This window comes from Flavilitoribacter nigricans DSM 23189 = NBRC 102662 (genome assembly GCF_002646595.1).
In the GTDB taxonomy this organism is placed as follows: Bacteria; Bacteroidota; Bacteroidia; order Chitinophagales; family Saprospiraceae; genus Flavilitoribacter; species Flavilitoribacter nigricans.
Genome location: NZ_PDUD01000064.1, coordinates 1 through 42,533, shown reverse-complemented (window position 1 = coordinate 42,533; position 42,533 = coordinate 1). Strand labels below are relative to the sequence as shown.

Sequence of the window (42,533 nt, the reverse complement as noted above, 5' to 3'; positions counted from 1 at the left end):
TGAGTGTTTTGATTTGAGTTGCAAAATCCGCTAAAATCCACGCAAGTGTATGAATAACAGCTACTTAAACAAAAAATCGCAGTTTTTTGAAGGTGAGCCTTTTGTTTTTAGCCCCTTACTTGTTTTTTGGGTTGATCAGATGATGCTGGGCATGAAGAACAAAAAGCCGTAGCAGGCCAGGATGAACAACATAAAAAGGACTCTCAAAAAGTTTCTCTTCCACTCCATTGCTTACAAGGTTTTATCTTTTAGACGTTTGATTTATAAATTAGTTACGTTTTTTAAACACCATTTGGATGCTTACCGTTGGGACAAGCCCCTATCGTTCGTCGAAATTTTCGCTCTAAAGTCCGCAAAAAGACCACAATGCTTTTGTTTTCCGGCCTCATCGAACAACAGCAAAAAAACGTAACACCTCTAATTCCCGGATAGTTGAATTTACCAGACATTTAATCTCCCCGGTAAAACGTCTGGCGTGGTATTTTGTGATGCGTTTTTTATATTTATCCCAAACATTAACACATGGATCGAGAACAAGCCCAGCAGCTTCTGAACGAGATGACGGAATCTCCGGCACTACTCCGCCACGCCCGGACCGTAGAACTGGTGATGCGGGCACTGGCCCGGCACTTTGGAGCGGATGAGGAACAATTCGGCGTTACGGGATTATTGCACGATGCCGACTACGATAAATACCCCGATGAACATCCCAACCTCATCGTAAAAAAGCTGGAAGAGCTGGGCCATCCGGACATTGCACACGCCATTGCGGGCCATTACACCAAGTGGGGCGTGCCCCGGGAAAGTCTGCTGGATAAATGCATCGTGGCGGCGGATGAACTCACCGGCTTTATTTATGCGGCCGCCCTGATCCGCCCTACCCGTATCGAAGGAATGCAGGCCAAATCGGTATTGAAAAAACTCAAGACTAAATCCTTTGCCGCTTCGGTGGACCGGGAAGAAGTAAAAAAAGGAGCAGAGCTACTCGGCTGGGAACTACGGGAACTGATCGATTTTATTATTCCGGTTCTGGAAGCGCATAAGGAAGAACTCGAACTCACCCCCTGATCGTCACCTCAACTGATCAGATAGCCGTGGCTGATGGCCAGTTCTTCGGTTGTAAAACGGCCCCATTCTTCGTGCACCGGTACCCGGGCCAGCAGATCCGGGTTTCCCGGACGTACGACCTCCTCCCGGATAGGGATCTCCAATTCATCGTACAGGGCTTTGTACTGCGGCCAGCGCCAGCGGTTTTGAGGCTGGATGTCATTATCGATCCGGTCCCATGTGCGCTGACTGAAGCGCAGAAAGTTGTAGATATTGATCGAGGTGTCAAAATGGGCAAAATGGTCGGACAGATCGATAAAATGGCTCATCACTCCCTCCGATTTGAGCACCCGCCTGAACTCTTTCAGAATACCGGCCAGTACTTCCGGAAAAATATGCTCAAAAGTATTGTTGGAACAGATCAGATCAAAGGTATACTCCGGCATCGGTAGCTGACGGGCATCTCCTACGATCGTTTCAATCTGCAGCTCAGCCAGCGCTTCGGATAACGAAAGCGTATCGAGAGCCGCCGCTGTTTTCTGGAAATGTTGCCAACGCGCTGCCCGCATTTCCGGAAATTGCTGCGTCAAACGTCCGCTCTCATGCTCTTCCTGTAGTTTTTCCACACTAATTTGCAGCGTTTCCTTCGTCAGATGTGCATTTAGATCAATCGTTTGTATCTTTCTTGCACCGTGCAGATACAGCAGGATAGGAACGATAGGGTACCAGCCGGTGCCTAATTCCAGGCATACCGGTCCCTGCTCGCGGAGATACTTGTGCCAGTAACGGATATGATCCCGGGCGTGGGTGAGTTTCCAGTGCAGATGATCGGCATCCAGCTGTACGCCTTTGGTGACGTGTTTTTGAAACCAGAAGTTGATCTGGTTTCGGTATGGAAGCAGAGAAATGGTCTTTTGAACAGCAGCCTTAAGCATCCATTTTTTGAAAGCCATAGGTATCACGATCTGGATCAATGCGCAAAGGTAGCAGACATATTGGATTTTAAAAACTCAAACGCTATGTCCACAACCACCCCGGAAAGGATCACCCTCGGAAAACTGCGAAAAGACCTTCTGGAACAGTTCAACCTCGAGCGAGGTCTGGGCTATACCATCAAACAATTTTTATTGCGTCCCCGGCGAGCGGTAGAGGAGTACTTATACGAAAATCGCAGCCCCTATATCAAGCCGCTGAGTTTTCTGCTGCTCACTACGGCGGTAGCTACTTTTTTAATGGTGCAGTTTGTGATCAGTAAAAATCAGCCGGATATCAATTCGGTCCAACCAAAGGAATGGCAGCAGATCCCCGACCTGTTTAAACCCGGCCTGAAACTGCTGATCACCGGGATACAGAAATACTTCAACCTGTATTACCTCAGCAATCTGCCGGGCGTCGCCCTGGGGTGCTACTTCATTTTCAGAAAAAAATTCGATTATAACCTGGCGGAATATTTCGTTATCAACACCTACATTTTCAGCATCCAGGGAATTATTTTTCTCCTCAACATCCCGATCTTTGCCAACGACCTCAATGTGCCGATCGGCTCCATGCTTTCTGTTGCCTATTTCGTATATGCCTACCAGCAGATCTTCCGCCAAAACTTCTGGCGTACCCTGTTGTATTGCCTGATCGTGTATATGATCGCCCAGGTTTTTAACCTGTTTTGGGCGGGACTCTTTATCCTGTGGGGGATCTTTTTTGGGTAAGTGGTAGGGAAAAGATGGAGGGCATCCATTGCCCGACGGGTATGCCCAATAGATTTTGAATGATCATCTACTGAAAGCCGTCAGCGAAGCAACACACCTACGCCTCTTCACTCTTGGCAAAATGCTCCTTGATCTTCTGCGCCACTTTTAACGTACTCACTTCGGCGATCTCGGCCGCCGTAGCCTGTCGCAATTTTTTGAGAGACCCGAAATGGGTCAGTAACTTTTCGGCCGTTTTACTGCCGATCCCCGGAATTTCCGTCAACTCGGTACCGAGAAAAGCCCGGGAACGCTGATTGCGGTGAAAGGTGATCGCAAAGCGGTGCGCCTCGTTCCGCGCCTGCTGGATCAGTTTGAGCGATTCGGATTTTTTGTCAATGTAAAGCGGTAGCGGATCGTTCGGAAAAAAGATCTCTTCCAGCTTTTTGGCGATCCCGATCACGGTGATCTTGTCTTCCAGATTAAGCTTACGGATACTTTCCATAGCCGAACTCAACTGCCCCTTACCGCCGTCGATGATCACCAGTTGGGGTAGCGGTTCCTGCTCCTCCAGCAAACGCTTGTAGCGCCGGTAGACGACTTCGGTCATCGAAGCAAAGTCGTTCGGTCCCTCTACCGTTTTGATGTTGAAATGGCGGTAGTCCTTTTTACTGGGCTTGGCATTTTTGAATACTACACAGGAAGCCACCGGATGGGAGCCCTGAATATTGGAGTTATCAAAACACTCCAGGTGCATAGGCAGGGCATCCATTTGCAGATCCTTCTGCAGGGTACGGAGAATGCGTTCGGCTGAAGTTTGTTTCCTCGTCTGGTTCATCTCCTGCTTCTTCTTTTGCAAAAGGTAATATTTCACGTTCTTTTCGGAAAGGTCGAGCAGCTTTCGCTTATCACCGATCTTGGGGACCGTGATGTTCACCCCTTCTTCGCCCAGTTCCAGTTCGTAGGGCAGGATCACCTCATTGGCGATGCTATTGAAACGCTCCCGCAGGATAGGGATCGCATAGGCCAGCAGGTCTTCCTCCTCGTCGTCCAGGTTTTTGACCAGTTCCTGGGTATGCGTATGGATGATCGCTCCGTGTACGACCTTGATGTAATTGATGTAAGCTTCCTTTTCGTCCGAGGCGATGGAGAATACGTCCACATCGCGGATGGTGGTACTCACCACGGTAGACTTCGCCTGGTAATCCTCAAATGCCGTAAGCTTCTCTTTGATCTGCTGGGCTTTTTCGAAGTCCAGGTTTTCGGCGTGCCGCTGCATCTCCCCCTTAAAGTGGCCCACTACCGCCCCGAAATTCCCCCGCAGGATATTCTTAACCTGCTCGATCTTTTCGTTGTATTCCGATTCTTCTTCTAGACCTTCACAGGGACCGAGGCAATTTTTGATGTGGTATTCCAGACACACTTTGAATTTACCGGCCTCTATATTGGATTCGGACAAATTGAAACTACAGGTACGCAGTGGAAACAATTGTTTGATCAGGTCCAGAATGATCTTGATCCGGGATTTGGAAGTGTAGGGCCCGAAATAGGTCGATCCGTCCCGCACCACATAACGCGTGATGAAGACCCGTGGGAAACGTTCGTTCTTGATGCAGATATACGAATAGGACTTGCCGTCTTTCAGCATCACATTGTACCGCGGCTGGTGCTTTTTGATCAGCGTATTTTCCAGCAGCAGCGCATCTGCTTCCGTCTCGACAATGGTAAAGTTGATCCGGTTGGCATTTTTAACCATTACCCGGGTCTTGTGCGCGCGATCACGCCGCTGCCCGAAATAGGAAGCTACCCGGTTTTTCAGGTTCTTTGCCTTGCCCACGTACAAGATAGTCCCTTCACCATCCAGGAAACGGTATACGCCCGGTTGTCTGGGAACAGTATCGGCTATTTTTTTATAATCTTCTGTCGTCATAGCTATTGTACAAAGTACGGATTTTTTATCATGCCCTGCATCCCCTCGTGTCCGTCAAAATTATGGGGTGTCCAATTGGAAAACCCCAGTTTTTCTAACACCCGAACGGAAGCAAGGTTGGCTTTGATGACGTGAGCAATGATCTCTTCCAGTTTCAGGGTCCGAAAACCGTACTCCAGACAGCTTTTTCCGGATTCCGTAGCGTAACCCTGTCCCCAGAACTCCCGGAAAAAACGATACCCGAGATCCACCGCATCTTTATCCGGATGGTATTTCAGGCCGCACCAGCCCAGCCAACGTCCGTCTTCCCGCCGCAGCACGGCCAAACGTCCCATACCGTAACGCTTGTACACATCGTATCGCTCCAGGAAATCACGTGCTTCGGCAACGGAGGGAAATGGCCCGTCTCCGGTATAACGGATCACTTCGGGATCCAGATTCAGTCCGTACATCGCTTCGGCATCCTCCGGAGTAAACTCACGGAGTAACAGCCGGGGAGTTTCTATTAAATACACGTTGCATGAAAATTTGGTTATCTGATCGGTCGATGAGCATCACTTTAAATAGCCTTGAACAATACCCAGATCAAATCGGTTCCGCCGGAGTAATTCTTCTTTTTCCGGCTTGATCTTTCCCCATTTGATCAGTTGGGGAGTCAGTGCCGCAAAAAACTTATTTTTTCCCTCATCTTCCAGTCGCAACCGAATGTAGTGTTTAATCTGTAGCTGCAAACCCGGATCCCGCTCGCACAGATAATAAGCCACCAACAGCTCATTCCAAAGCCGGGGCGGCAATCCGTTGCCGGTGATCATCCGGAATCCCAGGCGAACGTTCGTAGTATCCGGACTCGTCAGCAACTGCTGAAGCCGGCCTAGTCTGGCTTCCGATTTTTCCGTCAGTAAGGGTTTCTTTTCCAGCTTGTCCAGGCGCAGCACCAGTTCCTTTTCGTTCATGATCACCTGCCGGGCCGGAGGGATCTCCTGGTGTAGCTGCGGGAAACCCAGTAATAGATGGGTACAGACTGCCGGGTCATAATCCTCCAGCAACTCAATCCCCAGGGCAGCCAGGCGCTCCTGAAGTTGGTTCTTATCAAAAAACGTACGTCCGACAACTCCCAGCTTATGCCCCTTTTTCAGCCGGTGGCCTTTGGCCGGCAGGCCATATTCCTTCTGAACGTATTTGCGCACCCCGGCGGCCACCTTACCGATGGGATGATTGAGGGCCAGCAGTATGGCTTCGGAGTTCAGTGTAGGCAAAACGGTTTTTGCGGACCGAAGCAGGCGAAAAAAAGGCACACTGAGTTCGTCCGGCAGATTCAGCGTCCGGGCTGATTGCTGGGCGAGCAGCAGATCTCTTCTTTTGGCGGCACTCAACAACCCGCTGATCTCCCGCAACTGGCGGAGGCTGAGCAGGGGTTCCACCTCCGATTTTACCGGATTACCCGCCAAACCGAGCCGGATCAGACTGCTGGTCAGATTACCGAAATCGGGCGGCAGTTGCTCCAGCTTATTGCGCTCGAGGAACAATTCCTTCAAATCCGGCAGATTGAGTACCGACTCGGGTATCTTCCGAAATTGATTACTGGATGCGCTCAATGAAAATAGTGACGGAGGCAGGGGCGGCAGTGTAGTCAGCTCGTTGCGGTTAAGATTCAGCTCGCGAAGCCGGGGAAGATGATCCACCTTCAGACTAAATTCGCTGATGGTGTTGCGGTGCAGATCCAGTTTTGCCAGTTGTTTAAAAGTTTCGGTGCTTTTGGGCAGTGCCCCGATCTTATTTTCCGAAAGGTCCAGATCGCTCAACCAGGGAAGCTGATCCAGGGAAGCCGGGAATTTCGACAATTTATTTTTCCGCAGATCCAGTCTACGCAGCATCAGGCAATCCCGGATACCCGCCGGCAGGCTACCGATACGATTTTCACTCAGTTGCAACTGGCTCAGTGCCCCCAGGCTACCGATGTTATCGGGCAGTTTCCGGATGCGATTCCGGGAGGCGTTCAATTGATCCAGTTGCGGGACCTGCTCAATTCCCCGTGGAATGCTGCCGATCTTATTGCCGTCGATCTCCAGCACCCGCAGTTGGGTCAGTCGAAACACATCGGCGGGTATGCGCGTGAGTTCATTTTCACTCAGATACAGGCTGCGCAAATTATTCAGGCTACCCAGAGCCTCCAGGCTGGTTGCTTCCAGCTTATTCTTACTGAAATTAAAGGATTGTAGACGGGGGGCTTTTTCGAGCACCTGTACCGGCCAGGCTAAACCCGGATTCTCACTCAGATCGAGCTGACTGATGGGTAATGGTAAAAAGACGGACAGTGAGATCTCCTGCAAACCGCAGTTGATCAGTTTTAATTTCTCCAGTTCCGGCCAGGGCCAGGCAGAAAAATGTACATGCCCAAAGCGGGCGTTGAACAGGTGGAGTTCCTGCAGATTGGAAAGATCAAACACCCATTCCGGAAAATTTTCCGCCCCTTTCAGATCCAGTCGTAGTGTCGTAATGGCCGTTTCGCGCCCTAGTGTATCCCGTTGCGTATAAGCGATCATCTATATTCTTCTAAATGCAGTGCGATCCGACCGTATGCTCCGCCTTCGTCTGAGCGAGCCTCCTGCTGTTTACCGGTTGTATACACCGTACCCAGCTACCGCACCGTCTTCGTTATATCGATAGTAGCTGATTGCCCTTCCGTCAAACAGCTACGAATCTTTTTGACTCCCTGCAAAGATAGCAAATCCGGCAGCCAGTCGGTCAGCGAAAATATCCAGTTATGAAAAGAGAGAAAAAAAATCAGGGTGGAAAAGGAGGAGATAGGAGCAAAGATTTCCACCCTGAAGGGAAGGTAAGGTTTAGGTATAATTAATTAGATCTACAATAAGTTTGGGGGAGTGCCATCCATCAGTTTGTATATGTCAGTAGGCGTAGAACAAACGATGGCTCGCTGGCCTCTTACGGCAATAGGTGCTTTTAGGATATCGGGGTTATAACGGATCACATTGATCCAGGATTCATCATCAAATTCGCGCCCACGGATGTGTTGTTGATAGTAGGGGTGGGCTTTGTTCATCAACTCTTTGGGATGTTTTCCCAACGCACGAATGATCTGATACCAACTGGTACCGGTACTTGGCGTACGGCCAAAAGCATAAGACTTAATATGCCTGGAAACGCTTTGCGCATGCGCAACCGTCATACGATCCGAGCTGGAGTCCGGATTGTAATAGATCATAATTTCTCTACGATGGGTTTTCATGACAGTTTATTTCATAAGCAAATAGATTGTTGAAACAATATACTGTAATTAAACCAAAAAAGCAAATTAAAAAATTACCACTGAACGTAGACGATGCATTTTTCTTCAAAGTAAGGCAGGTCAAAGAATTCGGATAGGGGAAATACTTCCGTATAGGAGCCGCGCCCCAGTGCCTGGATCTCCTCTTTGATGTTACCGCCTTTGAGCGCCAACAAACCATTGGGCAGCGCGTGTTGCTGTTTTTCCTTGATGAGGCGAAAACTCCAGGGCACCAGCTTTTCCAAACGGGCAACCGCCCGGGTCACCACAAAATCGAATTGTCCCTTGAGTTCTTCCACCCGGATATGCCGGGCCGTTACATTCTCCAGTTTCACCGCTTCGGCTACTTCCTGCACCACCGTGATCTTTTTACGGGTGCCGTCGACCAGGGTAAAAGAGGTTTCGGGAAACAGGATGGCCAGAGGAATACCCGGGAAGCCTCCACCGGTACCGAGATCCAATACACGGGCCTTGGGTTTGAAGGAAACCACCTGGGCAATCGCCATGGAATGCAGAACGTGGTGTTCGAAAAGGTTATCGATATCCTTGCGGGAAATGACGTTGATCTTATCGTTCCACTCCCGGTACAGCGGTCCCAATTGCCGAAATTGCTCGATCTGCCGCTCGCTGAGATCGGGAAAATATTGGAGTAGTTTATCCATAAGGGTAGTAGCTGGTATTTATCATAAATCGTAGCTGAAAGCCAATCCGTTCGTTCTGATAAAAATGACGGCAGATCCGGCCTATTGCAGCTGATCGCCGAACGCATCCCAGACCGGATCATTGGCCGGCAGGCTCGCCTGCAGACTTTCTTTTTCCTTGGACACCGGATGCACGAAATTGAGTTTCCAGGCGTGCAGGTGGATGGATCGATCCCGGTTGGAGCGCCGAAATCCGTATTTCACATCTCCCTTGATCGGGCAGCCGATCGCAGCCAGTTGCGCCCGGATCTGGTGGTGCCGGCCGGTATGCAGGTTGACCTCCAACAGATGGTAGCGATCACTACTCGCCAGATGTTTGTAGGAAAGTTCCGCCCGTTTGCTGCCCGGGGAAGGTTTATCGTAAGCCTGACTCTTGTTCTGTTTACCGTCTTTTCGCAGGTAGTGGACCAGCATGCCTTCCGGCTCTGCCGGCATTTCGCCAACTACCGCCAGATAGGTCTTTTGCGTTTCCCGGCTGCGAAACTGTTCGTTGAGCGATACCAGCGCATTGGGCGTTTTCGCAAAGAGGATAACGCCGCTGGCCGGCTGATCCAGCCGGTGAATGATAAACAATTTGCCTTTGGTATAGATCTCGCCGAGGGCATGCAGGGATTTGTTGTCACCCTGATCGTGCTGTACCGCCAGGCCGGAGGGTTTGTTGAAGGCCACCAACTGGTTGTTCTTATAGATCACCAGGTCACCAATAGAAAAGTCGTGTTCGTCAGACATGTAAGTTATTAATAGTGGAAGGCAAAGCTAAGGAAATTGACCCGATTATAGTGGGAAGAAATGAGAATGACGGGACGGACGGGTCGCGGATCGGTCAGCGCATGGCTACATCCTCCGTCATCGGAGGGGCCAAGAGGGCATGGGCGGGCGTCCAGCACATCTTTTCCAGATCGGCCAGCGTCCCTTCGAATACATTGAAATCCACGAAACCTTCTACCCCTTTCACCCGGCCGCGGTTGCCGTATTGCCAGAAGTGCCAGGCACGTTCGTAAGCCAGGTCCGGCTGCTGCGTATTGTAGCGGGCGATCCAGACCGGGTAATCATCAAAATGACCGGCCAGGTAACGGTTGTAGAATTTCTGGTTGGAATACAGAATGGGTTTGATGCGATAGCGGATCTCCGCGAGATACAGCCAGGTACGCACTTTGGTGATCAGCTCCACCTTGGAAGCATCGTCGATCACTTCCACGTCCAGCACCGGGGGCATATCGCCGGGCTGTAGCTGAACCATGCGGGCGAAATTGGCGAACTGGGTCTCGGCGGTCAGTGTCGGCCGAAAGAAATGGTAGGCACCGCGCTTCATGCCGACGCGCTGGATCTCGGACCAGTTGTGACAGAACAGGGAATCTACGTAGAATTCACCTTCAGTAGCCTTGACGAAGGCAAAATGAATGGACTGTTGTGCGACGGTATCCCAGGTGATCTTCGACTGATAATGGGACACATCCAGGCCGTGCACCGCAAAATTGTTCAGGCGATGGGTCTCGTACTGGCAGGAATACAAGCCAAGGATCAGGATCGATATGCTCAGGATATACCTTTTCATGGTTTCCTTGCCGCCGGGAAATCGCCAAACAGCATTTCGCGCTAACAGATTTATGAATAATGTTTAGGTAACTAACGCCAAGTTAACCAAAATTTAGGGAGTATGACTAAACTTAGCCCCAATTTAATATTTTGCTAACGCCGGTTAATCGATAGGCCTCCTTTTGGGAAAAGCCCGATCTAATTGGCTAGTAATCTGTTATCAATTTACCGCTAATTTTTCCATTGCTCACAACAGCCCGCTTTTATGTCGAATCTCAGACAATTATTTCTACAACACGTTGCCCAGACCAGTGAAACCCCGCTCATGCTGGAAATTACCAGTGCCGAAGGCATGTATCTCTACGACCCGGAGGGCAAGGCCTATCTCGATCTGATCGCCGGGATCGGCGTCAGCAGCCTGGGGCATCGCCATCCGGCCGTGGTGCAGGCGGCTAAGGATCAACTGGACAAATACCTCCATACCATCGTTTACGGTGAATTCGTGCTTGCTCCTCAGATCCAGCTGGCCCAGCTCATGGCGGAGCATCTGCCGGAACCGCTCGACAGCGTTTATTTCGTCAATTCCGGAACGGAAGCCACCGAAGGAGCCATGAAGCTGGCCAAACGCTATACCGGACGGCCGAAGATCGTTGCCGCCAGATATGCTTACCACGGAAGCAGTCAGGGAGCGGCCAGTCTGATGTGGCCGACTGATTTTACCCAGGCCTATCATCCGCTCCTGCCCGGCATCGAACACATCGAATTTAACGAAGAAGAAGATCTGGATAAGATCGACCGGCACACAGCGGCGGTAATCGTCGAAACCGTACAGGCCGAGTGGGGGATCCGGCGCCCAACCGATACCTACCTGCTTCGCCTGAAGGAGCGTTGTGAAGACGTCGGAGCATTGTTGATCCTGGACGAGATCCAGGCCGGTTACGGACGTACCGGAACCCTCTGGGCGTTCCAGCAATACGGCATCGTACCGGATATACTACTCCTGGCCAAAGGCATGGGAGGCGGCATGCCCATCGGTGCATTTGTGGCCAGCCGGGAGTTGATGCAGGTACTTTCCCACAATCCCATTCTAGGGCACATCACGACATTCGGCGGCCATCCGGTCAGTTGCGCCGCGGCCCTGGCAACCCTCCAGACTTTATTGTCTACGGACCTGATCGATCAGGTAAAAGCCAAGGAACAACTATTCCGGGAATTACTGGATCATCCGAAGATCGTGGACAAGCGATCCGCCGGGCTCTGGATGGCCGTGGAACTACCGGATTTTGATTTCGTACAGGGCGTGATCAGGCACTGTCTGGCGAACGGACTGGTGACGGACTGGTTCCTGTTTAACAGCCACTCCCTCCGCATTGCGCCGCCTTTGATCATAAATGAAAATCAGGTAAAAGAGGCCTGTCGCATAATTATTGATGGCATTGAGCGTCAAAAGTAAGATTTACGATAAGCGTAAGTAGTTTTAAGCAAATTTTTAATAAATTTGTTTATAAAGGTAATAGTAAAACTATCTAAATCTACAACCATACTTTTCATTTCTCAACGCTTTCATACCAATATGCCTATGAATGCCCTTCGAAACTTTTTCAAATTCGACTTTTCCCATTTTCGTGGCGACCTTTTTGGTGGTATTACCGCCGGTATCGTTGCCCTGCCCCTGGCACTAGCCTTCGGTGAACAGACCGAACTCGGTGCTATCGCCGGCCTGTACGGTGCGATTGCCATCGGTATTCTGGCCGCCCTCTTCGGTGGTACGGCCACTCAGATCAGTGGCCCGACTGCTCCAATGACGGTGGTCTCCGCCGTGGTGATCCTGGAAGCGATCAATTACGCCGGAGACTTAACTACGGCATTTCCGATCATTATCGGCACCTTTTTTCTGGCCGGTATTCTGGAAATGCTGATGGGGGTCTTTGGCCTCGGCCGTTACATCCGATACATCCCCTATCCGGTCGTTTCCGGCTTTATGAGCGGTATCGGAGTCATTATCATCATCAGCCAGATCTTCCCGTTCTTCGGGGCACCGGCACCAACCGGCGGGTCGATCGGAACGGTAACCAGTCTGGGCCAGGTCCCCGAGATACTCAACTGGTATTCCGTGCTGCTGGCCGGGGCTACGATCGGCATTATCTATCTGTTCCCGAAAATAACCCGGGCGGTACCCAGTTCGCTGGTGGCCCTCATCCTGATTTCCGGAATAGCTTTCTTCCTGTTCACCAACGGTCAGGTCAGTGTGATCAACGATAGTACCGAAGGTGGTGTTCCTACCGGCCTGCCTACGCTCCATCTGGGTTTCTTCAGTGTATTTGCTGATTTCGGACACCTGCTCTGGATGGTGGAATTCGGTTTCACCCTGGCGGCTCTGGGCGCTATTGACTCCCTGCTGACCTCCGTAGTTGCCGACAACATCACTAAAACCAAGCACGATAGTAATCAGGAACTGATCGGACAGGGCATTGGTAATATGGGCTCGGCCCTGATCGGCGGCCTACCCGGTGCGGGCGCAACCATGCGGACCGTGATCAACGTAAATTCCGGCGGACGCACCAAGATCTCCGGCGTGGTTGCCGGCGCATTACTCCTCTTCGTATTATTGGGACTCGGCTCTCTGGTCGGCATCATTCCCAATGCGGTACTGGCGGGTATCCTCATCACCGTGGGCATCAGCATTATCGATTACAAAGGCTTCCGGCATCTGCGGACTATCCCGCGCGCCGACGCGGTAGTGATGGTGGTTGTGCTGCTGCTTACCGTCTTTATCGGCCTGCTTGAAGCAGTGGCTATCGGAATGGTACTGGCCGCGATCCTGTTCATGAAAAATATTTCCGATGTCATCGGCAAGAAAGCCGAATCTACTCCTCTGCGCGATTTTGCCCGGGAGATCTCCTGGGAAGACGAAGGAGATATTATCGACCGCATCGGTAATCTGGTTTACATCAAACACCTGGACGGGCCTTTATTCTTCGGATTCTCCTCCCGCTTCAGCGAAATGGTCAAGGCCTTGCCGGAGATCCAGGTGGTGATCATCCGGATGAGTCGGGTACCCTACGTGGATCAGTCCGGATTATACGCCATGGAGGAAGCGATCCAGGACCTGCAGTCCCAGGGCATCACCGTATTATTTACCGGACTGCACGGCCAGCCGGAAGACATGTTCCGACGGATCAATCTGGTCCCCGGACTGGTACCGGAATCGTATAATTTTGAAAAATATAAAACGGCGGCTAAATGGCTGCGTCAGCATTTACGCGATAACGACGGGAAACTGCCTCCAATGGCTCCTTCCGATCCCAAAGTGGATCTGAGCAAGGCCGATTTTAGAGAGATATAATATTCGGCAGTTTTTTGGTAGGCCCGGTATGGGGTATTCGTTTCGGCGGGTGTCCAATACCGGGCTTAATCTTATTATTCTCCTTTCTTTTTAAACCTTTCTTCCCACTTGCGGCGGGCCAGTTTTTGCAGATCGGCCACTTCGTCCATCTCATCCATGATCTCCTGACCGAGCAGTGTTTCAAAAAGATCTTCCATCGTTACCAGGCCAACTACACTCCCGTAATTGTCTACTACCATGGACAGGTGATCCCGCTTGGTGGTGAAATGATCAAACAGCGCCGGTAACGGCATATCGTCCTGCACGAAGGAAACTTCCCTTTTGATATCCTTCAGCGGGGTATCTCCTTTCGCTTCGACAAGCTTTTGCAGCAGATCGTCCTTCAGCATAATACCGGTCACATCGTCCCGGTTTTCCCGGAATATGGGAATGCGGGAAAAACGTATCGGCGTATTTTCGTTGTAGTAATCCTTAAGCAACTCCGTTTCCCGGCCCATGATGAGTACCGTTTTCGGGGTCATGATATCGCGAACGCTCAGTTTTTCAAACTCCAGCAGGTTCTTGATAATCTTGGACTCGTGTTCCTCGAGCGCTCCGCTTTCCTCGCCCACTTTGGTCATGGCCGTGAAATCTGCGCGGCTCAGTACACTGCGGTCCTTGTCTTTCTTCAGGGTTTTGGTGATCAACTGGCTGATCCAAACAAAAGGTCTCAGGATCCACAACAGCACTTTCAGGGTCTTTACCGTGAACGGAGCCAGGCTCTGCCAGTAGTTTGCGCCGATGGTCTTCGGGATGATCTCGGAAAGTACCAGAATGGCCAGCGTCATCAGGGAAGCGATCACGGATTCGTAGCTAATGGACACATCTCCGAAGAGCGGTATAGCGTCCCCTTCGAACATAGCCCCGGCCTGGGCACCTACCCCAATAGCACCTACGGTGTGGGCAATGGTGTTGAGCGTCAGGATGGCGGAAAGGGGCTTATCAATATCCTCTTTGTACTCCGCGAGCAGTTTACCGGTAACGGAACCTTCCTGCAGTTTGACCTGCACGTAGGAGGGAGTCACACTTAACAAAACGGCTTCCAGAACCGAACAGAGAAAAGAAAAGAATATGGAAAGAAGGAAGAAAAGGATTAATAAGCCCATATGATAACAAGGTAGTTTTGGACGAATATACTTCGCAATCGTTTAAAGACGATGTTTTTGCACGGAAATATATTCGTTGTAGGTGTCTGTCAGTACCCGGCACAGCTTGACGGACACATCCCGGGTTCTTCAAAAAACCCGGGATGCTCCGCGATCAGTCTTCGATCTTAAAGATCAAATTTTATGCCCTGTGCCAGGGGTAGCGTTTCGCTATAATTAATGGTATTGGTCTGCCGGCGCATATACGCTTTCCAGGCATCGGAACCGCTTTCCCGACCACCTCCGGTTTCTTTTTCGCCACCGAAAGCACCTCCGATCTCAGCACCACTGGTACCGATGTTCACGTTAGCAATACCGCAATCAGAACCTGCAGCAGACAGGAAGAGTTCGGCTTCCCGCAGATTATTGGTCATAATTGCCGAAGAAAGGCCCTGCGGTACTTCATTATTGTAAGCCAGCGCCTCACTCAGGTCGGAATACTTGATCAGATACAGGATCGGCGCGAAAGTCTCGTGGTGAACGATCTCAAAGTCGTGCTCCACTTCCGCAATACAGGGTTTGACGTAGCAACCGCTGCTGTAGGCATCCCCTTCAAGACGACCACCTTCCACCAGGAAGTTACCGCCTTCCCGCTCAACGGCCTCGATGGCCGACAGGTACTGATCTACCGCCTGGGTATCGATCAGGGGACCGACGTGGTTGTTCTCATCCAGCGGATCTCCGATACGCAATTGCGGATAAGCTTTCGCTAATTTCTGTTTGACTTCATCGTAAATGCTCTCGTGTACGATCAGCCGGCGGGTAGATGTACAACGCTGACCGGCCGTACCTACCGCTCCGAACAGAGCGCCCGTCAGTACGATATCCAGGTCTGCATTCGGAGTCACGATGATGGCGTTGTTGCCGCCCAGTTCCAGTAGGGTCTTGCCCAGACGGGCACCGACCGTAGCCGCTACGATCTTACCCATGCGGATACTACCCGTAGCCGATACCAGGGCAACCCGTTCGTCTTTCGTCAGGAATTCCCCGACTTTATAGTCCCCGTTGATCAGGGAACACACGCCTTCCGGCACTTCATTTTCCTGCAGTACTTTCTGGAACAGTTGCTGGCAGGCCACTCCGCACATCGGCGCTTTTTCGGAAGGTTTCCAAACGACCACATCGCCGCAGACCAGGGCGATCATTGCATTCCAGGACCATACGGCAACCGGGAAGTTGAAAGCCGAGATCACCCCGACGATGCCCAGCGGATGCCATTGCTCGTACATGCGGTGTCCGGGACGTTCGGAATGCATGCTCAGGCCGTACAACTGGCGGGAAAGTCCCACGGCGAAGTCGCAGATATCGATCATCTCCTGTACTTCACCCCAGCCTTCCTGCAGGCTTTTGCCCATTTCATAGGATACCAGTCGGCCCAGCGGGTCCTTCATCCGGCGCAACTCTTCTCCGTACTGGCGGATGATCTCTCCGCGTTTCGGTGCGGGCAGCAGTCGCCAGGTCTTGAAAGCCTCCTGGGCCGCGGCGATCACCGCATCGTATTCTTCACGGGTCGTTTTACTGACGCTCCCGATCAGCTCTCCGTCTACCGGAGAGAATGATTTGATATACTTACTGGAATTGGTTGATTCCAGGCCGGTCATCGTACCGGCATTGTGTTTTCGCAATCCTAATTGTTTTAGGAAACGCTTATCCATATTGGTTCTTAGTTATTGTGGTTAGGAAAATTTGCAGGGTACCTGCACCGGGTGTCTCGTACCGGGCACCCGGTACCGGAACCCTCACTAATTCAACAATTGCTTTACTACAGCGGAGATGGTCTTACCGTCGGCACGGCCGGCCAGTTGCTTATTGGCCATTCCCATCACTTTGCCCATATCCTTCATAGAGGAAGCACCGGTCTTCTCGATGATGTCTTTGATCACTTTTTCCAGCTCTTCCTGGCTGACCTGCTCGGGCAGATATCTTTCAATCACTTCGATCTCTTCCCGTTCGGTAACGGCCAGGTCCCCACGGTCCTGCTTTTCGTAGATCTCCAGCGAGTCTTTTCTTTGCTTAATCAGCTTTTGCAACATTTTAATTTCAACTTCCGGAGTGATTGCCCTTCCGGAGCCATCTGTCTTAGCTAATAAAATAGCTGCCTTAATAGCTCGAATTCCCCGCAAACTTGCCTGGTCTTTGGCTTTCATTGCAGCTACCAGGTCGGGTTTGATCCTTTCTTCGAGTGTCATGATAATTGATTTTATGATACTATTTTCAATGTTTTACTTCAATCGTGCATCCCGGCGATTAACCCTCAGGTTACCGGCGTTCTTCGATCCACTTTGTTATTTGTACAAAATCCGCCACCGAAAGTTTTTCCGGTCGCTGGTTAAAAAAACTATCGGCGAGCAATTCCTGGTCCGTAAGGATGGATTTCATCGTGTTCCGCAGCATCTTGCGCCGCTGGCTGAAAGCCTGCTTCACTACGCGGCGAAACAGTTTTTCGTCGCACCCGATCTCCGTTTCCGCTTTCCGGGTAAGCCGGATCACGCCGGACTGCACCTTGGGTGGCGGTGTAAAATTCCTTCTGTCCACTTCAATACACATCTCTCCCTCGTAATACGCCTGCACCAATACGCTGATCACGCCGTACACCTTGTTACCCGGGGGCGCGATGATGCGTTCGGCAACTTCCAGCTGGAACATACCGACCATTTCCGGGATCAGGTGCCGGTATTCCAGCATTTTGAAGAGGATCTGAGAAGAAATGTTATAGGGAAAATTCCCAATCAGGGCAAAAGGTTCCGTAAAAAGGCGATCGAGCGGTACTTTTAGGAAATCCGCGCTGATAATGTCCTCTTTCAGCGCCGGATAATGCCGCTGCAGATAATTGACCATGTCCCGGTCCGCTTCTACGACGGTAAGCCGAAAATCCTGATCCAGGAGATACTTGGTGAGCATGCCTTTTCCCGGCCCGACTTCGAGGACCCGCTGGTAAGCTAATTCCGGTCGCAATAGCTGAGCGATGCGCTCGGCGAGATGCTCGTTGTTCAAAAAATGTTGACCGTATGACTTCTTTGCTTTCAATATAGTAGGGAATTGGCGGACAAAGGTACGCAAAAGGCAGAGAATGATTAATATTCCTTATTTTTGCTTTCTTTCAACATGAGGCTGGAAGAATGCTGATCACAAAACGGTCCGCGGCGAAGTAAGAATGAGCAGCGGGATTGCACCACAGGCCGCAATCTGACCGTTTTAGAAAAGCGCAAAGCCTCCGGGTAAAAAAACGGTCATTACCGCCCGCAGGTCTTCGAGACGCCAGCTCTTGTTTTTAAAAACATAAACTCAGTATGGAGAAAGTTAAAGTAGGCATTAGTATTGGAGATATAAATGGGGTCGGATTAGAGGTGATTATTAAAACACTGGGAGCAACACAACTTTTAAATTATTGCACTCCGGTGATCTACGGATCCAGCAAAGTCATTTCCTACCATAAAAATATTGTTGACGACGATTTTCATTTTCACAGCATCCGCGCCGCCGATCAGGCCCAGGAGGGTAAGATCAACATCGTGAACTGCTGGCAGGAGAACGTCAATATCACGCTCGGCAAGGCGACCAAAGAAGGTGGCGAATACGCCCTGCGCTCACTGGATACCGCCACCAAGGACCTCAAAGCAGGTCTGGTGGATGCGCTCATTACCGCACCGATCAATAAGGAGGCGATGAAGATGGCGGATTTCAAATTTACCGGGCACACGGAGTTTCTTACCTACATGCTGGAGGGAAAGGAAAACCTGATGTTCATGGTAAACGAATCCCTGCGCATCGGGCTGGTGACCAATCATATCCCGCTGGAGCAGGTGTCGGCCCTGCTGAACAAAGACCTCATTATACGGAAGCTGAAGATCATGCACGAAAGTCTGCAGATGGACTTTGGGATCGAGCGGCCGACGATCGCCGTACTGGGGCTCAATCCCCACGCCAGCGACAATGGTGTCATCGGCGACGATGAAGAGAAGAAGATCCGCCCGGCCATCGTGGAATGCAAGAAAAAGGGTATGCTAATCTCCGGTCCGTTCCCCGCTGACGGTTTCTTTGGCTCCAAACAATACGTCAAGTACGATGCCATTCTGGCGATGTACCACGACCAGGGGCTGGTGCCCTTCAAGCTGCTTTCTTTCGGAGAGGGCATCAATTTCACGGCCGGATTAGGGAAGGTACGCACTTCTCCCGATCACGGCACCGGATACGATATCGCCGGAAAAAACACCGCCGATCCTTCATCTTTCCGCCGGGCCTTGTTCCTGGCTATAGATGTGGTTCGCAACCGGTTCAATTATACAGATATGCACGCCAATGTGCTGGTCAAACGCGAGCAGCCACAGGAAGAAGCGAACGCCGGCAGCCTGCCCGAAAGTTCCTGATCTTGAAACTTTTGGTTGCATAACAACGTTTTATTTTCATTCAACCATCAACTTTTTTTAGTCCGCTGAGGGCTAAATTTGGATTAAACCGACACGATATGGATTCGAAACCCCACGCTATCACCCGTTACGGAGACGATGATCTGGAAGAGTTCAGAGAGCTCATCGAACAGAAGATCAAGCGCGCCCGGGGACAGCTCGAATACTACGAACAGCAACTTCAGTCCATGGCCGACAATCCGGACGCCAAGGTCAGAGGGCTGGATGACGGTACCGGTACCGCGGAAAGCGAAGCGATCAGCAGCATGGCACTAAGACAGCAAAAGCTGATCAAACACCTGGAGAATGCACTCATTCGCATTCAGAATAAAACCTACGGCGTTTGCCGCGAAACGGGCCAGCTGATTTCCAAAGAAAGGCTCAGAGCGGTACCCCACGCCACACTTAGCATTGCTGCCAAACGTAACCGGTAATACGTTAATAGAGGACTAAAGATTTGTCTATTGGCAGCATTTGTATGTATTTTTGCCATTTCTCAGCAAAAGAAGTATTCTATTGAAAAATACAACGAAAGTCTGGCTCACCGTTGCCTTTGTCCTGCTTATCGATCAGGTGGTGAAAATTTGGGTGAAGACGAATATGTCTTATGGCGATGAGATCCCTCTGTTTGGCATTCCCTGGGCCCTGATCCATTTTGTTGAAAATGATGGCATGGCTTTCGGTGTAACCTTCGGTGGTTCCTACGGCAAACTGGCTCTGAGCCTGTTTCGCATCATCGCCGTCGGTTTTCTGATCTATTACCTGCGTTTTCTGGATAAAGCCGGCGCGTCTCTGGGGCTGCTGATCAGTTTTGCCCTCATCCTGTCCGGTGCGATTGGCAACATCCTCGATAGTGCCTTCTACGGTCTTATATTTTCAGAATCCGTTCCCTACGGAGATCCTGCGGTCATGTTCCCCGCTGAAGGCGGTTATGCGCCCTTCCTTTACGGCAAAGTAGTGGACATGCTCTATTTCCCGATCTTTTCCGGATATTTTCCCGATTGGTTCCCTTTCTGGGGCGGTGAACGCTTCCTGTTCTTCAAACCGGTATTTAATATTGCCGATACCGCGATCACCCTGGGGGTTATCAATATCTTGCTTTTCCAGCGCAGCTTCTTCAGCAATGTGCAGAACGAGGAAAACGATCAGGAGAGTGGCCTCAGCGAAACCACAACGGAAAATCTCCCTCAGGATACCGAAAGTACAACTACTGCCGATTCCAACTCCAATCTGGGCGTTGATAAGGTATAATAGATGAAGGCTTCTGGAAAGCCTTTATAAAAAAAGAAACCGGCCTGATCTCGCAAGGAGAGACCAGGCCGGTTTTCATTTATAGCTTACGGCTACAATTATGCTTTATTACATTTCCGCAGTTTGCGGAGCGGCATTCAGCTTAATCTGCAGACCGATCTCGTCGTGAATGGCTTTGTCTTTCGGCACACCCAGTACACCTGATTTGAAGTTCACACCCCATTCGGTACGGTTGATCGTAAACTTCGGAGTGGTTGCCATCAGGCCTTCTTCCGTCATTTCAACTTTAGCCGGAAGCGTTACACTTTTAGTGGTGCCTTTCATGGTGAGGTTACCGGTAATGCTGTGGGTAGCATCCGGATTGTCCGTTGCCGGCTCCACGCTGGTTACTTCGAAAGTAGCGGTTGGGAATTTCTCTACTTCAAAGAAATCACCGGTTTTCAGGTGACCTTCCAGATCTCCTTTTTTCTCATCGGGCAGATCTTCGTTGGCAATGCTGTTCATGTCCAGTACGAAAGAACCTCCAACCAGATCTTCGTTCTCAACGAACAGTTCACCGCCGGTCAGTTTAACGGTACCGGTGTGCTCGCCACCCGGCTTGCTACCTACCCAGGTAATTTCGCTATCCTCAGTGTCAACTACATATGCTACAGCCTCAGCAGCCACATCAGTGGTTTCCGTAGCTACTGCGTCATTAGCTTCTACTTTCTGACCTTCCGGTGCATCAGCACAAGCAACCATCAACATAGTCAATGACAAGGCAGCGAATAATGCATTAATTGATTTCATCTCTAATAGTTTTAAAGCGTGTGTTAAAAAAGTTCTTTAGCCTTGCTCCAAAAACTCATTAACAGACAAAGCACTCAATTTGTTGTATATACAACAAAAATTATTTTTGCCCGAAAATGCCGCTTAATTGCCCTTTCCGGCCCGGTAATGTCTTGCTGAATTTTTAAGAATACGATGGAACCAGTCTTTAGGACTGGCCATTAGAGATAACCGCAGTTTGGCGCTTCACCGCTTCCCGGCTCTGGTTCAGATGGTCCAGAAAGTCGATGACGTGTCCAAGGCTGGCCAATACCTGAATGTTTTCGTAAGACTGGATCTGCTGGGCTGCCACCTGGTAGCCCGATACCAGAATACGTGCGGTAGGAAAGCTTTCACAGAGGCGGTCCAGGTATTGTTGAACGGATTCCCGCGCAAAGTTTTCGGTGATCATGGTAAAGATGAAATCCGGCCGGTGTACCTCGTAGGCATCCTCCAGATCGTTCACCGAGATTTCCTGCCCTAAATAAACGGTGGGTAATTTACGACTTTTTAACATATACAGCATAAACAGGAGACTCAACTCCTGTTTTTCGCCTTCGGGCAGATAGATCATGAACTTATTGGAGCGGGATTTACCGACGATGGGTTCGTTATCGATCGCTACGATGATCTTCTGCCGGATAAGGTAGCTGATGAAGTTTTCCTGTACCGGATTGATGGACCCCGTCAGCCAGAGTACACTCAACTTATCCAGAAAGGGATAGATCACTTCCAGCATGGTCCTTTCGAAACCGATCTGCTGAATATTGGCGGAAATAATGCGGTCAAATTTGAACTCGTCCATCTCGATCATCGAGATGGTCAGTGCGTCCAGTTGCGAGCTGTATTCCGAACTGACTTCCGACAGGGATGCTACTTCCTGGACGATCTGCTCTTCCGACATCTTGGCAATCTTGGAGATCCGAATGCCATTTTTATTCAACAGGGCAATGTTGAGCAACAACTTCAGGTCTTCATCCTGATAATAACGGATGTTGGTCTCCGTACGCTGTGGCTCGAGTATGTCATAGCGCTGCTCCCACATACGAATGGTATGCGCCTTGATCCCTGACAACTTTTCCAGATCCCTGATTGAGTAAATTGCCACAGTCTGGTTAATATTGGTTTACTAAACGAAAAAGCAATTTGTATATTCCTAACGCCGACTATTCAAAAATGTTTAAGAAAAAGAAGGCGCTTTCCATTGTAATCCTCATTTTACGGAAAATTGGTACATTTATATAGCCGACATAATACTATTTTGACCTCCTTTCTTCATAAGTTATTGACAATCAGTTTAATTTTTCCAAAAAAATGATTCATGGATCTTAAGCCGATCTCCCTCTCCTGTATACTGATCTTATGGCTTCCGCTCTCCGCTCTTTCACAGGTCGGCTGTGCCTATTCCCTTCGGTTATACGACTCCTTCGGCGACGGCTGGAATGAAGGCTTTTTGACGGTTACTATCGATAATAAATCCGAGAATTACACCTTCGAAGACGGGAATATCCGGGAGATCTCGCTTTTCGTGATCGAAGGGGACAGTCTCAGTATCAGCTTCACGCCGGGCTTTTTCGCCTTTGAGGCTTCCTTTAGCGTTTTCAATGCCGAAGGCACCGAGATCTTTTACAGTGGGCAGGACCCTCCCCAGGGAGAAGTATTTCGCACGATCATCACCTGCCCTCCCTGTCCCAATCTCCTTTTGAACGGAGTGTCCATCAGTCAGATACGGCACGATCGCGCACGACTGAGCTGGATTCCCAATGATACCAATGGGGATTACCTTATCCGGATCGGCAATACCGGTACCGATCCGGCGGAAATGCCCGAAGTCCGGGTCAATCAATCCTTTCAGTACCAGTTAAATGGACTGGAAGAAGACCGCCGTTACGACGTTTACCTGCAGGCCGTCTGTTCCGACGGCGATACCAGCGGCCAGATCGGGCCATTCACTTTCCAAACGCTACTGGGAAAAGATGTAGGCATTGCCGACCTGATCAATCCCGTTTCCGACTGCGACCTGCCCGCCGATGCTTCCATTGCGGTAGTACTGAAAAATTACGGTGGCGCGCCGCAGACGCTCATTCCGTTCAACTACAGCGTCAACGGCGTTCCCGGAGCCGTTAACCAGCCCAATGACGGCTTTTTTACCGGTATCCTCAGTTTTGACAGTACATTCACCATCAGTTTCGACGCAACTTATGATTTTTCCGATCCGGAACCTTACCGGCTAAAGATCTGGACGGAACTGGAGGGAGACAATAATCCGGCCAATGATACTTTCAGCACCGTGATTATCCACACCCCGCTGATCCAGCAGTTTCCGTACAGTATGGATTTTGAAGCCGGTGCCGGAGGCTGGATGATCGACGAGTCGGAGAGTTCCCGACCTTCGCTCGAACTGGGCACTCCCGACGGCAATGTGATCCAATCCGCCAATGGCGGCCTGAATGCCTGGGTAACGAATCTGGACGGCGACCACAATAATAACGAACGGTCCGTTTTGCTATCGCCCTGTTTTGATTTTTCCCAGCTGGAAAAAGACCCGGAATTATCCTTCTTCCTGTGGGTCTCCACGGAATCTACCTTTGACGGGATCTGGGTGGAAATGTCCGTTGGCGGAGGAGCCTGGACCAAGGTGGGCAAATCCGGAAACACCGGTACCTTCTGGTACAATACGGTGGATGATATCTACGGCGACTGGTGGAGCGGCAACAACCTTTTCGGGGGCTGGCGGCAGGTACGCCATCCGCTGACGGGGTTGGCCGGCCAGTCGGACGTACGTATCCGCTTTGTCTTCCGATCCGATGAAGCCGTGGTGCGGGAAGGTATCGGGATCGATGATATTTTTATCGCTCCTATCCTCGAAAGCAATCTGAGTGCCCTGGAGGTAGCCGGTGTGTCGGGCTCCGACTGCGGTTCGGAGAATACCGAGATCGTACTCACTTTCCGCAACGAAGGCGTGGCGCCCCAGAAAAATTTCACACTGGCCTATCAGGTCGATGACGGTCCGGTGATCCGGGAGAATTATTCGGCCAATGTCGCTCCCGGCACTTCCGCGGATTATACCTTCAATGCTACTTACAATACCTCGATGCCCCGGGCCTATACCATCCGGGCCTGGACGGAGCTGGCCGGCGAAGAATTTATAAGCAATGATACGGCTACCTGGGTGTATTCGACGGCGGGCCCCGGTCTGCCCTTTCTGGAAAATTTTGAAAGCGACGAAATTCCCGAAGACTGGATCATCGATTCCGATCTGGTGATCGACAACGGACACAACAGCGGCTCTTATGTTCTCTTTGACAACCTCTGGAAAGACGATACGCTTTTTCAGGCCGTCACCCCGCTATTGGGAGCCCTGGCGGCCGATGATACGCTTTTCTTTTCCTACCGCTTTGTGAATTTTATGGGTTTCGGCACTTCGCCAACCATTCTCGGTGACGGAGATGCTTTTTACGTGGAAGTATCCGAAGACTGCGGCCTTTCCTTCAACGAAGTGCTGAAGATCGACGCCGGCAACCACCAGGTCAAAAACACGCTGACCCGGGTAGCCGTGCCGCTCGGCGACTACGAAGGCCAATGGATAAAAGTACGGTTCAAAGCCGTCTGGGGTAACGGGGATTTCTACGTGGACCTGGATAATATCAACATCCGGCGTTGCCCGGCTAATCTCGGCCTGCGGGCCTCCGTCAGCCAGCCTTCCGGAAATAATAATGACGGAAGCATCCGCATTGAGGGCACGGACGGGATCGCCCCCTACAACTATACCTGGGATAACGGCAACCGGACGGCTTCCCAGAGCGGTCTTACTTCGGGCAACTACGCGATCACGGTGGCCGACCAGCAGGGCTGCACCGATGTGATCTCTGTTGTACTGGAATCTGTGGTATCCGTCGGGGAGCGCGTTTCGAGGATCAACTCCATAAAATTGGCCCCAAATCCCAGCAACGGTCACAGCATATTGGACATCGAAATGAAAAATCCGGAAGATATTAGCATTTTTGTCTTTGATACCCGGGGGCGCACACTCCGGAGTTTTGAACATCGGCAGGCCGCATCGGTTCGCCGGGAGCTGGACCTTAGTCAATTTGCCAATGGTGTATACTTTATCCGCATAATGGCGGGAAATGAAGTCCAAACTGTCCGACTGCTGAAAGCAAATACGCGATGAATTAAACTTTTTGCCATACAGAGTGATTTAATTAGTGACGACAGACTTAAGACGAGGAAGCAGGATATTGAAGATCAAAATGACGTGGAGAGCAAACCTCTTACCACTTATTCAGCATCCCAGATCCCAATGTCTGATGGTTCGGCGTCCGGTTTATTTAAGTTTTAGCAACAACCTTCAGCAGCTTGAATTCCTAACATGGTCAATTTGACATCATTTTAAAATCACAGCAGGAATTTATGAAAATTGGAATCGTATGTTATCCCACTTATGGGGGTAGTGGTGTAGTAGCTACTGAATTGGGAATAGGTTTAGCTGATCGTGGTCATGAAGTTCACTTTATCACTTACCGCCGACCAGCCCGTCTTACTCATTTTCACGAGAATTTGTTTTTTCACGAAGTCTCCGGGGAAGACTACCCACTGTTTGAATACGCACCTTATGATACTGCACTGGCCAGTAAGCTGGTCGATGTCGTAAAATTTGAAAATCTGGATCTTTTGCACGTACATTACGCCATTCCGCACGCTGCTGTTGCTTATATGGCCAAAAAGATCCTCCTGACCGAAGGCCGCTACGTACCGGTAGTTACCACACTGCACGGAACGGATATCACCCTGGTGGGGATGAACAAGGCATTCGCGCCGGTGGTGACTTTTTCTATCAATAAATCAGACGGCGTCACGGCCGTCTCGGAAAGCCTCCGGCAGCAAACCCTGGATCAGTTCAAGATTGACCAGGAGATCAAGGTGATCCATAACTTTATCGATTTCAGCCGCTTCAAGCGGATCAATAAAGACCATTTCAAAAAGGCCATTGCGCCCAACGGCGAACGGATTCTGGCCCACGTGTCCAATTTCAGAAAAGTTAAACGCATCGAAGACGTCATCCACGTTTTTAAACACGTTTACGAAGAAGTGCCTTCCAAGCTGTTACTGATCGGCGATGGCCCTGAGCGCCGGAACCTGGAAGAACTCTGCCGGAAGATCGGCCTCTGCCACGAAGTACGCTTCCTGGGTAAACAGGATGCCGTAGAGGAATTGCTATCCATCTCCGATCTTTTCCTGATGCCTTCCGCCAGCGAAAGCTTCGGATTGGCCGCACTGGAAGCGATGGCCTGTGAGGTACCGGTGATCTCCTCCAATATCGGTGGTCTGCCGGAAGTAAACATTCACGGTGAAACGGGTTTCCTGAGCGATGTGGGCGATGTGGAGGACATGGCCAAAAATGCCATCAAGATCCTAAAGGACCCCGAACTGCTCAAAAAGTTCCGTAAAAATGCACTGGCTCAGGCCGAACGTTTCGACATTGCCGCCATCCTGCCTCAGTACGAGGATTATTACGAACAGGTGATCGCGAAGGCGATGTATGTGAAGACGGGGGTGGATTGATTGGAGATGTCAGGTGTCAGGTGTCAGGTGTCAGGATTGGAGGGGTGAGGGGTCAGGCTCTAGGGTGCATGATTCTGGAGAGGAGGAGAAACCTTTCGTCCAACAGTACTCCGGATATATCGAATAGGAATGAGTGGATTTTCAACACCGCAACACCGCAACACCGCAACACCGCAACACAAAAAACTCAACACCCCATAAAATAGAAAAACGCCTCCGGAAACTTGCGTTCCCGACAGGCGTTCTCCTGAAGTTTATGGTGTAGTTAGTTTTTATTTACCTCCGGTAAAGCTCTTTTGACGGGACCATTCGGCCCCCGTATTCCTCTGTGGTCACAAATGTAGATGTATTCACCTCACTAGCTTCTTTTTGTGTTATCCAGATATGCACTTGCGCCCGGCTTCTGCAACAACTCGTAGAGCATTTCTTTAGCTCTGAAAAGTTGTGCTTTGACGGTGCCCAGAGGAATGTTAAGAAGGGAAGATATTTCATCGTAACTTAACTCATCGAAATACCGCAACTGAATCATCTGGCGATATTTGTCGTTGAGTTGGGTAATAACGGTGCGCATCAGCTTTTGACGTTGTTGTCGGATGACCTGTTCTTCGGGGTTCATCACCGATGAACGCAGACTGATCGTGTAGTCGTGGTCACTATCAGGCTCCACTGGTTCGTCGATAGACAACATGCGTAGTTTCTTTCTCCGTACGTGATCGATGCCGTTATTGATAGCGATCCGGAATAACCAGGTGCTAAAGGCATAATTCGGCACGTAGGAAGGTAATTTGATGAAGGCTTTACCGAAGGCTTCAATCGTCAGATCGTGTGCATCTTCCTGGTCATTGACCATTTTGTACATCAATCGGTAGATCGAACCCTGGTAACGGTTCATCAAAAGGGTGTACGCATTTTGGTCGCCGGCTACGGCGCGCTTTACGATTTCATAATCTTCAATCGCTTTTTTGCTCAGGGATTTTTTGGCTACAATTTCCATTTTTTTAGATTACCGGTGGTTAACAATACCGGTGAGAGGAAGAGATAATAACAAGTAAAGGCAGCATCTAGAAGTGGGATCCACCGGTAGAGGGAAGGATCCTGGAGCAACTTCAAAATGCGAGAGTACATCCACTGTACTACCCCCATTCTCACCAAAAACATAAGGATGACCGCAGGCGCGTAGGTAGTAGGCAGCATGATCAGCACACCGAGGTAGTGCATCACATGGCTGCCGGCCAACCCTCCCAGCAATATCTGATGGGAAAGCTTGTACCGACTACCGGTGGTCAAGTGTCGAGATTTTTGGTAATAGTAGCCTCTCCAGGTTCTTTTGGGTTCTGACACCACAAAAGTGTCCGGATGGATTATAATGGCCGTATTACGGCCGTTTGCTGCTTGGTTGATGAACAAATCGTCATCACCCGAAGCGATATGTACATGGGATAAAAATCCCTGTTGTTTGCGAAATAATGATTTAAGATAAGCCAGATTACGACCAACACCCATGTAGGGCTTTTTCATTAATGCAAATGAAAAATACTGTATCGCGGTGTAAACTGCCTCAAAACGTATGAAGATATTGACGAAGCCAGCGTGGAGATTATACGGACTATAACCAAGCGCGATCTCTGTTTCGCCCCGTAAAGCACCGGCCATAATGGAGAGCCAATGTTTACTATTCGGACGACAATCCGCATCGGTTAATAATAGTCTTTCAAAACGGGCGGCTTCAATGCCCCTACTCAATGCTACCTTTTTGCCAGGTAACGTTTGCTCTTTTAACTGAATAAGCTGCAATATCGGATATTTATTTTTAATATCCAAAAGAATTCCCCAACTTTTATCGGAAGAATTATCATCCACCACAATTACTTCAAATTGCGGATAGTCCTGTTCCAATACGTAAACGAGGTTTTTTTGCAGGTTTTCCGCTTCATTCCGGACACAAATTACAATGGAGACGGGAGGGAGTTCGGCCCCGGGTTGCGGTCGTTTTCTCGTTTCCCGGTAATAGGCAAGTCGGGAAAATACCAGCAACCAATATCCCAGTTGCATCACGGTGGCCAGCAGGGTTAGCCAAAAAATGATCTCTGTAAAGCTTATTGGTCCCAATTCCGGATTATCTCATTTCTCAATTTTTGCAGTTCTTCCCGTTTTTCCGAAGCCAGTCGACGGTAACGCCAGCGAAGTTCCATATTTCGGTACCAACGCGACAGGCGCCAGTAAAGTATCCCGGAAACGGGCAGACTGAGCAGGTATAACCATCCCGCCAGATCCCCCAAATAAGCTTCCACCAGTTTGGATTGCAACCAGTAGAAAAGTGGGATCGTGATCAGAGCGGTAAGAATTTTTACCGTGGCGTTGTACCCCCGGTAGAGATCCAGCTTCCGGCTCAGCCAGACAGGGATCTTCACCGCCAGATAATTATTGATCAGGCCGTACAGATAAACGGGCAACGCCAGAATAGCCCCCAAAGAAAACCCGGAACGACTCCGCCCGGAAACGGCCCGGTCCTTCACCCGCGCGGCCTGCAGGGAGGTGCGGTAGTTATCCAGTAGGGTATAGAATTCTTCATCATTTTTTTCCCTCATGGTTTGCAGCAGTTCCATTTCCCGCTGGAAACGTTTCGCTCCGGACAGCGGTTTTTCGTGCTGGATCACTGTTTCCAGCGTACGCAGCCGCTCGTCCTCCTGCTCGTTTTCGGTATTGATCAGCAGATTGCCCAGTTGCTGCTCCAGTTCTTCGGTCAGACTACGGACCGTCTGGATCGGATCGCTTTCGTAGGACTCCCGCAATCGTTGGGGAAATATGGGCGCTCCCACATTGACGATCATACGGCTGCCGCAGATCTCGGGCCGGTAATAGGTCAGTCCCACGGGAATGATCGCCACCCCTACCTCATAATTGTTCTTTTTCTCGGTACTCAGCGCAATGCGGGCCGTCCCCGTCTTGAGCGGCCGCAACCGGCGTTCCATTTCACTGGTACCTTCCGGTGCGATGTACAATACGCCACCGCCCGCTAAATGCTCATTGGCCCGGGAAAAGGAATCCTCGTTGCTGATGTTCTTCTTTCCGCCCTTATCCTGCGGACGCTGTACCGGAATGCAGTAAAACGTATTAAAAAACCAGTGGCCGAAACCTGATTTAAACAATCCGGCATTAGCCAGAAAAAAGACCAGCTTCTGGGCTTTGGCCGCAACGGTCAGGGGGTCGACCAGGGTATTGGGGTGATTGGAAACCAGTATGGCCGGATAGTCAAACCGCAGGCGCTCGGGGTGAATATAGATCTTGTAGGGATAAAAGATCCGCAACGCCAGGCGAACGATAAGCTTGAGGAACTGATAAAAACCGTAAAGTAGCGGGTTCAAAGTTATACCTTAAATTTAAGTAAGAAGTTCTTGACGGCCTCATTGAAAGCAGCCGCTTCACCGAAATGAAACTGTACCTGCACGGGCAAAACAAAGATAGGTAAACGTTCCTCAAAGAGAAACTTGCGATGTAATTCCATCCGCATCGCATCTTTCTCGGTAGTCAGGATGATCTTCTTTTCCGATTTCAGTTCGTTGAAAGCCCGTTTAAGATCCGCCATATCGGATTTGGTGAAGTAGTGATGATCCTCAAATTCGAGTGCCCGGACGGTGTTGACCTGCTCCGTCAGATGGTCGGTAAGGTATTCGGTGCGCGCAATAGCGCTGATCAGCAGCACATCCCAGTCCGGTTGCAGATTTGCCCGGTACCGACCGTCAAATATATAGTAGGGCTGGTGATAACGGTAATAGGAAAAGAAAAGTTGCTGGTGCGGAAAGGGTTTGATCTCATCGATGAAAGCCTGCCGTTCCGCTTCGCCCATCCGCTGCGGGCATTTGGAGACCACAATGATGTCCGCCCGTTCGTAGGCCGAACGCCATTCCCGCAGCCGACCGGAAGGCAGCAAATAATCGCGGGTGAATGGGTGGCTGTATTCAGTGAGCAGGATATTCAGCCCGGGTTTTACGGAGCGGTGCTGAAAGGCATCATCTAGTAAGACGAGTTGCGTCTCCGGCCGGTCCGAAACGATCTGTGGGATGCCGAACGAACGGCTTTCCGATACCGTCACCATGATGTCCGGGAACTTCCTTTTGAACTGCAGCGGTTCGTCTCCAACCTGTTCGGCGGTCATCTTTTGTTGCACCTCGATATACCCTCTGCTTTTTCTTTTGTATCCCCGGCTCAGCGTAGCGATGTTGATGTAATCCCGCAGGAGCAGGATGAGGTATTCGATATGGGGTGTTTTCCCGGCACCGCCTACCGAGAGGTTGCCCACCGAGATCACCGGCAGGTTAAATTCTACAGACTTGAGCAGCCCTTTGCGGTAGAAAAAATCCCGCAGGCTCATGATCACGCCGTAAAGCAGTGAAAATGGGGCCAGTAGGATCTTTACAAGGTAGTTTTGGATCATGGAATAATTTAAAAGTTATAATGGCATCGGATGCCGGGTTACCGTATATATACACCTAAAGCGGCGATTTCGTTGCATTCGGCCCTTCCGGCCGGCAGTAACAGCCCGCTCTCAGGTGCTCCCGTTTTTGTTAACAATTTTCAAATAAGCTTTTTATTAGCAAATTATCAACTTCCTTTTCAGAGATTTGTTAATCTTTATCTCTCTCTATGATGACCTTAAAAGCATAGTTGCCAACAATCTATTACTACCAAAAGACCAGACACATTACACCTAATTATTACGGTAAACTTTAATCATGCTTAGCTCAAGGGTTTTAGGTCTGCTAATTTTTCTTTCAACTTCCACTACACTGGCCATTGCAAATAACGGTGATAAGTCTCCTCCCCGCATGTTCGTGGGCCGGGCGGACAGTCCCGTAGTGATCGACGGCTTCCTCGACGAAGAAGCCTGGGGCAAAAGTCAGCCGGCGAAAGATTTCTGGTCTGTCTTTCCTACCGATACCATGCAGTCTCCCGTGCAAACGGAGATCTACATGGTTTTCGATGATCAATACCTCTATATCGGCGCCAAGTGCTATTCGCAGGGGCAGGATTACGTGATCACCTCTCTGCGCAGGGACTACCGGGCCGGAGGGAATGACAATATTACCTTTTTGCTGGATCCGTTCAGTGATCGTACCAACGCTTTCGTTTTTGGCATGAATCCCTACGGCGTTCGCCGGGAGGCCCTGATCGCCAACGGCGGCCAGAACCGGGAGGACTTCGATGAATCCTGGGATAATAAATGGCGCGGCACCTCCAAGATACACGATGGATACTGGGTTTGCGAACTGGCTATTCCCTTCAGCACGCTGCGATTTAAAGAAAATGTGCGGGAATGGAAGTTCAACAGCTACCGGATGGATACGCAATCCAATACCCGTTCCAGCTGGCACCACATCCCCCAGAACCAGATCATCATGAGCCTGGCCTACATGGGCGTCATGGAATGGGAGGAAGCACCGAAAAAATCGGGAGGAAGTGTCGCCGTCATCCCCTATGTTTCCGGCGGCCACAGCAAAAACTATGAAGAAAGAACGCCCGGGAATTCCGATATCTCGTTCGGCGGAGATGCCAAGATCGGACTTACGCCAAGTCTCAATCTGGACCTCACCGTCAATCCGGATTTTTCCCAGGTGGAGGTAGACCAGCAGGTGCTGAACCTGGAACGCTTCGAAGTCTTCTTTCCCGAGCGACGGCAATTCTTTCTGGAAAATGCCGACCTGTTCGGCAGCTTCGGGGACGAAAGGATCAACCCCTTCTTCTCCCGACGGATCGGATCGGCCAAAGTGCTGGATGAGGAAGGCGATGAGACCGGGATCCAGAACTCCATCCTCTACGGTGCCCGTTTGAGTGGAAAACTGGACAAGAACTGGCGCACTGGCCTGCTGAATATGCAAACCGCCCGGGACGAGGAATACGATCTGCCGAGTTATAATTACACCGTGGCGGCGGTTCAGCGAAAAGTATTCAGCCGGTCGAACGTGGGATTGATCTTCGTCAACAAACAGGCCCTGAGCGATACCGAGCAGAACGATTATTTTCAGAATTACAATCGGGTAGTCGGTCTGGATTACAACCTGGCCTCCAGCGATAACCAGTGGGTAGGCAAAGCCTTCTTGCACCGTTCTTTCAGTGAGACCCAGCAAGACAAAGCTTTTGCGCATGGCTTCCGGATGGAACACCGCAAACGCCCCTACAGCGTAAAGTGGGTCCACCAGTACGTGGGGGAGGGATACGATGCCCAGGTAGGCTTCATTCGCCGGCACAACTATTTCCGGATTATGCCGGAAGCCCAGTTGTACTTTTATCCCGGTAAAGGATTCATCAATTCCCACGGCCCGGGGGTGGAGATAGAAACACTCTGGACGCCCGGATTTGGGCGTTCGGACCACAGTCTCGGTCTTTTTTGGGATGCCGATCTTCGGAATACCAGCAGTATCCGGTTTACCCTGAAAAATGAGTACATCTACCTCTTTGACGAATTTGATCCGTCCCGTACCGATCTGGCCCCTCTTCCCGGTGGGGCGGGATACAATTACAGCAGTGTCAACCTGAATTATCGCTCCGACCGTCGCCGCAAGTTGGCCTGGGACGGAGAATTCACCATTGGAGAGTTTTTCAACGGGAATCGCTACCAGGTGGAAGGCAGCCTTACCTATCGTTATCAGCCCTATGGTTTTATCACCGTAGACGTCAGCTACAGCCGTCTGAACCTGCCGACCGGAAAAACAGACTTGTTGCTGGTCGGTCCTCGGATCGATCTGACCTTCAGCAAAAATGTTTTTCTCACTACCTTTCTGCAGTACAACAGTCAGGTGGACAACTTCAACGTCAATACCCGTTTCCAGTGGCGGTTTGCGCCCGTATCGGATTTCTTCCTGGTGTATACGGACAATTACATAGCCAACAACTTCACCATTAAAAACCGGGCGCTGGTGGCTAAACTAACGTATTGGCTCAACCTTTGAGCCGCCAGTATCTGATCCTCATCGGTTAGCCTGATCTGTCTGGTTATTTTTGAGAAAATGCGGGACAAGATCCGGACAGGCATTTTTATTCCACAGTGAATTGTACTGTGAAACAGTGATTTAAAACGTCCTAAGCATTGGACAAAGATTTTGCGATTCCTTTAATTTCGTTATTTTTAAACTGCATCCTTTTAGCAAAATCAGATTTGCGATCACTATGTCTCCCAACCAAAGGGACCATCAACTGTGGGAAGATCTCCGGAAAGGTAGTTCTCCTGCCCTATCCAAACTATTCCAAACCTATGCTGATGAGCTTTTCAGCTATGGGATGCTGGAGTGTGGAGATCAATCCGTTGTAGAAGACAGTATTCAGAATCTGTTTTTACGGATCTGGAAAAACCATCGCAAACTCCGTCCCGTAGACAATATCAAGGCCTACCTCATTGCCTCTTTAAGCAATGCCATCCGGGACAATTACCGCAAACTAAAGATCGTTCCCAGCTTTCGCTTATCGATCCCGGAAGACTTCACCATCGCCGATCCCTGGCTGGTCCAGACCAGTACCGAAGAGGAGTGGATCCGCCGGGAACAGCAACAATTGCAGCGATCTTTACTACAGGAATGTTTAGCATCCTTACCCGAGCGGATGCAGCAGGTCATCTATCTGCGTTATTCCTCCGGATTAGACTATGCCGAAATAGCGGAGGTAATGGGGATAAAGCCCCAGACAGTTGCCAATATGATCCACCGGGCATCCAAAAAGTTGCGGCATTTTTCCGAGCGCTATACCGAAAGACTCCTGTTCTTCCTATCCTTTAGCCTACTATTTTTTTGGGGTTGATTATTTTTTTTGAAAAAAAATTCTAACAAAAGGAGTATACCTCATTTTATCTAGCGTCTTACCTATATAGAGCAGAATATTATTTTGAAAAAGAATCACCATACTGCTCTTTTGACCAACCAGTGGAATTTTTACATGGAGAAAGAAAATTATCAGCATCACTCGGTAGATGAGTTAGCCGCCGACCCGGACTTTCAAAGATGGGTAAAGCAGCCTACCGCTTCGGATCAGGAGTTCTGGCGAGATGTGATCAACACCTATCCACACCTGCAGTCCGATATACTTGCGGCTCGTCAACTGGTATTAATTGCTCATTCCAACGAACGGACCGGGCAGTGGGCCGAAGAGCGAAAACAGGCCACGCATGATCGCATCATGCAATCGGTCAATCAGCCGAAGCGGCGCGGATCCTATCGCTTTTTATGGGTTCCGGCGGCAGCGGCGTCTCTGCTGTTTATGGTGGCCTGTATCTGGTTGCTCTGGCCCACCTCCGTTGGGGCGAATCAGGAAGTGGTCTACCGTACGGACTTTGGAGAAACCTTATTACTCACGCTGCCGGACAGCTCCCGGGTAACCCTCAATTCCAATTCGGAGCTAAGGCTGGGTGCCAGTTGGGAAACCGGAGCCGACCGGAAGGTAACCCTAAGCGGTGAGGCGTACTTTGAGATAGAACCCAAGCCGGCTACCAGAGCCAAATTTACCGTAGTGACCAAAGATCTTGAGGTCAATGTGCTGGGTACGGCCTTCAATGTCTTTTCCCGCGAACGGGAGACCAGCGTCACGCTGGACGAAGGCACGGTAGAACTAAGCTTAAATGGTCAGGCCGAAAAATTGCTCACCCAGCCCGGCGAACATGTGGTGTATTCCGCCCGCGATCAGCGGCTACTCGAGGATGAAGTTGTTCCCGGCACGCAAAGCTCCTGGAAAGATGGCGTGCTGATCTTTGAAGACATCCCCCTGGAAGAACTGGGAAATATCATCGAAGAGACCTTTGGTCTGGAAGCTGTATTTCAGGACGACGGCATTCGCCAAAAACGGATCACCGGCACAGTGCCGGGCGCTCATGATCTGGACTTATTACTGGAAACCCTGGAGGCCGCTCTCAAGATCAGGATCATTCAAACGGATAGTCTGGTGCGTTTCGAAAACCCTGCCGCTGAATAAAGCAGCAGTGGTGATCCGTTTTTCTACACGATTACGAAAAATCTTTTTTTATGAAAATACCTGTACTATTCCTTCTGGCCTTACTCCCCTTATGGGGGTTGACGGGTCAGGACCTAACCCGTAATTTTCTGGTCGCGAATAATGACCACAACTACATCTACGTTCAGCCCTCTTCGGCTACAGAAAATGCTGTTTATCTGGTCGATGCACTCAAGACGCTACAGAAGCAGTACCGTGTTTACTTCACCTACTCCAACGAAATAGTAAACCGGCAAAAGGTCGTTTTCCCCAATGAGCGGTCCACCAGCCTGGAAGACAAGCTGCAGCAAATGTTACATCCTTTGCGACTGCGCTTCAAAAAGGTGCGGAGCAACATTTTCGTCATTACCGACCGGGAATCGGAACTACCAATGCAGACGGAGATCCTGTCCGATCGAAAAGAGGCCGAAAATCAACCGGAATACCGATCTAAATTCGAGCCGGTGGTACCACTGAAAAATGCGAGAAAAACCCATGTCAAACTATTGGAATTCCCGGTATCGGGGGTCGTTATGGATAATGACGGCGTACCGCTCATCGGTGTCAACGTTATGGTGAAAGGCACCGCTCAGGGAACCATCACCGATGTGGACGGCCGGTTTTCCCTGGATGTACTGAACGGCAATGAAACGCTGGTATTTTCCTATATCGGTTTTGAGACCATGGAGATGCCCATCAGCAGGCGCAGCGAATTGACCGTTACCATGCTGGCTGCTTCGACCTCTCTGGACGAGATCGTTGTAGTCGGCTATGGCTCTATGAAGAAAAGTGACCTTACCGGCGCCGTTTCTTCTATCTCCAGCGAGGACCTGGCCGAATCTCCGGCATCCAATCTGATCGAGCAATCGCAGGGACGTCTGGCCGGGGTAGATATCGTAAAATCCGACGGCTCACCGGGCTCCAATACGCAGATCCGGATCCGGGGTAACCGTTCTATCAATGCCAGTAATGAACCGCTTTTCGTGATCGACGGCATTCCGACCACTTTGAGCATCAACGATTTCAACCCCAACGACATCGCCTCAATCGAAGTATTGAAAGACGCCAGCGCGGTAGCGATCTACGGTTCCCGCGGCGCCAACGGTGTGGTACTCATCACAACCAAAAGGGGAAAAGCCGGTAAAGGCACGGTCAGCTATAATGGTTACTACGGCTTCAAAGAACCGTATGAGAATATCGATGTGATGAATGCCCAGGAGTACGCCCGTTTCGCCCGGGTGGCCAACGGGGTAGATCCCAATGACGCCAGTCAGGATGCATCTTTTCTGGGTCCGGTACTGGCCGAAAATATCCAGCAGGGCATTTCGACCAACTGGTTGGATGAGGTCCTCCAGACGGGTACCCAACAGGATCACCAGCTCGCATTCAGCGGTGGAACACAGGGGCTGCGATACTATATATCCGGCGGTTATTACGATGAAGAAGGCGTGATCAGAAAGAGTGATTATACACGTTATTCGATCCGGGCGAACCTGGATGCCGACCTGAGTCCGAAACTCAATGTAGGGATCAGTTCAACGGCCAATTCGGATGTCCGGAATGTAATGTCGAATAACCCTTACGAAGCGTCGCTGCGCTATGTTCCCATTGTGGAACCCTACGATGCGGACGGCAATATTATCGCTTTCCCCAATCCTAACGAAGGATTACTGCGTTCTCCCCTAACTCAATATGCTCCCGGCCAGTGGGTGAACGAAACCAAAGGTTACCGGGTATTCACGAACCTGTACGGTGAGTACAAATTACTACCCAGATTGTCTTACCGCCTGAACTTCGGTACGGACCTGTCCACCGCCCGCCGGGGAACCTATACCGGAGATCTGGACGGTGATGCTCCTCAGGGAGCCATCCGGAACACCCAGACCTTTGCCTACACCATCGAGAATATCCTGACCTACGAACAGACGGTCGGTGACCACAATTTCAATATAGTGGGCCTGTTCAGTACCCAGGAAAACAACTTCGAATCCTCCAACCTGAGCGCCCGGGGTATTCCCATCGGCCGGTCTACCTTCAATGCGCTGGGCAGTGCCGCGGAGATTACCGGGATCGACAGCGATCTTTCGGAATGGGGGCTGCTGTCTTACATGGGGCGGATCAATTACCGCTTCAAGGACCGCTATCTGCTGACGGCCTCGGGCCGGGCCGACGGTTCATCCCGATTGGCGGAAGGCAATAAGTGGGCATTTTTCCCGGCCATATCCGCTGGTTGGATCGTTTCCGAAGAAGGCTTTATGCAAAACGGTCCCTTCTCTTTCCTTAAGCTGCGTCTGAGTTACGGTGAAGTGGGGAATACCTCCATCAATCCGTTCCAGACCCTCGGGGGACTGGCCCGTACGACCTATGCTTTCGGCAATGACGAAGCCTTTGGTTTCGGTCAGTCCGAGATCGCCAATCCGGATCTCAAATGGGAAGTGTCCAAGACCTACAATATCGGTCTGGACTTCGGCTTCTTCAACAATCGCCTGTCGGGCACCCTAGAGATCTACAATACCGACACCGAAGACCTGCTGCTGAGCCGGCTCCTGCCGATCACTTCCGGCTTTGGATCCGTGCTGCAGAATATCGGTTCTACCCGCAACCGGGGCTGGGAACTGACGCTGTCCGCCAACATTATGGACCGTCCCAATTCCGGTTTCCAGTGGGATATGGACTTCAATGTATTTTCGAACAATGAGGAGATCATAGAACTCTTTAACGGCTTATCTGATGACGTCGGTAACCAATGGTTCATCGGCAGCCCGATCAATGTATTCTACGATTTTGCCTTTGACGGCATCTGGCAGGCCGATCAGGCCGATGCGGCCCTACAGTACGGCCAGCAACCCGGCGATATCCGGATCCAGGATGTTAACGGCCGGGGCCCGGACGGGGAACTTACCAAACAGCCGGACGGCGTCATTAACAACGATGATCGCACCATTTTGGGCTCTACCGTTCCGGATTGGAGCGGAGGTATCAACACCCGGATCGGCTTCAAGGGGATCGATCTGGCCGTATTGGTTTACGCACGGCAGGGGCAGCTCCTGAGCAGTAACTTTCACAACCTGAGTGGCAACCGCTGGGAGGGTCGTTACTCGGCCTTCAACCTGAACTACTATTCACCGGATAACCCCACTAATGATGTCCCTCAGCCTCGCGCCGGAGGGCAGCCGCTTTACCAATCGTCGATCCGCTATTTTGACGGCTCTTTCGTCAAGATCCGGAGTATTACTTTGGGCTATTCCCTGCCGAAGGGCATTGCTTCCAAGATGGGCATGTCGAGCCTGCGGCTATACGGCCAGGCGACCAATCCTATCATTTTCTCTAAATACGATATTGTAGATCCGGAAACCTCCAACGGAGTAGTCGGCGGCAACAGTCCACTGACCAGTTCTACCTTCCTATTTGGTGTCAACGTTAAATTTTGAAAATTGTCAAATACCTTAATATGAAAAACCGTATTCAGTTTTTTTACGCAATGTGTTTGGCCGTTCCGGTTTTCCTTTTTTCATCCTGTGAGAAGATATTGGAAGAGGAGCCCCTTAGTCTGGCCACGGCCTCCGGTCATTATGTCGACCTGAGTGGATTGGAGGACGGCCTAAAAGCCTGCTACACTCCCCTGCGCAGTTTTTACGGCGATCAGGGCGGATTATTCTATACAGTTACCGGTACGGATATCTACACCAACGGCTTCGGCGGTGACAAGAACTTTCCGGCCATCAACAACTATTCCATCAACTTCAATAGTACTGCTCCCTTCCTGCAGGACATCTGGAATCCTTTCTACATCGGGATCAACCAGTGCAATACCATTGCCGGACGTGCACCGGAAGTGAGAGGCGTCAGCGATGCTGAGATCGCACGCATCACGGGAGAAGCCCGTTTTTTACGGGCACTCTATTATTTTCACCTGGTTCAGCAGTTTGGTGATGTGCATTTTACGCTGGAAGAAACCGTCGGCGTGGAAACCGAAGCCACGCGAACGCCGGTCGCCAGTATCTACGACCAGGGTATTATCCCGGATCTGGAGTACGCTATTGCCAATCTGCCGGTAGACGCGAAAGATTACGGCCGGGCCAATAAAGGCGCCGCGGAGGCCCTCATGGCCCGTGTGCAGCTCGTACAGCAAAATTACGCCGAAGCGCAACGATACGCGGAAAATGTGATCAACAACTATTCCTACAAGTTGGTCAAACCCTTCGGTGATCTGTGGCTGATCGATAATGATGTCAACGAGGAGATCATCTGGTCGGTGCAATATACCGACAACCCACTAACCAATGGCCCGGGTAATTCAGCCCACCTCTACTTCGTATTTGATTACACGAAAAATCCGGCTATGACGCGGGACCTGGAAAACGGTCGCCCGTTTCAGCGGTTCATGCCTACCAATTATTTCCTGAATATGTGGGATCCGGAGATCGACGCCCGTTGGGAAGGATCATTCAAAACGCTCTGGATTGCCAACCGGTCCGGAACGATCAACGATCAGACCGTTAGTCCCGGAGATACCGCTATTTTCATTGCCATCAAGCCGGTTGACGACCAGATCCAGGCCACCGTTCCTTACTGGTACATCGACTACAACGACGAAGATGTGGCCAACCAAAGTGAATTCTTCGAGATCGGAGGGAATAACCGCCGGAATTTTCCGGTACTGAAGAAGTACCTCGATCCGCTGCGATCGGCCATCAATGCTACCGATGGCCGCCGCGATTTTCCCGTCATCCGTTTGGGAGAAATGTACTTGATCGCGGCCGAAGCGGCCTTCCAGCAGGGTGAAACTGCGGTTGCTGCCGCGCATATGAACGTTCTGCGTGAGCGGGCGGCCATAGCGGGTAAAGAAGCGGAGATGATGGTTTCTGCGGAAGAACTGAGCCTGGATTTTATCCTCGACGAACGGGCCAAGGAACTGGCGGGAGAAATGCACCGCTGGTATGATCTGAAGCGCACCGGCAAACTTTTGGATCGCGTTCGGGCCCATAATTCGGATGCCTCACCGAATATCAAAGAGATGCACCTGGTGCGTCCCATTCCTCAAACGCAGATCGACCGGGTTTCCAATCCGGGGGATTTCCCCCAAAATCCCGGTTATTGATTGATAGCCGGTAAAAAAGTCTCGTATGGCTCTGCCGGCTGACTGGTTGTATTCACAGATATCCCGCTTTTTGTTCCGCCGGGATATCTGTGAATAATCTCCTCTAATACCCACATTACTCTTCTGTAGGTCTTATCCCACGCTTACATTCAGTCTTTCGATCCTCCATCGATGCAAGGGACCACAATTACCAAGCGTTAAGCATTGAGAAAAAGTCAATTTCCGGGTCTTACAATACCAATATTTCAAAGAATCCCCGTATCATAGTCTCACTAAGACTCAGAATTATAAAACAATAGCCTCATCTCCATGTCCGAAAAACTCAAAAAATTTACCCAGCCCGTAGGTATTACGCTAGACCGGTTTATTGAAAAGGATCGAAGACGTTTTCCGAATGCAACCGGAGAACTCTCCCAGATCCTGCGGGACATTGCCCTCGCCGCCAAGATCCTCAACCGGGACATCAACCACTCCGGCCTGATCGGCATTGAGGGAGTGGTCGGAACGGAAAACATCCAGGGGGAAGCCCAAAAAATGCTGGATGTGATCGCGGATGTGCGATTCAGCCGGGCGCTGCGTATCGGGGGGGAGATCTGCTGTATCGTTTCGGAAGAGCGGGATGAAATGATCGATACCGGCAACCACAATGCCAAATACGTGATGTCGATCGATCCCATTGACGGCTCCTCCAATGTAAATGTCAACATTTCCACGGGTACCGTTTTTTCCATTTTCCGCCGCATCACACCGGTAGGTACACCTCCCCTCGAGGAGGACACCTTACAGATCGGCCGCAAACAGGTAGCTGCCGGTTATATTCTGTACGGTTCTTCTACCATGCTGGTCTATACGACCGGCAATGGCGTGCAGGGTTTTACCTACGAACCTTCCCTGGGCGAATTCTACCTGTCCCACTCCCAGATGGAGATCCCGGAAGACGGGCAGATCTACTCCGTAAACGACGGGAATTTTTACGATTTTGATCCGGGTATCCAGACCTATCTCGACTTTTGTCGGCAGCAGCGGTACACCGCCCGTTACGTAGGTTCCATGATCGCCGATTTTCACCGCAATTTACTGCAGGGGGGCATCTATCTCTATCCGGCCACCCAGGATAAACCGGAGGGCAAACTACGGCTCCTTTACGAATGTATCCCGCTGGCTTTTATCGCCGAGCAGGCCGGTGGGATGGCCTCAAACGGAACGCAAAACATCCTGGACGTTCAGCCTTCCTCCCGGCATCAGCGGTCTCCGATGATCGTCGGTTCTAAGAAGATGGTGGAGACGGCTTTGGGGTTTGTGATGACGGTTGATGGTTGATGGTCGACGGTTGACAGTTGACGGTCGATGGTGGAGGGTTGACGGTCTGTGCGCGCCTGAAATAGGTTGACAAAAAAACGAGTGTACATACACTCAAAAAACCTTAAATTCAGGCACATGAAAAAGTCAAAGAAAACTCGATCTTACCTTCGGGAACGACGCTACTTCAGCGAAGATTTTCGTCGATCCCGCGTGAAAGAATATGATGAAGGTCAGACCAGTGTCAGCGAAATTTGTCGGGTGTATGGCGTTACCAAATCGGCAGTCTATAAATGGATTAAGAAATATTCGCCTCACTACCAAAGAAGCATTACCAAGGTAGTTGAGGAAAAAAGCGAGACGCAAAAACGCCTGGCTTTAGAGCAAAAAATCAAAGAATTAGAACAATTTATTGGCCG

Annotated in this window: 35 protein-coding genes; 17 read left to right on the top strand and 18 right to left on the bottom strand. The window is 50.5% G+C overall.

Going from position 1 to position 42,533, the window contains the following annotated elements:
- Nucleotides 1-49: 49 nt before the first annotated feature.
- Nucleotides 50-172 (top strand): hypothetical protein, encoded by a 123-nt coding sequence (locus CRP01_RS43260; protein ID WP_262510351.1) that lies wholly within the window; start codon nt 50-52, stop codon nt 170-172.
- 350 nt (nt 173-522) lie between these two features.
- A complete protein-coding gene (locus tag CRP01_RS39065; protein WP_099155544.1) occupies nt 523-1,068 on the top strand; it encodes an HD domain-containing protein in 546 nt (181 codons plus the stop codon).
- A gap of 8 nt (nt 1,069-1,076) precedes the next feature.
- Here CRP01_RS39065 and CRP01_RS39060 read toward each other — a convergent pair whose 3' ends face one another.
- Nucleotides 1,077-2,000, bottom strand: coding sequence for a class I SAM-dependent methyltransferase (locus CRP01_RS39060; RefSeq protein ID WP_099155543.1), 924 nt, complete (start codon nt 1,998-2,000; stop codon nt 1,077-1,079).
- 66 nt (nt 2,001-2,066) lie between these two features.
- Here CRP01_RS39060 and CRP01_RS39055 point away from each other — a divergent pair, with 66 nt between their 5' ends.
- The gene (locus tag CRP01_RS39055) at nt 2,067-2,753 is read left to right on the top strand and encodes a DUF3667 domain-containing protein (RefSeq protein ID WP_170110733.1); all 687 of its coding nucleotides are present in this window, start codon (nt 2,067-2,069) and stop codon (nt 2,751-2,753) included.
- Between the two features lie 97 nt (nt 2,754-2,850).
- Here CRP01_RS39055 and uvrC read toward each other — a convergent pair whose 3' ends face one another.
- The 7 genes from uvrC to CRP01_RS39015 all read right to left on the bottom strand — a co-directional run bounded on the left by uvrC (nt 2,851) and on the right by CRP01_RS39015 (nt 10,204).
- The gene (gene uvrC, locus CRP01_RS39050) at nt 2,851-4,662 is read right to left on the bottom strand and encodes an excinuclease ABC subunit UvrC (protein ID WP_099155541.1); all 1,812 of its coding nucleotides are present in this window, start codon (nt 4,660-4,662) and stop codon (nt 2,851-2,853) included.
- 2 nt (nt 4,663-4,664) lie between these two features.
- Nucleotides 4,665-5,177 carry a GNAT family N-acetyltransferase gene (locus tag CRP01_RS39045; RefSeq protein ID WP_222845928.1) on the bottom strand — a complete coding sequence of 171 codons (513 nt, stop codon included), beginning with the start codon at nt 5,175-5,177 and terminating at the stop codon, nt 4,665-4,667.
- 39 nt (nt 5,178-5,216) lie between these two features.
- Nucleotides 5,217-7,205, bottom strand: a complete 1,989-nt coding sequence (locus CRP01_RS39040; RefSeq protein ID WP_099155540.1) for a leucine-rich repeat domain-containing protein — start codon at nt 7,203-7,205, stop codon at nt 5,217-5,219.
- 320 nt (nt 7,206-7,525) lie between these two features.
- The gene (locus CRP01_RS39030; RefSeq protein ID WP_099155538.1) at nt 7,526-7,909 is read right to left on the bottom strand and encodes an ArsC/Spx/MgsR family protein; all 384 of its coding nucleotides are present in this window, start codon (nt 7,907-7,909) and stop codon (nt 7,526-7,528) included.
- 74 nt (nt 7,910-7,983) lie between these two features.
- Nucleotides 7,984-8,610 (bottom strand): 16S rRNA (guanine(527)-N(7))-methyltransferase RsmG, encoded by a 627-nt coding sequence (gene rsmG, locus CRP01_RS39025; protein ID WP_099155537.1) that lies wholly within the window; start codon nt 8,608-8,610, stop codon nt 7,984-7,986.
- 81 nt (nt 8,611-8,691) lie between these two features.
- Nucleotides 8,692-9,378 carry an RluA family pseudouridine synthase gene (locus CRP01_RS39020; protein WP_099155536.1) on the bottom strand — a complete coding sequence of 229 codons (687 nt, stop codon included), beginning with the start codon at nt 9,376-9,378 and terminating at the stop codon, nt 8,692-8,694.
- 94 nt (nt 9,379-9,472) lie between these two features.
- Entirely contained in the window at nt 9,473-10,204 is a 732-nt protein-coding gene (locus CRP01_RS39015; protein ID WP_099155535.1) for a glycoside hydrolase family 25 protein, read from the bottom strand.
- 246 nt (nt 10,205-10,450) lie between these two features.
- Here CRP01_RS39015 and CRP01_RS39010 point away from each other — a divergent pair, with 246 nt between their 5' ends.
- Both CRP01_RS39010 and CRP01_RS39005 read left to right on the top strand, forming a co-directional pair.
- On the top strand, nt 10,451-11,638 hold the full coding sequence (locus CRP01_RS39010) for an aspartate aminotransferase family protein (RefSeq protein ID WP_099155534.1): 1,188 nt from the start codon (nt 10,451-10,453) through the stop codon (nt 11,636-11,638).
- Nucleotides 11,639-11,764: 126 nt separating this feature from the next.
- Nucleotides 11,765-13,531, top strand: a complete 1,767-nt coding sequence (locus CRP01_RS39005; protein WP_099155533.1) for a SulP family inorganic anion transporter — start codon at nt 11,765-11,767, stop codon at nt 13,529-13,531.
- Between the two features lie 74 nt (nt 13,532-13,605).
- On the opposite strand, the gene CRP01_RS39000 is transcribed toward CRP01_RS39005, so the two are convergent.
- The 4 genes from CRP01_RS39000 to rsmA all read right to left on the bottom strand — a co-directional run bounded on the left by CRP01_RS39000 (nt 13,606) and on the right by rsmA (nt 17,742).
- The gene (locus CRP01_RS39000; RefSeq protein ID WP_099155532.1) at nt 13,606-14,676 is read right to left on the bottom strand and encodes a CNNM domain-containing protein; all 1,071 of its coding nucleotides are present in this window, start codon (nt 14,674-14,676) and stop codon (nt 13,606-13,608) included.
- Nucleotides 14,677-14,843: 167 nt separating this feature from the next.
- Nucleotides 14,844-16,370 carry an L-piperidine-6-carboxylate dehydrogenase gene (gene amaB, locus CRP01_RS38995; RefSeq protein WP_099155531.1) on the bottom strand — a complete coding sequence of 509 codons (1,527 nt, stop codon included), beginning with the start codon at nt 16,368-16,370 and terminating at the stop codon, nt 14,844-14,846.
- An 87-nt stretch (nt 16,371-16,457) separates the two neighbouring features.
- Nucleotides 16,458-16,904 carry a GatB/YqeY domain-containing protein gene (locus CRP01_RS38990; protein WP_099155530.1) on the bottom strand — a complete coding sequence of 149 codons (447 nt, stop codon included), beginning with the start codon at nt 16,902-16,904 and terminating at the stop codon, nt 16,458-16,460.
- A gap of 70 nt (nt 16,905-16,974) precedes the next feature.
- The gene (gene rsmA, locus CRP01_RS38985; RefSeq protein WP_099155545.1) at nt 16,975-17,742 is read right to left on the bottom strand and encodes a 16S rRNA (adenine(1518)-N(6)/adenine(1519)-N(6))-dimethyltransferase RsmA; all 768 of its coding nucleotides are present in this window, start codon (nt 17,740-17,742) and stop codon (nt 16,975-16,977) included.
- A 263-nt stretch (nt 17,743-18,005) separates the two neighbouring features.
- Here rsmA and pdxA point away from each other — a divergent pair, with 263 nt between their 5' ends.
- From pdxA to CRP01_RS38970, 3 genes are all read left to right on the top strand, one after another.
- Nucleotides 18,006-19,082, top strand: a complete 1,077-nt coding sequence (gene pdxA / locus CRP01_RS38980; RefSeq protein ID WP_099155529.1) for a 4-hydroxythreonine-4-phosphate dehydrogenase PdxA — start codon at nt 18,006-18,008, stop codon at nt 19,080-19,082.
- Nucleotides 19,083-19,180: 98 nt separating this feature from the next.
- Nucleotides 19,181-19,555 carry a TraR/DksA family transcriptional regulator gene (locus tag CRP01_RS38975; RefSeq protein WP_099155528.1) on the top strand — a complete coding sequence of 125 codons (375 nt, stop codon included), beginning with the start codon at nt 19,181-19,183 and terminating at the stop codon, nt 19,553-19,555.
- 82 nt (nt 19,556-19,637) lie between these two features.
- Entirely contained in the window at nt 19,638-20,372 is a 735-nt protein-coding gene (locus CRP01_RS38970) for a lipoprotein signal peptidase (RefSeq protein WP_099155527.1), read from the top strand.
- A gap of 108 nt (nt 20,373-20,480) precedes the next feature.
- Here CRP01_RS38970 and CRP01_RS38965 read toward each other — a convergent pair whose 3' ends face one another.
- A complete protein-coding gene (locus tag CRP01_RS38965) occupies nt 20,481-21,161 on the bottom strand; it encodes a YceI family protein (RefSeq protein WP_099155526.1) in 681 nt (226 codons plus the stop codon).
- A gap of 187 nt (nt 21,162-21,348) precedes the next feature.
- Nucleotides 21,349-22,287, bottom strand: a complete 939-nt coding sequence (locus tag CRP01_RS38960) for a MerR family transcriptional regulator (protein ID WP_099155525.1) — start codon at nt 22,285-22,287, stop codon at nt 21,349-21,351.
- Nucleotides 22,288-22,500: 213 nt separating this feature from the next.
- Here CRP01_RS38960 and CRP01_RS38955 point away from each other — a divergent pair, with 213 nt between their 5' ends.
- The gene (locus CRP01_RS38955; RefSeq protein ID WP_099155524.1) at nt 22,501-25,353 is read left to right on the top strand and encodes a T9SS type A sorting domain-containing protein; all 2,853 of its coding nucleotides are present in this window, start codon (nt 22,501-22,503) and stop codon (nt 25,351-25,353) included.
- A gap of 239 nt (nt 25,354-25,592) precedes the next feature.
- Nucleotides 25,593-26,744 carry an N-acetyl-alpha-D-glucosaminyl L-malate synthase BshA gene (gene bshA / locus CRP01_RS38950; RefSeq protein ID WP_099155523.1) on the top strand — a complete coding sequence of 384 codons (1,152 nt, stop codon included), beginning with the start codon at nt 25,593-25,595 and terminating at the stop codon, nt 26,742-26,744.
- A gap of 358 nt (nt 26,745-27,102) precedes the next feature.
- Here bshA and CRP01_RS38945 read toward each other — a convergent pair whose 3' ends face one another.
- Genes CRP01_RS38945 through lpxK form a run of 4 tightly spaced genes read right to left on the bottom strand, consistent with a single transcriptional unit; the run spans nt 27,103 to nt 31,179 of the window.
- Nucleotides 27,103-27,738: an RNA polymerase sigma factor gene (locus tag CRP01_RS38945; protein WP_099155522.1), complete on the bottom strand. Its 636-nt coding sequence runs from the start codon at nt 27,736-27,738 to the stop codon at nt 27,103-27,105.
- Nucleotides 27,726-28,853: a glycosyltransferase gene (locus CRP01_RS38940; RefSeq protein WP_099155521.1), complete on the bottom strand. Its 1,128-nt coding sequence runs from the start codon at nt 28,851-28,853 to the stop codon at nt 27,726-27,728. The genes CRP01_RS38945 and CRP01_RS38940 overlap by 13 nt, the downstream gene beginning before the upstream one ends.
- Nucleotides 28,841-30,109 (bottom strand): 1-acyl-sn-glycerol-3-phosphate acyltransferase, encoded by a 1,269-nt coding sequence (locus CRP01_RS38935; protein WP_170110732.1) that lies wholly within the window; start codon nt 30,107-30,109, stop codon nt 28,841-28,843. The genes CRP01_RS38940 and CRP01_RS38935 overlap by 13 nt, the downstream gene beginning before the upstream one ends.
- 2 nt (nt 30,110-30,111) lie before the next feature.
- Nucleotides 30,112-31,179 carry a tetraacyldisaccharide 4'-kinase gene (lpxK, locus tag CRP01_RS38930; protein ID WP_099155519.1) on the bottom strand — a complete coding sequence of 356 codons (1,068 nt, stop codon included), beginning with the start codon at nt 31,177-31,179 and terminating at the stop codon, nt 30,112-30,114.
- 298 nt (nt 31,180-31,477) lie between these two features.
- Here lpxK and CRP01_RS38925 point away from each other — a divergent pair, with 298 nt between their 5' ends.
- The 7 genes from CRP01_RS38925 to CRP01_RS38895 all read left to right on the top strand — a co-directional run.
- Nucleotides 31,478-33,691, top strand: a complete 2,214-nt coding sequence (locus CRP01_RS38925; RefSeq protein WP_099155518.1) for a DUF5916 domain-containing protein — start codon at nt 31,478-31,480, stop codon at nt 33,689-33,691.
- 217 nt (nt 33,692-33,908) lie between these two features.
- Entirely contained in the window at nt 33,909-34,532 is a 624-nt protein-coding gene (locus tag CRP01_RS38920; protein ID WP_099155517.1) for an RNA polymerase sigma factor, read from the top strand.
- Between the two features lie 135 nt (nt 34,533-34,667).
- Entirely contained in the window at nt 34,668-35,696 is a 1,029-nt protein-coding gene (locus CRP01_RS38915) for a FecR family protein (RefSeq protein ID WP_143473735.1), read from the top strand.
- Nucleotides 35,697-35,746: 50 nt separating this feature from the next.
- On the top strand, nt 35,747-39,145 hold the full coding sequence (locus CRP01_RS38910) for a SusC/RagA family TonB-linked outer membrane protein (RefSeq protein WP_099155515.1): 3,399 nt from the start codon (nt 35,747-35,749) through the stop codon (nt 39,143-39,145).
- Nucleotides 39,146-39,165: 20 nt separating this feature from the next.
- On the top strand, nt 39,166-40,815 hold the full coding sequence (locus CRP01_RS38905) for a RagB/SusD family nutrient uptake outer membrane protein (protein ID WP_099155514.1): 1,650 nt from the start codon (nt 39,166-39,168) through the stop codon (nt 40,813-40,815).
- Nucleotides 40,816-41,124: 309 nt separating this feature from the next.
- The gene (fbp, locus tag CRP01_RS38900; RefSeq protein ID WP_099155513.1) at nt 41,125-42,135 is read left to right on the top strand and encodes a class 1 fructose-bisphosphatase; all 1,011 of its coding nucleotides are present in this window, start codon (nt 41,125-41,127) and stop codon (nt 42,133-42,135) included.
- A 117-nt stretch (nt 42,136-42,252) separates the two neighbouring features.
- Nucleotides 42,253-42,533 (top strand): transposase (locus CRP01_RS38895; RefSeq protein ID WP_143473734.1); only part of this gene is annotated, 281 nt, incomplete at its 3' end.

Coding starts and splice junctions, on each gene's coding strand:
- CRP01_RS43260 (WP_262510351.1), top strand. CDS start 50: ATGAATAACAGCTACTTAAACAAAAAATCGCAGTTTTTTGAAGGTGAG.
- CRP01_RS39065 (WP_099155544.1), top strand. CDS start 523: ATGGATCGAGAACAAGCCCAGCAGCTTCTGAACGAGATGACGGAATCT.
- CRP01_RS39060 (WP_099155543.1), bottom strand. CDS start 2,000: ATGGCTTTCAAAAAATGGATGCTTAAGGCTGCTGTTCAAAAGACCATT.
- CRP01_RS39055 (WP_170110733.1), top strand. CDS start 2,067: ATGTCCACAACCACCCCGGAAAGGATCACCCTCGGAAAACTGCGAAAA.
- uvrC (WP_099155541.1), bottom strand. CDS start 4,662: ATGACGACAGAAGATTATAAAAAAATAGCCGATACTGTTCCCAGACAA.
- CRP01_RS39040 (WP_099155540.1), bottom strand. CDS start 7,205: ATGATCGCTTATACGCAACGGGATACACTAGGGCGCGAAACGGCCATT.
- CRP01_RS39030 (WP_099155538.1), bottom strand. CDS start 7,909: ATGAAAACCCATCGTAGAGAAATTATGATCTATTACAATCCGGACTCC.
- rsmG (WP_099155537.1), bottom strand. CDS start 8,610: ATGGATAAACTACTCCAATATTTTCCCGATCTCAGCGAGCGGCAGATC.
- CRP01_RS39020 (WP_099155536.1), bottom strand. CDS start 9,378: ATGTCTGACGAACACGACTTTTCTATTGGTGACCTGGTGATCTATAAG.
- CRP01_RS39015 (WP_099155535.1), bottom strand. CDS start 10,204: ATGAAAAGGTATATCCTGAGCATATCGATCCTGATCCTTGGCTTGTAT.
- CRP01_RS39010 (WP_099155534.1), top strand. CDS start 10,451: ATGTCGAATCTCAGACAATTATTTCTACAACACGTTGCCCAGACCAGT.
- CRP01_RS39005 (WP_099155533.1), top strand. CDS start 11,765: ATGAATGCCCTTCGAAACTTTTTCAAATTCGACTTTTCCCATTTTCGT.
- CRP01_RS39000 (WP_099155532.1), bottom strand. CDS start 14,676: ATGGGCTTATTAATCCTTTTCTTCCTTCTTTCCATATTCTTTTCTTTT.
- amaB (WP_099155531.1), bottom strand. CDS start 16,370: ATGGATAAGCGTTTCCTAAAACAATTAGGATTGCGAAAACACAATGCC.
- CRP01_RS38990 (WP_099155530.1), bottom strand. CDS start 16,904: ATGACACTCGAAGAAAGGATCAAACCCGACCTGGTAGCTGCAATGAAA.
- pdxA (WP_099155529.1), top strand. CDS start 18,006: ATGGAGAAAGTTAAAGTAGGCATTAGTATTGGAGATATAAATGGGGTC.
- CRP01_RS38975 (WP_099155528.1), top strand. CDS start 19,181: ATGGATTCGAAACCCCACGCTATCACCCGTTACGGAGACGATGATCTG.
- CRP01_RS38965 (WP_099155526.1), bottom strand. CDS start 21,161: ATGAAATCAATTAATGCATTATTCGCTGCCTTGTCATTGACTATGTTG.
- CRP01_RS38955 (WP_099155524.1), top strand. CDS start 22,501: ATGGATCTTAAGCCGATCTCCCTCTCCTGTATACTGATCTTATGGCTT.
- bshA (WP_099155523.1), top strand. CDS start 25,593: ATGAAAATTGGAATCGTATGTTATCCCACTTATGGGGGTAGTGGTGTA.
- CRP01_RS38945 (WP_099155522.1), bottom strand. CDS start 27,738: ATGGAAATTGTAGCCAAAAAATCCCTGAGCAAAAAAGCGATTGAAGAT.
- lpxK (WP_099155519.1), bottom strand. CDS start 31,179: ATGATCCAAAACTACCTTGTAAAGATCCTACTGGCCCCATTTTCACTG.
- CRP01_RS38925 (WP_099155518.1), top strand. CDS start 31,478: ATGCTTAGCTCAAGGGTTTTAGGTCTGCTAATTTTTCTTTCAACTTCC.
- CRP01_RS38920 (WP_099155517.1), top strand. CDS start 33,909: ATGTCTCCCAACCAAAGGGACCATCAACTGTGGGAAGATCTCCGGAAA.
- CRP01_RS38915 (WP_143473735.1), top strand. CDS start 34,668: ATGGAGAAAGAAAATTATCAGCATCACTCGGTAGATGAGTTAGCCGCC.
- CRP01_RS38910 (WP_099155515.1), top strand. CDS start 35,747: ATGAAAATACCTGTACTATTCCTTCTGGCCTTACTCCCCTTATGGGGG.
- CRP01_RS38905 (WP_099155514.1), top strand. CDS start 39,166: ATGAAAAACCGTATTCAGTTTTTTTACGCAATGTGTTTGGCCGTTCCG.
- fbp (WP_099155513.1), top strand. CDS start 41,125: ATGTCCGAAAAACTCAAAAAATTTACCCAGCCCGTAGGTATTACGCTA.